Annotated in this window: 51 protein-coding genes and 4 tRNA genes (1 of these 55 running past the window's edge); 24 read left to right on the top strand and 31 right to left on the bottom strand. The window is 41.0% G+C overall.

The features are described from left to right. The first annotated feature begins 233 nt into the window (after positions 1-233). Together ACT3IB_RS07160 and ACT3IB_RS07155 are read left to right on the top strand one after the other, a co-directional pair. A complete protein-coding gene (locus ACT3IB_RS07160; RefSeq protein ID WP_491538318.1) occupies positions 234-371 on the top strand; it encodes a hypothetical protein in 138 nt (45 codons plus the stop codon). A gap of 96 nt (positions 372-467) precedes the next feature. Further along, positions 468-3,689: a CHAT domain-containing protein gene (locus ACT3IB_RS07155; RefSeq protein ID WP_491538317.1), complete on the top strand. Its 3,222-nt coding sequence runs from the start codon at positions 468-470 to the stop codon at positions 3,687-3,689. A 100-nt stretch (positions 3,690-3,789) separates the two neighbouring features. Here the strand turns inward: ACT3IB_RS07155 and ACT3IB_RS07150 are convergent, their stop codons facing one another. Continuing rightward, positions 3,790-4,521: a tetratricopeptide repeat protein gene (locus ACT3IB_RS07150; protein WP_491538316.1), complete on the bottom strand. Its 732-nt coding sequence runs from the start codon at positions 4,519-4,521 to the stop codon at positions 3,790-3,792. A 357-nt stretch (positions 4,522-4,878) separates the two neighbouring features. Between ACT3IB_RS07150 and ACT3IB_RS07145 the strand changes: the two genes are divergently transcribed. Further along, positions 4,879-6,000, top strand: a complete 1,122-nt coding sequence (locus ACT3IB_RS07145) for a glycoside hydrolase family 3 protein (RefSeq protein WP_491538315.1) — start codon at positions 4,879-4,881, stop codon at positions 5,998-6,000. A 2-nt stretch (positions 6,001-6,002) separates the two neighbouring features. Next, positions 6,003-6,581 (top strand): DinB family protein, encoded by a 579-nt coding sequence (locus ACT3IB_RS07140; RefSeq protein WP_491538314.1) that lies wholly within the window; start codon positions 6,003-6,005, stop codon positions 6,579-6,581. A gap of 4 nt (positions 6,582-6,585) precedes the next feature. On the opposite strand, the gene ACT3IB_RS07135 is transcribed toward ACT3IB_RS07140, so the two are convergent. Beyond that, the gene (locus ACT3IB_RS07135; RefSeq protein WP_491538313.1) at positions 6,586-7,032 is read right to left on the bottom strand and encodes a sterol desaturase family protein; all 447 of its coding nucleotides are present in this window, start codon (positions 7,030-7,032) and stop codon (positions 6,586-6,588) included. Positions 7,033-7,192: 160 nt separating this feature from the next. Here ACT3IB_RS07135 and ACT3IB_RS07130 point away from each other — a divergent pair, with 160 nt between their 5' ends. The 3 genes from ACT3IB_RS07130 (at position 7,193) to ACT3IB_RS07120 (ending at position 9,514) form a co-directional block, all read left to right on the top strand. Continuing rightward, positions 7,193-7,381, top strand: a complete 189-nt coding sequence (locus ACT3IB_RS07130; protein WP_491538323.1) for a S24 family peptidase — start codon at positions 7,193-7,195, stop codon at positions 7,379-7,381. A 99-nt stretch (positions 7,382-7,480) separates the two neighbouring features. Then, on the top strand, positions 7,481-8,179 hold the full coding sequence (locus ACT3IB_RS07125; RefSeq protein WP_491538312.1) for a TetR/AcrR family transcriptional regulator: 699 nt from the start codon (positions 7,481-7,483) through the stop codon (positions 8,177-8,179). A 3-nt stretch (positions 8,180-8,182) separates the two neighbouring features. Then, positions 8,183-9,514, top strand: a complete 1,332-nt coding sequence (locus ACT3IB_RS07120; protein ID WP_491538311.1) for an ABC1 kinase family protein — start codon at positions 8,183-8,185, stop codon at positions 9,512-9,514. A 70-nt stretch (positions 9,515-9,584) separates the two neighbouring features. On the opposite strand, the gene hflC is transcribed toward ACT3IB_RS07120, so the two are convergent. The 5 genes from hflC to ACT3IB_RS07095 all read right to left on the bottom strand — a co-directional run bounded on the left by hflC (position 9,585) and on the right by ACT3IB_RS07095 (position 15,602). Further along, positions 9,585-10,532, bottom strand: coding sequence for a protease modulator HflC (hflC, locus tag ACT3IB_RS07115; RefSeq protein ID WP_491538310.1), 948 nt, complete (start codon positions 10,530-10,532; stop codon positions 9,585-9,587). Between the two features lie 2 nt (positions 10,533-10,534). Next, complete coding sequence (gene hflK / locus ACT3IB_RS07110) at positions 10,535-11,554, bottom strand: FtsH protease activity modulator HflK (RefSeq protein WP_491538309.1); 1,020 nt, start codon at positions 11,552-11,554, stop codon at positions 10,535-10,537. Between the two features lie 61 nt (positions 11,555-11,615). Continuing rightward, complete coding sequence (locus tag ACT3IB_RS07105; protein ID WP_491538308.1) at positions 11,616-14,150, bottom strand: PP2C family protein-serine/threonine phosphatase; 2,535 nt, start codon at positions 14,148-14,150, stop codon at positions 11,616-11,618. Between the two features lie 245 nt (positions 14,151-14,395). Continuing rightward, on the bottom strand, positions 14,396-14,854 hold the full coding sequence (locus ACT3IB_RS07100) for a BrxA/BrxB family bacilliredoxin (protein ID WP_491538307.1): 459 nt from the start codon (positions 14,852-14,854) through the stop codon (positions 14,396-14,398). A 139-nt stretch (positions 14,855-14,993) separates the two neighbouring features. Next, complete coding sequence (locus tag ACT3IB_RS07095; RefSeq protein ID WP_491538306.1) at positions 14,994-15,602, bottom strand: superoxide dismutase; 609 nt, start codon at positions 15,600-15,602, stop codon at positions 14,994-14,996. Positions 15,603-15,840: 238 nt separating this feature from the next. On the opposite strand from ACT3IB_RS07095, the gene sthA reads away from it, so the two are divergent. Beyond that, on the top strand, positions 15,841-17,298 hold the full coding sequence (gene sthA / locus ACT3IB_RS07090) for a Si-specific NAD(P)(+) transhydrogenase (RefSeq protein ID WP_491538305.1): 1,458 nt from the start codon (positions 15,841-15,843) through the stop codon (positions 17,296-17,298). A gap of 29 nt (positions 17,299-17,327) precedes the next feature. On the opposite strand, the gene ACT3IB_RS07085 is transcribed toward sthA, so the two are convergent. Next, positions 17,328-18,038: a DUF429 domain-containing protein gene (locus ACT3IB_RS07085; RefSeq protein ID WP_491538304.1), complete on the bottom strand. Its 711-nt coding sequence runs from the start codon at positions 18,036-18,038 to the stop codon at positions 17,328-17,330. Between the two features lie 12 nt (positions 18,039-18,050). Next, on the bottom strand, positions 18,051-19,856 hold the full coding sequence (aspS, locus tag ACT3IB_RS07080; RefSeq protein WP_491538303.1) for an aspartate--tRNA ligase: 1,806 nt from the start codon (positions 19,854-19,856) through the stop codon (positions 18,051-18,053). 199 nt (positions 19,857-20,055) lie between these two features. Between aspS and ACT3IB_RS07075 the strand changes: the two genes are divergently transcribed. Both ACT3IB_RS07075 and ACT3IB_RS07070 read left to right on the top strand, forming a co-directional pair. After that, positions 20,056-20,709 carry a response regulator gene (locus ACT3IB_RS07075; protein WP_491538302.1) on the top strand — a complete coding sequence of 218 codons (654 nt, stop codon included), beginning with the start codon at positions 20,056-20,058 and terminating at the stop codon, positions 20,707-20,709. A 282-nt stretch (positions 20,710-20,991) separates the two neighbouring features. Further along, positions 20,992-21,564 carry a M23 family metallopeptidase gene (locus ACT3IB_RS07070; RefSeq protein ID WP_491538301.1) on the top strand — a complete coding sequence of 191 codons (573 nt, stop codon included), beginning with the start codon at positions 20,992-20,994 and terminating at the stop codon, positions 21,562-21,564. A gap of 140 nt (positions 21,565-21,704) precedes the next feature. Here the strand turns inward: ACT3IB_RS07070 and ACT3IB_RS07065 are convergent. After that, positions 21,705-21,778: transfer RNA gene (locus ACT3IB_RS07065), tRNA-Met, on the bottom strand. A 185-nt stretch (positions 21,779-21,963) separates the two neighbouring features. Between ACT3IB_RS07065 and proS the strand changes: the two genes are divergently transcribed. The 5 genes from proS to ACT3IB_RS07040 all read left to right on the top strand — a co-directional run bounded on the left by proS (position 21,964) and on the right by ACT3IB_RS07040 (position 26,859). Continuing rightward, entirely contained in the window at positions 21,964-23,430 is a 1,467-nt protein-coding gene (proS, locus tag ACT3IB_RS07060) for a proline--tRNA ligase (protein ID WP_491538300.1), read from the top strand. A gap of 9 nt (positions 23,431-23,439) precedes the next feature. Beyond that, a complete protein-coding gene (locus ACT3IB_RS07055; protein ID WP_491538299.1) occupies positions 23,440-24,120 on the top strand; it encodes a hypothetical protein in 681 nt (226 codons plus the stop codon). Beyond that, positions 24,114-25,631: an NAD(P)H-hydrate dehydratase gene (locus ACT3IB_RS07050; RefSeq protein WP_491538298.1), complete on the top strand. Its 1,518-nt coding sequence runs from the start codon at positions 24,114-24,116 to the stop codon at positions 25,629-25,631. Before ACT3IB_RS07055 ends, ACT3IB_RS07050 begins: the two co-directional genes overlap by 7 nt. Further along, entirely contained in the window at positions 25,628-26,032 is a 405-nt protein-coding gene (locus ACT3IB_RS07045; protein WP_491538297.1) for a VanZ family protein, read from the top strand. The genes ACT3IB_RS07050 and ACT3IB_RS07045 overlap by 4 nt, the downstream gene beginning before the upstream one ends. A 173-nt stretch (positions 26,033-26,205) precedes the next feature. Continuing rightward, positions 26,206-26,859: an energy transducer TonB gene (locus ACT3IB_RS07040; RefSeq protein WP_491538296.1), complete on the top strand. Its 654-nt coding sequence runs from the start codon at positions 26,206-26,208 to the stop codon at positions 26,857-26,859. A gap of 94 nt (positions 26,860-26,953) precedes the next feature. On the opposite strand, the gene ACT3IB_RS07035 is transcribed toward ACT3IB_RS07040, so the two are convergent. Then, on the bottom strand, positions 26,954-27,400 hold the full coding sequence (locus ACT3IB_RS07035) for an NUDIX hydrolase (protein ID WP_491538295.1): 447 nt from the start codon (positions 27,398-27,400) through the stop codon (positions 26,954-26,956). Beyond that, a complete protein-coding gene (locus ACT3IB_RS07030) occupies positions 27,400-27,726 on the bottom strand; it encodes a DUF1844 domain-containing protein (protein WP_491538294.1) in 327 nt (108 codons plus the stop codon). Before ACT3IB_RS07030 ends, ACT3IB_RS07035 begins: the two co-directional genes overlap by 1 nt. Positions 27,727-27,893: 167 nt before the next feature. Between ACT3IB_RS07030 and ACT3IB_RS07025 the strand changes: the two genes are divergently transcribed. Together ACT3IB_RS07025 and serC are read left to right on the top strand one after the other, a co-directional pair. After that, positions 27,894-29,102, top strand: a complete 1,209-nt coding sequence (locus ACT3IB_RS07025) for a DUF1015 domain-containing protein (RefSeq protein WP_491538293.1) — start codon at positions 27,894-27,896, stop codon at positions 29,100-29,102. Positions 29,103-29,127: 25 nt separating this feature from the next. After that, positions 29,128-30,207, top strand: coding sequence for a 3-phosphoserine/phosphohydroxythreonine transaminase (gene serC / locus ACT3IB_RS07020; RefSeq protein ID WP_491538292.1), 1,080 nt, complete (start codon positions 29,128-29,130; stop codon positions 30,205-30,207). A gap of 9 nt (positions 30,208-30,216) precedes the next feature. Here serC and ACT3IB_RS07015 read toward each other — a convergent pair whose 3' ends face one another. Next, a complete protein-coding gene (locus ACT3IB_RS07015; RefSeq protein WP_491538291.1) occupies positions 30,217-30,834 on the bottom strand; it encodes a rhomboid family intramembrane serine protease in 618 nt (205 codons plus the stop codon). Positions 30,835-30,947: 113 nt separating this feature from the next. Between ACT3IB_RS07015 and ACT3IB_RS07010 the strand changes: the two genes are divergently transcribed. The 3 genes from ACT3IB_RS07010 (at position 30,948) to ACT3IB_RS07000 (ending at position 33,448) form a co-directional block, all read left to right on the top strand. Beyond that, positions 30,948-31,019, top strand: a tRNA-Thr gene (locus tag ACT3IB_RS07010). Between the two features lie 272 nt (positions 31,020-31,291). Beyond that, positions 31,292-31,885, top strand: coding sequence for a septal ring lytic transglycosylase RlpA family protein (locus tag ACT3IB_RS07005; protein ID WP_491538290.1), 594 nt, complete (start codon positions 31,292-31,294; stop codon positions 31,883-31,885). An 84-nt stretch (positions 31,886-31,969) separates the two neighbouring features. After that, entirely contained in the window at positions 31,970-33,448 is a 1,479-nt protein-coding gene (locus ACT3IB_RS07000; RefSeq protein ID WP_491538289.1) for a phytoene desaturase, read from the top strand. Positions 33,449-33,515: 67 nt separating this feature from the next. Here the strand turns inward: ACT3IB_RS07000 and ACT3IB_RS06995 are convergent, their stop codons facing one another. Beyond that, on the bottom strand, positions 33,516-35,066 hold the full coding sequence (locus ACT3IB_RS06995; protein WP_491538288.1) for an acyl-CoA carboxylase subunit beta: 1,551 nt from the start codon (positions 35,064-35,066) through the stop codon (positions 33,516-33,518). Beyond that, the gene (locus ACT3IB_RS06990; RefSeq protein WP_491538287.1) at positions 35,067-36,653 is read right to left on the bottom strand and encodes a DUF8457 domain-containing protein; all 1,587 of its coding nucleotides are present in this window, start codon (positions 36,651-36,653) and stop codon (positions 35,067-35,069) included. 175 nt (positions 36,654-36,828) lie between these two features. On the opposite strand from ACT3IB_RS06990, the gene ACT3IB_RS06985 reads away from it, so the two are divergent. After that, on the top strand, positions 36,829-37,467 hold the full coding sequence (locus ACT3IB_RS06985; protein WP_491538286.1) for an ABC transporter ATP-binding protein: 639 nt from the start codon (positions 36,829-36,831) through the stop codon (positions 37,465-37,467). Positions 37,468-37,636: 169 nt separating this feature from the next. Here the strand turns inward: ACT3IB_RS06985 and ACT3IB_RS06980 are convergent, their stop codons facing one another. Both ACT3IB_RS06980 and ACT3IB_RS06975 read right to left on the bottom strand, forming a co-directional pair. Continuing rightward, complete coding sequence (locus tag ACT3IB_RS06980) at positions 37,637-38,533, bottom strand: MBL fold metallo-hydrolase (RefSeq protein WP_491538285.1); 897 nt, start codon at positions 38,531-38,533, stop codon at positions 37,637-37,639. A 72-nt stretch (positions 38,534-38,605) separates the two neighbouring features. Continuing rightward, positions 38,606-38,977, bottom strand: coding sequence for a co-chaperone GroES (locus tag ACT3IB_RS06975; RefSeq protein WP_491538284.1), 372 nt, complete (start codon positions 38,975-38,977; stop codon positions 38,606-38,608). A 104-nt stretch (positions 38,978-39,081) separates the two neighbouring features. Here ACT3IB_RS06975 and ACT3IB_RS06970 point away from each other — a divergent pair, with 104 nt between their 5' ends. After that, positions 39,082-39,933 (top strand): SDR family oxidoreductase, encoded by an 852-nt coding sequence (locus tag ACT3IB_RS06970; protein ID WP_491538283.1) that lies wholly within the window; start codon positions 39,082-39,084, stop codon positions 39,931-39,933. Here ACT3IB_RS06970 and ACT3IB_RS06965 read toward each other — a convergent pair. Next, on the bottom strand, positions 39,925-40,431 hold the full coding sequence (locus ACT3IB_RS06965; protein ID WP_491538282.1) for a hypothetical protein: 507 nt from the start codon (positions 40,429-40,431) through the stop codon (positions 39,925-39,927). The genes ACT3IB_RS06970 and ACT3IB_RS06965 overlap by 9 nt on opposite strands. A 214-nt stretch (positions 40,432-40,645) precedes the next feature. Here ACT3IB_RS06965 and ACT3IB_RS06960 point away from each other — a divergent pair, with 214 nt between their 5' ends. After that, positions 40,646-41,473, top strand: a complete 828-nt coding sequence (locus tag ACT3IB_RS06960; RefSeq protein ID WP_491538281.1) for a tetratricopeptide repeat protein — start codon at positions 40,646-40,648, stop codon at positions 41,471-41,473. Here the strand turns inward: ACT3IB_RS06960 and ACT3IB_RS06955 are convergent. Beyond that, a complete protein-coding gene (locus ACT3IB_RS06955) occupies positions 41,470-41,817 on the bottom strand; it encodes a hypothetical protein (protein WP_491538280.1) in 348 nt (115 codons plus the stop codon). The genes ACT3IB_RS06960 and ACT3IB_RS06955 overlap by 4 nt on opposite strands. Before the next feature lie 69 nt (positions 41,818-41,886). On the opposite strand from ACT3IB_RS06955, the gene ACT3IB_RS06950 reads away from it, so the two are divergent. After that, positions 41,887-42,045, top strand: coding sequence for a zinc ribbon domain-containing protein (locus ACT3IB_RS06950; protein WP_491538279.1), 159 nt, complete (start codon positions 41,887-41,889; stop codon positions 42,043-42,045). 14 nt (positions 42,046-42,059) lie between these two features. Here ACT3IB_RS06950 and ACT3IB_RS06945 read toward each other — a convergent pair whose 3' ends face one another. The 12 genes from ACT3IB_RS06945 to secD all read right to left on the bottom strand — a co-directional run. Continuing rightward, a complete protein-coding gene (locus ACT3IB_RS06945; protein ID WP_491538278.1) occupies positions 42,060-43,595 on the bottom strand; it encodes a Kelch repeat-containing protein in 1,536 nt (511 codons plus the stop codon). Positions 43,596-43,933: 338 nt separating this feature from the next. Next, positions 43,934-44,007, bottom strand: a tRNA-Pro gene (locus ACT3IB_RS06940). 47 nt (positions 44,008-44,054) lie between these two features. Next, the gene (gene mce / locus ACT3IB_RS06935; RefSeq protein ID WP_491538277.1) at positions 44,055-44,453 is read right to left on the bottom strand and encodes a methylmalonyl-CoA epimerase; all 399 of its coding nucleotides are present in this window, start codon (positions 44,451-44,453) and stop codon (positions 44,055-44,057) included. 29 nt (positions 44,454-44,482) lie between these two features. Then, on the bottom strand, positions 44,483-46,078 hold the full coding sequence (gene serA, locus ACT3IB_RS06930; RefSeq protein WP_491538276.1) for a phosphoglycerate dehydrogenase: 1,596 nt from the start codon (positions 46,076-46,078) through the stop codon (positions 44,483-44,485). A gap of 22 nt (positions 46,079-46,100) precedes the next feature. Next, entirely contained in the window at positions 46,101-46,691 is a 591-nt protein-coding gene (gene yihA, locus ACT3IB_RS06925; protein WP_491538275.1) for a ribosome biogenesis GTP-binding protein YihA/YsxC, read from the bottom strand. After that, on the bottom strand, positions 46,691-48,193 hold the full coding sequence (gene purF, locus ACT3IB_RS06920) for an amidophosphoribosyltransferase (RefSeq protein WP_491538274.1): 1,503 nt from the start codon (positions 48,191-48,193) through the stop codon (positions 46,691-46,693). Before purF ends, yihA begins: the two co-directional genes overlap by 1 nt. A 79-nt stretch (positions 48,194-48,272) precedes the next feature. Beyond that, positions 48,273-49,151 carry a mechanosensitive ion channel family protein gene (locus tag ACT3IB_RS06915; RefSeq protein WP_491538273.1) on the bottom strand — a complete coding sequence of 293 codons (879 nt, stop codon included), beginning with the start codon at positions 49,149-49,151 and terminating at the stop codon, positions 48,273-48,275. Positions 49,152-49,462: 311 nt separating this feature from the next. Then, a tRNA-Gly gene (locus ACT3IB_RS06910) sits at positions 49,463-49,534 on the bottom strand. Between the two features lie 148 nt (positions 49,535-49,682). Beyond that, positions 49,683-50,957 (bottom strand): adenylosuccinate synthase, encoded by a 1,275-nt coding sequence (locus ACT3IB_RS06905; RefSeq protein WP_491538272.1) that lies wholly within the window; start codon positions 50,955-50,957, stop codon positions 49,683-49,685. A 66-nt stretch (positions 50,958-51,023) separates the two neighbouring features. After that, positions 51,024-51,380: an STAS domain-containing protein gene (locus tag ACT3IB_RS06900; protein WP_491538271.1), complete on the bottom strand. Its 357-nt coding sequence runs from the start codon at positions 51,378-51,380 to the stop codon at positions 51,024-51,026. Between the two features lie 43 nt (positions 51,381-51,423). After that, the gene (gene secF, locus ACT3IB_RS06895; protein WP_491538270.1) at positions 51,424-52,335 is read right to left on the bottom strand and encodes a protein translocase subunit SecF; all 912 of its coding nucleotides are present in this window, start codon (positions 52,333-52,335) and stop codon (positions 51,424-51,426) included. Between the two features lie 40 nt (positions 52,336-52,375). Continuing rightward, on the bottom strand, positions 52,376-53,169 hold the 3' end of the coding sequence (gene secD, locus ACT3IB_RS06890; RefSeq protein ID WP_491538269.1) for a protein translocase subunit SecD. It continues 1,024 nt past the right edge of the window; 794 of the gene's 1,818 nt are visible here — the last part of the coding sequence; its start codon lies beyond the right edge, outside the window; its stop codon occupies positions 52,376-52,378.

Genomic DNA, 53,169 nt, shown 5'->3' with positions numbered 1-53,169 from the left:
TTCACCGGCTGCGCCTCGGTTACCGACCCCGGCCTCGACAACCAAGAACCCGACATCGAGCAACCCACCCACGTGGACACTCCTGACCTCGGTACCGACCAAGACATGAGTCCTATTGTCGATCGCCCCGAATAACTCCTATTTCTCTAAATCATTTTCTCTTTTAATTAAATACTCTCTCTGTTATGAAATCTTTTACCCACAAACTTCTCGCTATCGTCTTCAGCATCGCATTGTTCACCGGCTGCGCCTCGGTTACCGACCCCGGCCTCGACAACCAAGAACCCGACATCGAGCAACCCACCCACGTGGATACTCCTGACCTCGGTACCGACCAAGACATGAGTCCTATTGTCGATCGTCCCGAATAACTTTATTTACTATTTGGAATTTCTTGTGGATTTACGATCAAAATATAATAGCTTCAACTATCCCTAAGTATTTTAGTTTAAGCCAAAATCTGCTACATGTTACTGGCAATATTGATTAGCTTTCTTCAAGCAAGTGTTTTTACTGCTGACAGCGGCTTAGTAAAGCAGTCAAAAATACAGGCAAATAACTACATAAGTAATATTGAAAAAGGCCGGCATGTTAATGAAAATATCTGGGCTTTAGCAAAATTGGCAAATAGTCATTCTGAAGTTCGAGATGCCATAGAGCAAAAGGTTAAAAAAGATAAATACAAGAGTGAACTGTTAACTCCTTTCAAAAATATAGATGATCACTATCCTGACCAACTTGAAAAAATAATATTAAAAACAGGCTCACCTCAGATATTAACAGAACTTTTACTAATATCCGATAAAAATAAAAATGAGCTTTATGAAAAATTTCATTCAAAATTCCACATCAAATCTAATGAAGGCAACATTAACTATGAAGCTCTATTTGAGGCTATCATAAAGAAAGCAACTATTGATAAATCTATTGTTTCAACAGATACATTTAGTCTTACCCACTTCTTATTGCTTTTTCGAGCCCATGACCAACTCAGTAAATCATTTCTAAACTCTCTAGAAAAAAAATGGTCCAAAAAAAATATAAACAATCAAAATCTTTTATCGACACTTTATAATTCTGCTTATCTGAGAGTATTATACTTAAACTATAATTATACCAAAACAGCAGATTTATTCAACAAACTCATAAGTAATCCCTATTTTCCGCATTCAGATTTAAGATTAAAACTCTATAGATACTTAGATTATTCAATGTATCGTTTAGGCTATTACGATCGTAGCCTTCAAATTATTCGCCAACAAGCCTTACCACTATCTTCTTTTCTAAAAAGAAATGAGGAGTATCTAAATATAAAACAGTTACAAGGTGTTTATTTATATAGTATTGGGAAGATCAAAGAAGCAGAAAAGGTATACCAAGGTGTCTTGAGTGAAATAAATAAAAATGATTTAAATATTTCACGGTCCTCTATTTATAACAATCTAGCCTTAACATACCACAAACTTGGGAATTACAACAAATATTTAGACTTGCAATTTCGAGCATTGGATTATGCAAAAGAATCCAATAATTATTCTCATCAACTCGAAATTTTAAACAACCTCTCCATATATCATCGAAAATTTGGTGATTCGGAGAAAGCTTTAGGGTATTTACAAGAGGCTCAGGAAATGACAAAAGAAATAGGGAAGGAAGAAGATTTAATTTCAATTTATACCTCTTTAGGAGCTTTTTATCGCACATTTAAAACTGATTTCTCCAAGGCACACGAATACTTTGAGAAAGCCGAAAAACTCCTTAATAAAGGAACTCATTTAGAATACCATATTCATCTGTTGAATGAAAAAGCTGAGGCATATGAAACACAAAAAAAATATCATAAGGCTATAGAACAGCATGATCGAATAATTAAATTTACTACCCAAGAAAAAGGCCCAAATTATATTGATGCGTTAGTCAACAAAGCACTCATCAAATTAGAAACAAATTCAATCAATGAAGCTGGGAAACTTATAGCAGAATACCGCTCCCATGATCTCAGTCAACTTGACTTTCCACAAATAATTAAAGCAAAAACAGTTGAAGCCGATTATTTGCACCAGACAAAAAAAATCCATGAGGCATTGGATATCCTGCAGCCCACTTTAGACCAAGTCTTGGCTCGAGCCAAAAGCAGTGCCGATCTCAAATCGGGGTTTTGGCATGTCGAGGATGAATACCTCGATGCTTTTGAACTGGCCGCATCAATTTATATAGATACAGGTCAACCCGGCAAGGCTGTCGAAAAGCTTGATCAGCTTAAAACCATTAACGATGCCTCCCTTTATCAAAATCCATTAGTTAAATCGAGCCTGTTAAACGAATCAGAACTAACGGAATACAAGCAGATAACCAATCAGCTTGATGCTGTTCGCAAAAAACTCTTAACAGCACCCGAGGAGAAACAATTTGCAATACGGCAACAGATCAATCAATTAAATACCAAAAAACGAAAATACGATCGCAGGCTCAGTAAAAATATTGACTCGAACCCTACCTCTATTCGCCAAATTCAAAACAAGCTATCGGCCCGGGAGCTCTTGGTGCATATAACAGAACTAAAAGACCAATACTATATCGCCAAAATATCTCGTTCAGATATTGATCTAAAGACGATTGAACTGGATGAAAATGTGAGGAGTCTGTTTAGCACCGCTGTTCAACAAATTGCAACGCACGAGACAAATCTCGACTCTCTTTATAAGATTTCCCAAATCCTGGAGCTGAATGATATTCCCCAATATGTTGATAAAATAACCCTTGTCCCAGACAGTTACTTCTATCAGCTTCCGCTGGATATTCTACCGATGGAAAAACCCTCTAAAAGCTACAGCTACGGTGAAACAACCTATGCAATCGAAAAATTTAAAACGCAATACCTGACTACGCTGGAGGATTTTAAAACCCCAAATGGTTCTTCGTCAGCTTCTAAAGCTCGATTGAACTATGTGGGATATGGGGTATCAAACTTTGATAACTATAATAACCAATCATTGGTACCACTGCCTTACGCCCAGTCCGAGGTTACCCAAATTGCAAAAGGTCTCTCTAATTTATCCCGAGTAGAAACCTTCATCAATGAGCAATCAACCAAATCAACTTTTAAACAAACCGCCCCACACTCTCGAGTCATCCATTTGGCCACTCACAGCGAAGTATCGGAACGCGATCCGATGTTTTCCACTGTTTATTTCAATAAATCTACAGCCGAAAATGACAGTACTTTTGAAGATCGGTTTTTTGCCTATGAGTTATTTGAGCTTGACCTTAGCAATGAAATGGTCATGCTTAATTCATGTGAGTCGGGATCCGGATCATATATACAGGGAACCGGGGTAATGGGCATAAGCAGAGCTCTACGATATGCCGGCGCCAAATCACTGATACTCAATTTATGGTCGGTTAATGATATGCTTGCATCAGAGTTTGCTATACAGTTCTACACTCACTTAAATGAGGGAAGGTCTAAAGCTGAAGCGCTTAGAGCCGCTAAAAAACACTTTTTAAACAATAAAAATGCTGATCCTCATTTCTGGGGTCCCTATATGTTAATAGGAAATACCGATCCTATCGTGGAACCTCAACAGAATAAAAACCTGGCTATGGCCGGAGCATTTATCTTCTACTTCCTGCTTATGGTGGGACTCTCTTATCTTAGCCAACGAAAAATTATCTTTTCAAAACACTGATTTTGCAAAAGGTTTTTACGATAAGTGCTTTTATCTTTTAAACTAATAATGAATTAATTAGCTCTAGTACCCTCGTTATTCTACTGCTAAAAGTATCAGATCATTCAGACAAAGCATTCAGATAACTTTGGGCAACCCGGCGATAAGCTCCGTTTAACTCGTAAGCCTTTTCAATGTTCATCCTTGCATCAACCAACTGATCTAAATGGAAGTGTGCATTTCCGATATACCAATATGCCTTCTCTAACATAAGCACATCTACATTATCTTTATGAGCTACCACCCTTTCGTAATATTCGATGGCTTTATTGTAATTACCATTATTGTAGTGCAAAGAACCTAAGTTGAGACTCAATTCAGCAATCCATCCAGGCTCTGAAGCATTCTCCAGCTCAGATGCTAATAGAGATATGGCCTCATTTTGACGCCCGGTATTGGCAAGCTCTATTGCATTTCGAATTACCTCTTTATCGGACGAAGAAGCAATAGTACCATCACCAGATCGATAATAATCCAGTTCAATGCTCGATACAGGTTTTACCGAGGATTGTTGCTGTGTAGAAATATTCATTACCCCAACAACGGCAATAAGAAGAGCCATGACGGCAGCTGCGGCATAATACCAATATCGCTCTTTGGTTGTACTTTTTTGTTTTTCTCTTTTACGTTCGATTACAGCTTTGAGATTGGCAACGCTTTTGAGATAATCCAAGTGATAACCATCTTGAATTAGCTCGGCCCATAATTCATCAACTTCCTGAGCAGAAAGCTGACCATTTACATAGCAGTCAATCTTTTCTTCCAACTCTTTTTTGTTAAAACTCTCAATCATGATTTTTTTCCTAAAAAATTAACACGCAAATTCAGTTTATCAGCGCGTATATATATGTTTAAGAACCTCATTTCTTTTATTCCTTTTTGTTCATAATACAAGAGTATACTGTTACCTATTTGTTACAAAATTTTTATCCAAATTATCCTAAACAAAGTTACCATTTGCCATATGTAGCTTTAGACTCAATTATAGTAGTTTTACAATTTGAATATTAAAAAATGCTAATGATTCAGATTGCAAAAAACATCCAATATTATATTCCACTTAACTGCATTTTATTTAGCCCAAGAAATAAAGTACTATTAACATACTCTCTTATCCATTTTAAACATTTTTATCAATTATAATTACTGTATGCTTCGTTCATTGCTAATGCTTGCTTTTCTCACTCTTCTAATGACAAACCCTTCCTTCAGTCAACCTTCAATTGCTGAAAAAAGTACATCTCTCGATGAAAAAATCGGGCAGATGCTTTTGGCAGGATTCCGAGGTACTGCACTCGCTGACACAAACCATATAGTCCGTGACATAAAGAAATACCACTTGGGTGGAGTGATCCTATTTGATTACGATGTTCCATCAAAATCTTCGGGGCGGAATATAGAATCCCCTGCACAAGTAAAAACGCTCATCAACGACCTTAAAAAAATATCTGACATTCCTCTTACCATTGCAATTGATCAAGAAGGAGGACAGGTGGCCCGACTAAAGCCATCAATGGGATTTCCCAGAATCAAATCAGCAGAATATCTCGGTGCCTTAAATAACGTAGACAGCACCCGGTTCTATGCAAAAAAAATGGCTCAGACATTAGCTGATTTAGGAATCAATATGAATTTTGCTCCTGTTGTTGATCTTAATACCAATCCTGAAAATCCCATCATTGGCGGATTGGAACGCAGTTATTCCGCAAAGCCCGAAAAAGTTGTAAAACATGCTTCTATTTATATTAAAGCGTTGAATAAATATGGCATTTGGTCGGTACTTAAACATTTTCCCGGACACGGGAGCTCAAAAAAAGATTCTCACCTTGGGGTGGTTGATGTAACCGAAACTTGGGCCAAAAAGGAATTACTCCCATATCGGAAGCTTATCAATAAGAACTTGGCAGATGCCATTATAACTGCCCATATTTTTAACCGTAATATAGATCCCGATTACCCCGCGACCCTTTCCAAACCTACCATTACCGGGTTACTGCGAAACAAGTTAAACTACAACGGTGTGGTCATTTCTGATGATCTTATGATGGGAGCTATACGCAATGAATACGGCCTCAAAACTACAATAACCAAAGCTATAAATGCTGGAATTGATATTTTGGTCTTTGCCAATAACTCCATTTACGACCCTGACATTGTTCCCAAAGCACACAGGATTATCCTTGACCTTATTGATGAAGGCAAAATTACCCGTAAACAGATCGATAGATCTTTTCAACGAATTATGGATTTAAAAAGCGCGAAAAAAAGGTGATCATGATGGAAAAACACACCTATCAGTGGTTCATCAAACAGTTCGAAAATACCAAGAGTACTGCCGAAGAATTTATTTTATCTGTTGATGAAAACCTATTCCTAAAAGCTCCCACAAAAGGCCGGTGGAGCATAGCAGAATGTTATAGTCATCTTATAAACTATGGGGATCTGTATTTCGACAATATAGCATCAGCGATCTCTGAAAATACCGATACGGTTAATACAGTCAACCGATCCTTTCCACCCCGATGGCTTGCCCAAAAAATTATTTCATTTTTTGAACCACCATATAAAATGAAGTTGAAAACTATTAAATCCATGAAGCCTGTCGATACATCCAAATACAACCGTATGGAATTACTTGATGAGTACCTGAATTTACAAAATCGTCTGATTGTACAACTCGAAAATGCTCATCAAAACCATGTTCACCTGGGACGGTCAAAGGTTTCACATCCTATCTTTTCAATAATTAAAATGACGCTTTGTGAATGTTTTCTTTTGCTTGAAGCTCATCAACGTCGACATCAGTGGCAGGCCGAACAAACTTTGCAGGTGCTACAAGATCATACCTTTTGACACGTTACTTTTTGTATCTGTCGTACGGAAATAGAAACAAACCATAAGGCTCCTGCCCTTCTTTTTCTATTGATTGATGGTGCCGCTGATGCGCATATCGAATCAGCCGCATCACCTTGCTGTCACTTTTAAACGGCATAAAGCGCTTGTGAGCGAACAGATCGTGAATTATAAAGTACAGGATTCCATACACAGCTATTCCCGTACCTATTGCAAAGCTCGTTGATTCAATTGGAGCTGCACTTCCACGATACATTAGATAAACCGACAAACCGGCAAAAAACAGCGAAAACAGATCGTTTAGTTCGAATAATCCATGCGTTGGCTCGTGATGCGATCGGTGAACCTCCCATAACAAGCCGTGAAAAATAAACCGATGAACCAAGTAAGAAATAATTTCCATCCCGGCAAAGCCCAACAGCAGCCAACCAATAAATGCTAAAAAATCCATGACAGCAAGTACTCTGTTTTATTTTTGATTTCCGATATAAATATCAAAATCGGGACTTAATCCCAAGCAGCCTTTGTTATTAATTACAGAATATATGTGCAAAAAGGATATGGAATATTTTGAATTACAGATGTTAATTCCGGTAATATTAATCAGGTGACTGAACATAATCCCAATAACTTTCGTAAAGAAAAAGGATGACGGACTTAATAGCATTGGAATTTTTTCGGATGATATTATCGTTATTAACCGGTCAATAATGTCGTCTTCTAATCATCTTATTGTAGTAATACTTGAAGGCGAAATGAGCGTTCGCAAACTGATCAAAGAAAATGGCAGTATTTTTTAACGAATGAAAATTCCCAAACTGAAAAGCAAAAAAATCGAAAGAAACTGATTTTGCAATCTGGGTTGTGGTAACACATACCATTCACAAATATATTTAATTATGAACACGTTTGATCCTGAAACATTTGAGTTGAAATTCGCGATTGCTGATACCGCCACCGACCTGTATGAGAAGGGGGACGGTCAATTCTATATCAAAGATATAGCAAAAGAAGTTGATATTACCCCGGCAGAGGTTTTCAATTATTTTCCCAATAAAAAATCGATTCTCGAATTTTATTACGCCTCTCTGGTCATCCGCTATGAAATGATGGTTAATGAGATCGACAACTTTGAATCGTATACTTTAAGCGAAAAACTCTCGAACTTTGCGTTTACCAATTTTGATATGCTTCAGGAAAAGGAAGCTTTTGTAGAAGCCACCCTCTCAGAATACATTCTCAACAGCTTTTCCAAAACGGATTTTGAAAAAGAATTGGAGCGAATAATTAAGCAATTTCTCCAAAACGATGACCACATCTCGATTGCTTCGACCCTTGTTTTAAATTCCTATTCTTATGCTTTTCTACGCAGGCAATTTCTGGAACTGCTTCGATTCTGGATAAATGACACCAGCAAAGATAAGGAGCTTAGCATGGAGCTTACCGACAAAGCTACCGCTGTTCTAGAAGAACTAATGTATAATCCTGTATTGGACAAAAGCTTTGATCTCGCAAAATTTGTAAGTGCTAACAGAAAAGCTTTTATCAATAATGTTCCCATTGTAAAACAACTCTGTTCTAAAATAGAAATACGATAAGTTATGAGTAATGATTTTCCATCCTCCAAACTTGAGCGCGGTAAAATATTTGCAAAAACCGGACTCAAGGTTGGGACAAACTACGCTAAGCGATACCTCAAAAAGTCAGTCGGGAAAAAGGAATCTAAAAAAGAAGGTAAGCAGTTCCATACCCAGAATGCACGAGAGGTATTTAATGAATTTACGAAACTCCGCGGTACAGCTCTTAAGATCGCTCAATCGCTAAGCATGGACGAAGGGATGCTGCCGGAAGAATTTGCCGAGGTGATGAGCGAATCTCAATATAGCGTGCCCCCCATAAACAAAGCGCTGGCGCGATCGATCATCAAAAAAGAGCTTGGAGATTATCCCGAAAACCTATTTGCCCATTTCGATACCGAAGCTATAGCCGCTGCATCCATTGGGCAGGTACATCAAGCGCGACTGAAAAACGGGCAGAAAGTGGCAGTAAAAATTCAGTATCCCAATGTAAAAAATACCATCCACTCAGATATGTCGATGGCCAAAACTCTAATGAAAAGAATTGTGAGCGGCAGTGGTAACTTCGATGAATATTTTGAAGAAATTGAACAAACGCTGATGGAAGAGACCGATTACCATCAGGAGGCAGAATATCTTAAGTATTTTAACAAACGCTTTTCTGAGGGTGATATTATCACACCTGAATATGTAGAAGAACTATCTACCGGCAAGGTTCTAACGATGACATTTATTGAGGGACAACATCTTAAAGAGTTTTTGGCTACGAACCCAAGCCAGGAAAAGCGCAATCATTTTGGACAATTGCTGTGGGATTTCTTTCATGACCAAGTTGAACAGCGGAATTTTATCCATGCTGATACCCATCCGGGTAACTTCTTTTTTCGGAATGATGCAAAGCTTGGGGTAATTGATTTTGGTTGTGTCAAAAAGTTTTCTGAGGAATTTACCCATAATTATATGCAGCTGTTACCCAAACATCTAAGGCAAAACGAAAAAGACATCCGGGACCTTTATTTAAAACTGGATATCATTAAAGAAAATCCTAAAAATCCGGAGGCTGAAGAAGAATTTTTCCAGTTTTGTAAATCGTACGGCGATACTTTTGCCAAGCCCTACATGGGTGACCAGTTCGATTTTGGTGATCCCGAATTTAAACAAAAAATAACTCGTTTCTCTCGGGAATTACCCATCCAGAATGAGCCCCGCGGCGATAAAAACTTCATCTACAGTACGAAAGTCCACATGGGGCTATACAGTATCTTGATGAAGTTACAAGCCCAGATTGACACCGAGCGAAGCAAAAGACTTACCCATAACATGGTTGATACAATGAGCCGGGAAAAACAGAATTAGATTTTTTAGGTCTCAAAAAAATAGCCTGAGGGAAAACCTCAGGCTAAAAAAGTCTGATTCAAGTAAATTGCTATTCCTGAATGTCATTCAGGAATTTGAAGAAATCGCTGTTTGTTGAAAGAATAAGCGACGTTTGCTCATCAAGAGACTTGCTGTATGACTCCATCGTACGAGTAAAGTTATAGAGCTCACGAGCCGCATTCGTTTGGTTATAAGCTTCTGCATAAATAGCCGTTGCGCGAGCATCAGCCTCTCCGCGGATTTCTTCTGCTTTGCGAAATGCCTCTGATTCTATGGTCTGTAATTCGCGCTCTTTTTCACCGTTGATTCGAGCAGCTTCTCCTTCACCTTCTGACCGAAACTTATCGGCAATACGATTACGTTCACTGATCATACGATCGTAAACCGTCTGTCGCACATCCTCAACATAGTTGATTCGTTTAAAACGAAAGTCGAGTACCTTGAGCCCCAGGTCGGCTGCGCGTTCGTTAGCCAGCTGCTGAATCATGGTTTGGATAGAATCACGACCGACTGAAATAGAAGCCAAGGTATCTTCTACAATTTCTGTAATTGTAGCATCTGACTTTGGATCACGATTAGAGGTTCGCACTACTTCGACGAGATCATGAGAAGCTACCGCATTTCGGGTTTCTCCATCTAAAATATCATCAAGCCGAGATTGTGCTCCCCGCTCATCACGTAATCGCTTAAAAAACTGAAGGGGATCGGTAATTTGCCAACGGGCGTAAGTATCCACAAAAATGAACTTCTTATCCTTTGTGGGAACCTGATTTCGGTCGCCATCCCATTCCAGATATCGCTCATCAAAGTAGTGAGCTCGCTGAATAAAGGGGATTTTAAATTTCATCCCGGGTTCAGTAACGGTATCACCTACAGGATCACCAAACTGTGTAACGACTACCTGCTCAGTTTCATCCACAATATAAAAGCCATCAAATGCTATAAGAAATAATACTCCTAAAACAACAAGTAGCGAAATGCTTTTCCAATTCTTCATATCTAATTCCCCTGATTTTTTGAGTTAGCATTTGACTTGTTCACGTTTACGCCATCCATCTGCATCTGCAGTAACGGCAAAACGCTATTCCCGTTTTGATCGGTTACTATCTTGTTACCCAATTTGGGAAGAATATCCTCCAGCGTTTCAAGATATAAACGCCGCTTCGTAACCTCGGGGGCTTTCATATATTCTTGATAAAGCTGATTGAAACGGGAGGCTTCCCCTTGAGCGCGATTTACGCGATTAACCGCATATCCCTCCGCTCGCTGGATTGTTTCCTGAGCACGCCCCTTTGCACGGGGAATAACTTTGTTGTACTCAGATTTCGCTTGATTAATAAGTGTCTCCTTCTGCTGTTGGGCTTCATTAACAGCATTAAAAGATGGTTTTACCGGGTCGGGCGGATTGATATCTTGTAGCACTATTTGTTCAATCCGAATCCCTGATTCATATTCGTTACAGATTTTCTGGATCAAATCCTGTGCTTTCATAGCAACCTCAGCGCGACCAACAGTGAGCACCTCGTTTACTGTGCGGTCTCCTACAATTTGGCGCATTGCAGATTCAGAAATATCGCGCAGTGTTTGTTCAGGATTTCGAATTTTAAACAGAAAGTCATAGGGATCGTCCACCCTGTACTGCACAACCCACTCCACATCAGCCAGGTTTAAATCACCGGTTAGCATCAACGATTCATCGGAATAGCCTTGCTTTTGATAGGTTGAACGTACTCCTGAACTTGTTGTACGATAACCGAACTCGTGTTTTAGCTGCCGTTCGACTGGCACATATTGTACTTCCTCAACAAAAGGGGCTTTAAAATTTAGTCCGGGATAAGCTGTTCGAGTAAACTCACCGAATCGCGTGACAACCCCCACCTCTTCGGGATTCACTGTAAAAAAGGAGGAAAAAGCTATCACCACAATAAATGCACCTAATATTATATATTGGATGTTACTGCCCACCTTCTTGAGCTGTGGGGGCATATCCATGCCAGAAAAATTATTGTCTTGTGCCATATAAGATTGATTTTCTTATTATAGTTATTATAGAATGATCAAATCGTTGATTTATACCTCGCTATATCTTGAGGCATATGATAGTGGTATCATCAGCCAATTGATAGTCACTGAATTTCTGAACTTTTCGTTTAATATTCATCGAAACCTCGTTGCTGGGAAGGTTGTCTGTATCCAATGATTCTACCAATGATATCAAACTATCAAAGCCGAACCGTTCGCCCTGGGGATTTACGGCCTCCGGCAACCCATCAGAATAAAGTAAGAGAAAATCCCCCTTCTGCAGCTGTATCTCGTACGCCTGATAATCTACGGCTGCCTGTAATCCCAAGGGATATTTGGGGGCCGGGGTATTGATAAATTCTGCAGTTCCATCACGCTTCAGAATAGGTAAACAATGCCCTGCATTAGCTAATTTCAGCATTCTGCTTTCAAGATGATATTGTGCAATTATACACGTAATAAATGTCTGCCGATCAGTGCGGGTATGAAGGGTTGGAGCAATTTCTCGCAAGATGGAATCCGGAGCATCTTTGTGTAGACGTGAAAGCAACAATCCACTGGTAAAAACCGCATGCATCGCCGCCTTCATTGCTTTGCCGGAAACATCAGCAATAGTCATATTTAACACCTGGCTGTCTGCCGTACCATTACTTCCTACGATATAGTCGAAGTAATCTCCACCCACTTCGAATGAAGGCATAAAAAATCCGTACACATCAATTCCTTCTGCAGATGGCGGACGAAGAGGCATTAATTTAAACTGACTTTCGCGAGCAATCTCAATCTCTTTTTCTACCCGCAAATGATTCGCCATCCGCTCTTGGTACTCGGGAATATATCCCCCCATTTCAGAAATGGAGTTTCCATATTTATAAGCGATTAATCCATAAATCAGGGGCAATCCCAGAATAAAGAATTGCGTCCACGCGATATAGGCAACATTCATACTTGGTGATCCCCAATACGGCATCACCAGTAACACCGACATAAAGATCCACCATCCAGTTGCAAATGATAACAATCCGGATCCTTGCATCGCAAAGAGCGTAACGGCCCCTATCACTGAGAAAACTATAATGTCGTACCATTCTGTACCTATGATCTCAAATAGAATGCCTGATCCTGAAAAAAGGATCCCCAGTAACAGCATTCCGGCTCCATAAAACAACCAACGATTATTTATTTTGGACTGCAGAAATCCAGATGTTACCCCCACATGCCCAAGCGAAACCAACCATACATTGATCCAGATTGCCATGTTTATGGTCAACAGTTTGGGCTGCATAATTGCTTCAGTAAAGCTATTCTGGCTATCAGCTTGATAATATTGAGTCCCAAGTAGGAACAGGCTGATACTAAGTATCCCCAACAGTCCACCTCCTAAAGCATATCCACGCAGGAGTCCTTCGCCCGTTTCTCGAAAGAAAAATCGCTTTCGCCAAAATGCATCTATCAAATGCAGCTGTTCCTCATCTTGTGATCGCGCCATAGCTTCCCATCCGATGTAAGCTAAAGCTGCATATAAACCTAATATTGCTGCAACGATGAGGTTATTTAGTATGAAGAGGGCTTCGCTGGTTTGATTCCAAAAATCGTTCATGGAATTTATAAGATAAAATACCCGCCATCCCAATACCCCCAGCAGAACACTAATTAACATAAAGATTGCCCGTCTCCACTCTACCTGTCCCTTATTTATGTACTTTATACCTAAGAAAACGATAAGAATGGCCAGAATTGCCAGTGAGCCAAATGTTGTTGCCAAATCTACATAGCTGATACTTCGCACCGGATCAATCTGTTCGGGCTCAAGTTTATCCAACGCCTTAAAGCTTTCAATGGAAACCCCATACTGAATGCTTGCCATATTGGGCGTATTATTTTCCCGAATAATTGGCTTGACTTCGAGAGACAACTCTTGGGGACCCGAAGTACCAACCCCCTTCTTATTCCATTGAAAAACCATATTGTTGCCAACACGGGAATCAGACAACTCCATGGAATGCTGGCCAAATCCGGGTTCTGTTGTTAACAGCGTATCCCTGATATCCACATAATCAAGCTGGTAATGCTCAAGATTGTATCCGAAAATATCCTGTACAACCCGATTGGCAATTGAAAATAGAGAGTCGCCCGGAACAAATGTAGGATTGGGATTATCAGCATATTTTGAGATGCGACGCACCTTACCCTTATGATCGTAACGGATACTAAGACGTCCCAACTCACTCATAAAGTCACTGGCTTCGTGAGAATACCCATCATCTTCGTCCTGAGCAGTTCCGATACTCACTTTCCAGCCGGTAAGATGTACGCCATTTTTGTTGAGTTCTGCCGGTGGCGGGAGATCTTCCTGAGCCGAGTCCTGCAGTGTCTTATAATAATTCAAATGCTGGGTTCGCTCAGTCATAACTTGCAGACTGTCTGTTGAAAAGCCAAGGCGCTGAGAAAGTTCAGCAGTTTTATTCTCAATAGTAGACCTGCTCTGTTCTATAGGCGCACCCGCGTTAAAAGATACAAACGAGTGCAGTACAAAGAATACTGCAAATCCGATAACACCCAAGAATATCCAATATGTTAACCGTTGCCCCATATATAAGTGACTTTCGTTTCTTACAATCCCCCTTTTATTGCTATTGCAATATTTATAAACATAAAAAATGAAGTAGAATTCAATATACAACCATCAACGAAAATACCCTACGGAATTCCGACGCTATTGTTTCCCAATTTTTTCTTGCCCCCTGATAGAAATTCAACATCGGCTTTTCTAGAATACAAAAGGCCGATGGGAACAACCCATCGGCCTTTAAAAAACTGTAAGATAAGTGTTTATACTTAGCCTTCTGCTTCTTCTGTTTCTTCACCGTCAAAAGCTTTGAACACCATTTTCAAGTCATCAGCAATTTCTACTTTAGTTCGTCCTTCGATGCGATGACGCGGAATCATTGCCTTAATTTCACCATTCTTAAAATAAGCAAAAGCGGGCGAAGAGGGTGGATATTCACTAAAGTACTCACGAGCCCGTTCTGTGGCTTCTTTATCCTGTCCGGCAAAAACCGTCACTTTGTGATCAGGTTCAATCTCCGATTCCTCAAGTGCGATCTTTACTCCCGGACGCGCATTACCTGCAGCGCATCCACAAACAGAATTTATTACCATCAGCATCGTGCCATCATCATATTCATCCATTGCACGGTCTACATCTTCGACAGTCTTCAACTCCTCAATACCCAGATCGGTTAATTCTTCTCGCATCCAAGAAACGTCGGGGCCTGCTCCAAGTCCAAATTGCATAACTAAATGTATTTATTTCGGCTTTACATTAAACATCAAATATAAGGCTCATTTATGAAGTATGTAAGAAGAAAAGCACCCCGCCTTCTGACGGAGTGCTTTCAAATTGCCTTTGTAACTTCAACGTGTTGTGAAGTTCTTATCGAGCGTCGTTATAGTACTCATTCACTTGATCCCAGTTGACCAAGTTCCAGAAATTATTGACATATTTGCCGCGCTCGTTCTGATAGTGCAGATAGTATGCGTGTTCCCAAACGTCTACACCCAATATTGGTGTCAATCCATTCATATACGGGCTGTTTTGATTGGCCGTTGACAGTACTTCGAGACTGCCATCCTTATTCACACACAACCAGCCCCATCCGGAACCAAATTGACCGGTTGCGGCATTGTTAAACTCTTCTTTGAAATCTTCGAAACTGTCAAATTCTTCATTTATAGCAGAAGCGATATCACCGGTAGGTTCTCCGCCGCCATTGGGAGAAAGAATAGTCCAGAACAGTTTGTGGTTTGCATATCCACCGCCATTATTGATCACAGATTGTCGAATATCTTCAGGTACTTCTGTAATACGCTGTAGAACTTCCTCAATCGGCAAATTTGCAAATTCAGAACCTTTTAAAGCAGCGTTTACTTTATTGGTGTATCCCTGATGGTGTTTTCCATGATGAATTCTCATCGTCCGCTCATCAATATGTGGTTCCAGAGCATCGTAATCATACGGTAGATCAGGTAGTTCGTAAGCCATAATAATATGTTTTTGATTCTAAATAGTAGTTAATAAAATAAATTGTAAATAATGTTATCTCGTCTCGGTGCAATACCTTAAATTTAGCACCTTTATTGCATAGTACCAATCAAAAATAGATTGTAAATCGTTCCATTTTATGTTGCTTGCTTGAATTTAATAAATGGAGATTTGCTCGTCATTTTATTCTATTTTTAAGATATAATTCAATTTCACTTTTTAGTTTACAGATTCCATTATGAGTCGAGATTACGATATCATTATTATCGGAACGGGACCTGCCGGGTTTTCCTGCGCCATGCAAAGTTCTAAATTTGATAAGGACGTTTTAGTTGTTGAATCCCATAAAAAATACTTGGGAGGAACATGGATCAACACCGGAACAGTACCCAGTAAGGCGCTCCGCGAGGCTGCAAAAAATATCCTCGATTTTAATGAACAGTTTGGTGACCACGAACATAAAAAGCCCTATGAACGATTTAAGATGGGTGACCTGCTGCAATACAAGCAGGAAATTCTGGAAAAGGAAAACCAAAAAGTTAAAAATGACCTGATCAAAAATAAGGTGGATGTTGCCCGAGGTTTTGGGCGCCTAAAAGACAAACATACGGTGGAGGTAGAAACGCACATTGGATCTACCGAAACTTATACGGCCGATTATGTACTGATTAGTACAGGAAGCAGCCCCACTCAACCTCAGAATTTTGAGGTAGATCATGACAAAGTACTTGACTATAAATCTATTCTGGATATCACGCACATCCCCCGCCGTCTGGTAGTTATTGGATCCGGAGTTAACGCCATCGAATACGCCACCATTTTTGCAGCGCTTGGTACTCGTGTTACGCTGTTAAGTGGCAAAAAAGACTACCTCACGTTCTTGGACTATGAAATTAAAGAGCATCTGCAAGATTCTCTGCGAAAAAAAGGAGTTACAATTAAAAAGAACGTAAGTGTTAAAGATGTATCCTTTAGCGCATTGCGAAATTTTACTGAGGTAAAATTCAGATCCAAATCAGATGATAAGCGCCTGCAAGTTATTGAAACAGAACACGTACTCTTTTTGGGAGGGCGAAAACCAAATATCGACGGCCTTAACTTGGATAGCGAGGGCGTTGAAACCGATGACAGCAATTTCGTAATCACCGATGACTCCTATAAAACAAATGTTGATAATATTTATGCCGCTGGTGATGTAATCGGATTCCCGCGTCTGGCTTCTGCATCCTTTTCTCAAGGCCGGTTAGCAGCCTGTAACATGTTTGGCATCCCAACTCTGGATGTACCAGACCAGATTCCGTACGGTATTTATGGAATACCGGAAATTTCAAATATCGGTATCACGGAACAGGATGCTGAAGAAATGGGCTTAGATATCAGTGTTGGTCGGGCATACTTTAAAAATATTGCCAAGGGAAATATGAGCAATAATTCTGAAGGTATGCTTAAACTGGTCTTTAGTACGAAATCCCTAAAACTGTTGGGCGTACACATCTTAGGGGCAGATGCTGCTAATCTCATTCACCTGGGACAATCGGTTATGTCCTATGACGGGGACATCCGATATTTCATTAATCACGTAATGAATTATCCTACCCTAAGTGAAGCCTATCGTATTGCTGCTTTTAACGGTGTAAATCGCGTGTATAAAGCAGGCGTCAAATACAAGAACATTCTTGAGGATAATAATGAATAATTCTTATTCTCTTCGTGATCCAACAAATTCTATACATAGTGAATGGCCATAGGTAATCCGACTGAATCGGTAGGAGGATCTTCAGGCAACGTCTTCATTTCTTTCTCAGTTGATTGAAGTGCAAACCAACCCAAAACCATCGCATCCACGATATCATCTTCATCAACCTGATTACGCCGATATTCCTCTTTGATGTCACGGAAAAAATCATCGGCATATTCGCTTCTATCTTTCAGCAATTTTAAGCGATGGCGCAATCCCTTTTTGGTCGCCTTCTTTTGAAGGATGGAGTTGTTGCCGTTCAAAATACGAAACAGAAGCTCAGGGTGGCTTTCAAAAACCTTATCCTTTAGTTCTTCATCACTCTGTAAAAACTGATCGACCGTTTTGATATTCGGAGTAATATTCCAAGCCTGAGTAGAAATCTTTTTACCCGTAATTTCGTAGCTGGTCATCGATGCTTCGGCATAGGTCGGAGAATACAAAGCCGGGCGTATGGGCGGATTAAATACACTGGCTTGGTAATCGGGCCCCAAGATGTTGCGAAGCTCATCATCGCACTCTCGCACATATTCCTCTTCCTCCAAACCAATGGGCACATCTATAAAAATGCGATCAAATTCCTCTAAATATTCTTTCAACTGCTTATCAGATTCCAGCAGCCAATACCCGGCGCCTTCATCATCTAAGCTAATAGCAATCCAACCCGATCTGCAACCGTCAATTCCTAATGTTTTCAAATCAACTTAAATTTAATTTCCTGATTCCTGTTCTTGTGCCGCTTCCTTAGCGTATTTTTTCAGCTCAATATGGAGATCATCCAACTGCTCTTTGTCCACAAAGTCGGGACTGTTATCCATCAGGCTCTGCGCTTTCTGATTTTTAGGAAAAGCAATCACGTCACGAAGGCTGGTTCCACCGGAAAGGATCATCACAATACGATCTACACCAAGTGCAATACCTCCATGAGGCGGTACCCCATATTTAAAGGCATCCAGCAAGAAGCCAAAACGCTTTTGCGCTTCTTCTTTATCAATACCTAATAACTCAAACATGCGGGTCTGCAGTCCCCGATCGTGAATACGAATAGAACCACCTCCAATCTCATATCCATTGAGCACTAAGTCATACGCCCGTGATCGAACTTTTTCGGGATCATCATCAAGCTTATCCAGATCCTCTGGCTTTGGTGCTGTAAAGGGATGGTGCAAAGCATGATACCGGTGATCATCTTTACTGTACTCTACCAGCGGAAAATCAGTTACCCATAAGAAATTATATTCATCTTCATCAATCAGGTTGTGTTCTTTACCCATCATCAGACGGAACTGGCCCATCTGTTTGTGCACTTCAGGGGTAGGACCTGCAAGAATGAGTACCAAATCTCCCATATCAGCATCAGCTCTGTCTACCATCGACTCAACGGTTTCGTCCTTCAAAAACTTGCCCACGCTGCATTTTACACCGTCCTCTTCATTGAGTTTGATATAGATAAGTCCTGCAGCACCGGTTTCTTGTTTTACACGCTCGGTTAAGCGGTCAATAGCTCCACGTCCCATATCACCCTGTTCAGGAACAGTAATACCCAGTACCGCTCCGCCTTTATCAACCGTATTGGAAAATATTTTAAATTCAGAATTGGCAACAAGATCAGAAAAATCTGCAAACTCAAGGCCAAAACGAGTGTCCGGCTTATCCGTACCGTACATTTTTATGGCCTGGTCGTAAGTCATTCTATCGAACGACGTCTCGATCTCCTCCCCAACCGTTTCATTCATAATTTTTTCCATAAGTCCTTCTGTGGTTTCCATCACGTCTTCTTCATTCACAAAAGACATCTCAACATCAATCTGAGTAAACTCCGGCTGACGATCGGCACGGAGATCTTCATCTCTAAAACATTTTACAATCTGAAAATAGCGGTCAAAGCCGGAAACCATTAACAACTGCTTGTAGGTTTGCGGACTTTGCGGAAGGGCAAAAAATCGACCAGGATTAACCCGACTAGGTACCAGATAGTCACGGGCGCCTTCGGGCGTGCTTTTCATCAGTACAGGTGTTTCGATTTCTAAAAAATCATTGTCATAGAAAAACGAACGCGTTGACTGGTAGAAATCAGAACGCATAATCATGTTTTCCTGAATCTCGGGACGCCGAAGATCTAAGTAACGGTGCTTAAGACGGAGTTCTTCACTTGTATTTATTCCGTCTTTAATTTCGAAGGGCGTTGTTTCAGCTTCAGAATAAATCTCAAGGTCAGTAACACGAATTTCAATACTGCCGGTAGTCAATTCCGGATTAATATTTTCTTCGCCACGCTTTTCGACTACTCCTTTAATACCAATTACATACTCCGTTCGCAGCTCTTCAGCTTTTTCATGCAGCTGCTCATCCGTTTCATAAAAAACAATTTGTGTGATACCGTGGCGGTCGCGCAGATCAATGAATATTACACCGCCTAAATCTCGTCGCGTTGCCACCCACCCATTGAGTACAACTTCTTCGCCGGTATTTTCTAATGTTAACTCAGAACAGTGATGCGTTCGTTTCCAGGTCATATGTGTTACTACTTTCTAATAATTTCAAATCATTTTTGAGAAGCTTTGAAAATAAGTAATATGACGACCAATCGCTTATTGTTATTTCTATTTCAGCAGACGTTTCTGAATTTCAAATGCTTTGATTACTTTATATTTATAAATAAGTCCACCAAGCAAAGAATATCATTGGCTGAGATGGTATAACAAAGGCTAACCCATGACTAAAACCTCTGTTCTCATAGCAGATGATCACGAGATCATACGATTCGGTATCAGTACGTACTTGTCCTCATCCAAGGATATCGAAATTGTAGGCGAAGCTTCAACGGGAGAAGAATGCATTAAATTATTCCGGGAAACCCATCCCGATATCTGCATTCTTGACATTGACATGCCGGATAAAAGTGGGATTGAAACAGCAAAAGAGATTCGGGAATTAGAGCAAGAAACGAAAATTCTTATCCTTTCCATGCACATTAATAAAGATATGTTACTTGATGCCCTTGAAGCTAATGTGAATGGATATCTTTTGAAAAATACCGAAAAGTCCGATTTACTACATGGCATCAGGGCTATCGCTAAAGGGCAACAAGTATTTAGCGATCCAATTTCTGATTTAATGAAAGAGTCTTTCTTACATAGGAGTAATCGATCCGGAAGCTATGATCATCAGCATATCACGGATCGGGAACAAGAAATTCTACAGCTTATTGTTGATGGGCTGACCAGCAAACAGATAGCCGAAAAACTGTACATCAGCCCCCGGACTGTCGATACCCACCGGGCCAACCTGATGGAAAAATTGGAGCTCAACAATATTGCAGAACTAGTACGATATGCCATCCAATCTAATTTGGTTTCAGTTGATTAATTTCCATGTACGTATTTTTACGTAGATAAAATACCAACTTATAGCTATTGATGCTGGCCGCTGTGTAAAGTAACTTATAATTGCAAATGGGGTAATAGCCGTCTGTAGATGATATTTAGCAGTTATCTGTGACAGGATAACTGCTAATTTTTTTTATCCATTCCTTCCCTTCCTCATTGATTCCCTAATCCGTGATCTAATTTTCTTCGATCACACTCATCGTAACACCAAAAGGAGGTATTCGTAACAGTTTTTTTCACATATCATATATAAAACTCTATTATGATGTCCCACAAAAACTATCGAACGATACATTTTTTAATCGGTACACTTTTACTATTTCTCCTGACCGGTATTTCCAATCAAGCTAACGCACAATATGGATTGGGGGATACCCCAAATGACACCCTTTCTAAATCCGTATTTATCCACCCAGTCATCAAAGGTGAAATGGTAAGCTCAGAACATGAGTATAAACTAAATCTCGGACTCGGAGACCAGTTGGGACGAGATTTTACTATTGGAAAAATTACGGACGAAGGAATTGTACGTCGTTTTAAAACTGATGGTTTAACCAATGAGGATTGGTACAGTTGGCGTAAGGATGTAATGGCTCCCTTTGATGGTACCATTAAGAAAGTAAATCACCCTACATCGTCTAATAAACCGGGCGTTATGGACCGGGAAGCACCCACCGGTTATATTCTTTTTGAGCACGACAATGGCACAACAATCGTCTATGCACATGTTAGAGAGATTGAAGTACAGAAAGGAGATAAGGTAAACGCCGGTGATGTCGTTGCGAAAGTCGGAAATAATGCCACCTCATGTACACGTTGGCGCCTGGAAAGGTGAAACGCCAATGCAGGTTCAAATCGATTTATACGCTGATAAACGTAATAAATGAGAGAAAAGGCAGGATCCTGAATAACTTTACTATCCCATCAAAATAACAAAACCCGAAGTCTTCAAAACTTCGGGTTTTATAGTAACTGTACCGTGGGGCGGATTCGAACCGCCGACCTCCGGGTTATGAATCCGACGCTCTCACCAACTGAGCTACCACGGTATGCTGATCAAAACAAGAGTTGCCAAATATAAAGCAATTCTGATTAAATATTAAGTCTTGCCTATAACTTTTTTCAATCCATGTAATGGAAAACCAACATCTTTTTTTGAGGCTCATCGAAATCGCCTTATTTTCCAGCTTACAAATTCAAAATACATTCTAAGCACTGAATTCCGTTATTTCTCATGGCAAAGAAAATTACCGAAAGAACCGAAGATTTTTCACAATGGTATCAAGATGTAATTCGTGAAGGCAAGCTGGCTGATCATTCTCCTGTGCGTGGATGCATGGTCATTCGTCCCAATGGCTACGCCCTTTGGGAAAACATGCAGGATTCGCTGGATCAGATGTTCAAAGATACCGGCCATGAGAATGCATACTTCCCGCTATTTATCCCAAAATCATTCTTGTCAAAAGAAGCCCAGCATGTTGAAGGCTTTGCTAAAGAATGTGCGGTCGTCACTCACAGCCGTCTGCAGAGTTCCGAAGATGGTGTAGAGGTTGATCCTGAATCAAAGCTGGAAGAAGAACTCATCGTTCGTCCAACTTCTGAAACTATCATCTGGGATTCGTACCGCAACTGGATTCAGTCGTATCGGGATCTTCCTATTTTGATTAACCAATGGGCTAATGTTGTTCGCTGGGAGATGCGTACCCGCCTGTTCTTACGCACCATGGAATTTCTGTGGCAAGAAGGTCATACTGCACATGCCACTAAAGAAGAAGCCGTCGAAGAAACACGGCAAATGTTGGAGGTCTATCGCACTTTTGCCGAGGAATATATGGCCATGCCGGTAAAAACAGGTGTCAAAACAGAATCTGAACGATTTGCGGGAGCGGTGGATACCTATTGTATTGAAACGCTGTTGCAGGATAACAAAGCCCTGCAAGCAGGTACTTCTCACTTCCTAGGACAAAATTTTGCCAAAGCGTTTGACGTGAAATTCCAGAGTTCGGAAGGAGAACACGAATACGTATGGGCCACCAGCTGGGGCGTTTCTACCAGACTTATTGGCGGATTAATTATGACCCACTCCGATGACCAGGGACTGGTACTGCCTCCAAAACTGGCACCAAATCAAGTGGTTATTGTGCCTATCTGGAAAAGTGATGAACAAAAAGAACAAGTGCTCGATTATTGTCAGGAAATCATTGATGAGCTTAACGCCCTGAACATCCGCATAAAGCTGGATGACCGCGAAAATATGAGTCCGGGCTGGAAATTTAACGAGCACGAAGCAGCCGGCATCCCCTTGCGTTTGACCATCGGTCCCCGCGATCTTGAAAATAATAATGTGGAATTAGCCCGACGCGATACGTTAGACAAGAATATCGTCAGTCGCGACGGTATTGCTCAAAAAGTTGATGAACTGCTGGATACCATTCAGGATGATCTTTACGAATCTGCTCAAAAACGCATCCAGGAAAATACACATAGCGTTGATTCTTATGATGAGTTCAAAGAAGTGATCGAAAATGAAGGCGGATTTGTATATGCTCACTGGGACGGTACCGCTGAAACTGAAGAAAAAATCAAGGATGAAACAAAGGCAACCATCCGCTGTATCCCGCTCGAAGATGGCGAAGAGGGAGAATGCATCGTAACGGGAGAACCTTCGAATCAGAAAGTTTTATTTGCGCGTGCCTACTAAATAATGCCTATGGAGCAATCGCCCGTAGACAATACACTCAATATTGTTGATCGACTTGCTGAGGAAGGATCGGCACGTCTGATTTCTGACCTCGGCAATCCTTTATTAATGCCACCCGCGGTATTTCTGGGTACCTGTCTTCTTTTAGGCCAATCGCTGTTTACAACATTACAAGTTACCGGTATCGCTGTGATTTGCTACAGCGTATTACCATTCCTGCTTACAATTTCTATGTTTCGGCGTGGAGTCATCCATTCCTTGGATTTACCACTACGAAAAACGCGCACCTTATTATATGCCTTTTCGATTGTCAGTGCAGCCATTGCTTCCCTTATTATTTACCAACTCACCTCGACGCTCCACATATTTATTTTCGTGCTTTCGCTGGTAGTATTGGCCAATCTGACAATTTCTTTTCTCCTAAACCTCCGATGGAAAGTAAGTGTCCATTCCGCATCAGTTTCAGTGGCAGGTACTGTTTACTACCTCATCTTTCTTTGGGGGATTACAGAATATGAAACCATCACATTAATTTTATCCTTAATCCACCTTTTACTACTTTTACCTGTAATGATGTGGGCACGGTATCATCTCAGTGTCCACTCATTAACAGAATTATTGGGTGGAGCTGCTGCCGGAATTCTACTTACAATCATTGAGTTAATCATATTTACAAATATTACATGGTAAAGGAGACTCTTGACGCGCCTTATTCTCATTATTTGTTTGATTCCGGTCTGAGCCAAAAAATGGACCGGCGTACCATCGAAGAAATGAAGATCGACGGTTTTACGCTGATGGAAATAGCCGGCTCATCGGCTGCAAAAATATTACTTCAGCAAAAAGAATTAACGCACGGCATTTATCTCTGTGGAAAAGGAAATAATGCCGGAGATGCGCTCGTGGTAGCACGATACCTTATTCAGAACAATATCAGTTCTTCCATTGTATTTTTAAGCGGATCGGATGACCTTTCTCCCGATACCCAAAAAAATTTAGAACTTCTCAGAAAATTCAATTCGAACAATAAGCTGACGATTTGGGAGGGATGGGAACAATTCAGTCCCCCAGAAGAATTTGACTTCATTATTGATGGTATGCTCGGCACCGGATTAAGCAGCGATGTACGGGGCGATTATATCAAGGCGGCAGAATGGGCAAATAAACAATCACAGCCCGTTTTTGCTATGGATATCCCTACCGGTTTGCATGCTGATTCCGGTAAAATAATGGGAACTGCTATTAAAGCACATACTACATTTACCTTTGGCGGACGAAAATTAGGACTCTACCTCGGCAGTGGTCCAGAAAAAGCCGGCTCTATTCATTACTGTGAACTTCCTTTCCCAAATCAGTATAAAGAAGATTGTCATAACTACCTTCTTGATGAAAGCTGGATTCAAGTAGAACCTCCAACTCCCGGCCAGCATAAATATAATTCCGGAGTACTATATATAATAGCCGGGTCAGAAGGATTAACGGGAGCCGCAATTATGGCTGCTCAAAGTGCTTGGGCTGAAGGGTTGGGAGCTGTAATTCTTATTTGTCCTAAAGGAATTCTTCCTACTTATGAACAAGCGTTGCCATCCATCATAAAAAAACCAGTGGGAAGTCGAAACGACTTCTTTTTCAAAAAGGGGCATTCAAACCAGGTTGTAAAAATTTTATCTCAAAAAGAGGGAGCCCTGCTAATTGGTCCGGGATTAGGACGCCAACAATCTACTGTGAATTTTGTACAAGAGGTGCTATCCCAAAGCACAAGTCCCACCGTTATTGATGCTGACGGACTATGGTGTTTAGCTCAACTAAAAAAACTTCCCAAACATGAACAGTCAGAGTGGATTTTAACCCCACACCCGGGTGAGTTAAATCGTTTAACACAAAATACTGAGTTGCAAAAAGAGTCCCGCTTAAATACTATCAGAAAATATGCACAAGCTTCCGGTGTTACATTACTTGCTAAAGGTATGCCAGCAATAGTTGGAACACCAACAGGTAAATGCTATCTAACAAACTATGATACCAAATATTTTTCCCGAGCTGGAAGCGGCGATGTGTTAGCCGGCAAAGTGAGTGCTCGTTTGGCCCTGGGCTATTCCCCTGACATAAGCTGTGCGCACGGTTTATTAAAAGGTAAACAGAAACTTGAAAATTATTTAAAGCGTTTTCAGGATTTACCTGAACCAAAAGATTTTATATGAATATATCATCTTCCATTTATTCTTTTTTTTCGGACCACAGTTATTTGCTCCCCATTGGCGTTATTACTCTGACTCTCGGAATGTTGCTACTAACATTACTGCCAGCCAATGTCATGGGCCAAAATAAACTTTGGAGCTATGACAAATTAGGTCATGCCGTACTTTTTGGTAGCTGGACTTTATCTGTAGGATTGTACTACGCTATACATAAATCAAAAACTATAAAACTCTGGATTATATTTGCCAGCGGAACTATTTTTGGGATACTAATTGAGGTTATGCAATACACACTTCCTGTAAATCGAGAAGGAGATCCCATTGATGTTTTGTTTGATCTTTTAGGATGCCTATTAGCTGTTGGCATTTTAAAAACAATACTACCCGAAGAAAACAAATCATAATCCCTCCTATAAATCATTTTAAAGGCATTTTTTGTGACATTTTACGATTTGCGAAAAATAATGGAATAATTTACCCTCTTTTACTGTTATTTAAGTGGAGATTAAGTAGAATAATTTGTTTACTTACAATTCCTAATAAGTTTATTTCAATTTAACGCGGAGATTAAAGCATTATGGGTTCTGAAAGAAAAAAACCACAAGCTGATCTTAGAAATTACTACACTATCTTTTTGCAGCTGGGTATGGTTGTCGTCCTATTAATTTTCATTACCGCAATGAAAGTTCAGTTCGTAGCGGAAAAACAGGATGTTGATCTTACCCAAGAGCAGGAAGTCGTAGAAATGGAGGAAGTAACACAGACGAAGCAAGAAGAAAAACCACCACCCCCTCCACGTCCACAAGTACCTGTTGAAGTGCCAAATGATGAAATTATTGAGGACCAAGACATTAATATTGATGCCGACATCAATATGGATGAACCGCTTCCCGAACCGGAAGAACCTCAGGGAGAAGAAGATGAAGAAGATTTCTTTGTTGCTGTAGAAAACATGCCAGAATTGAAAGGCGGCTTAGGCGAACTTCAAAAACAAATCAATTATCCGGATATGGCCCGAAAAGCGGGTATTGAGGGTCGAGTTATTATCCAGTTTATCGTGAATGAACAGGGAGAAGTTGAAAACCCCAGAGTAATTCGAGGAATTGGCGGTGGTTGTGATAAAGAAGCATTGCGAGTGGTAAAGCAAGCTAAATTTGAGCCTGGACGTCAGCGTGGAAAGCCCGTTCGAGTACAGTATAGCTTGCCCATTACCTTTAAGCTGCAAAATTAACTTTTGTGCTTAGTTAATGAATTTAAAAGGCCTGCTTTTAGCAGGCCTTTTTTTATTGAGTAGCTAATTTTAATAACCGCGATTAATTTATCACTTATAGAATATATTGCTGATATTTTTGTTTAAACGCTTTTAATACATCCGACAAGTTTTCATAACCAACCAGCTTTTGAGCTTTTCCAAGAGAGAACCAACCCACCTTCTCTATATCCTCTTCAGCTTGTGGAGTAAAATCAGGCTTTGCATCATCAGGAAATCGCATCCCGAACCAATGCGTTGTTTTACCGTAATCTATTCCGTCCTGCTCATATTCGTGATAGGTTTCCGGGAGCTGAAAAACGATTTCAGGTAAAACCGATACTCCAACTTCTTCAGAAACTTCACGAACCGAGCATTCTTTGACGGTTTCTCCTTCTTCTATCTTCCCTTTGGGAAGATCCCATACCCCGCGGCGGAATATTAATAGTATAGTTGGATCAGCGTTTTCTCTACGTTTAAAAACCACACCTCCTGCAGCTGTAACAGGCTCAACAATATTCATTATTCTGCTTCTTGGTCTCCTGATTCTTCATCTTCTTTTTCTTTCTCATCAGCATAATTCACACGCAGATTATTCAGGGTCTCCGTTAAATAACTTTTTAGCTGATCAGGAAGATTACCCTCTGTAAATTCTTCAAGCATCAGCAGGGTATCGATTGCAAACTTTGCTGATTTCAGATCTCTCTCCGTACTTCCGGTTTGAGGATTTTCTAATTTGCCCATTCCCATCATGGCAATCTGTTGATGTTGTTGCACCAACATCATAAAGAGCAATTGCTGCTGTTCGTCTTCTGATAAATTATCTCCGTTGTAATTAGTCTTGTCCATACCTCAAAATTTTGATTCAAAATTGACCTTAAAATAAGCTCTTTATCGTAAAGAATTAATTTTTACGTACAATCCATTTTATTAGAAATAACTCTTTAAATATTGTCAACAACCAAGTACTTTAGAGGGCTCCAATCTAAAATATTTAATGAATAAAGATCCATTTCATGGCTGTTCTGAAACCATTCAAAGCTTGGCATCCTGTCCCCGAAAACGTGGAACAAATAGCTTGTGTTCCCTACGATGTTGTAAGCATCAAGGAAGCGCGATCTCTTTCTAAAGGTAATCCCAAAAGTTTCCTTCATGTCGTTCGCCCGGAAATTGATTTACCGGAGGGAACAGATCCTCACGACGATGAAGTATATGACAAAGGAGCCGAAAACTTGAGCGAATTTCTGAAAAATGGTACGCTCCAACAAGAAAATGAGTCGCAAATCTATGTATATCAATTGATACGTAACGGACGACCTCAAACCGGCATTTTTGCATGCGTTTCGGTAGAAGACTATGATAATGAAGTGATACTTAAGCACGAACTAACGCGACCCGCCAAAGAGGACGATCGTACGCGACACATCCTAACGCAACAGGCTCATGCCGAACCGGTAATGCTGACGTATAAGGATGATCAAAAAATTGAAGAGCTTCTTGAAGCAACTATAGACGAAAACCCTCTTTTTGAATTCAAAGCTTCTGATGGAGTTATTCATAAATTGTGGAGAGCAGATAAAACCGAAGCATTTGTTAAAGCATTCAAATCGATCTCTCACCTCTATATCGCTGACGGACATCACCGGTGCAAAAGTGCCTCCCGGGCAGCGGAACAGAAGCGACAGAACAATCCGGATCATACAGGTAATGAAGAATATAATTTCTTCCCGGCGGTTATTTTTCCCATGTCAAACATGAATATTCTACCCTATAATCGGGTTGTTTATGCTATCCCTGATAATTTTTTAAGCACATTGGAAGATAAATTTAGCCTAACCACAGGTGCTGATCCCAAACCATCCGAAAAAGGAACCATTAGTATTTATATTGATGGAAACTGGTACGGAATGAAACTTCCGCTGGATAACAATCCCAACAGTGTTCAAAAACTTGATGTACATCGACTCCAAGAGTTTGTACTTTCTCCTTTATTAGATATCGATGATCCTCGTCGTAACAAAAACATTTCATTTGTTGGAGGAATACGAGGTACTGAAGAATTAGAAAATCTAGTTGATAATGGAACAGCCGATCTGGCCATCAGCATGTATGCTACAAGTATCGAAGAACTGGTAAAAGTATCTGATGAAGGGCGGCTGATGCCTCCAAAGTCAACTTGGTTTGAACCAAAACTGCGATCGGGACTACTCGTTCACACTTTTTAATTGCAACATTCTATCTTATAAACCTATGAAACGCGTACATAACTTTAGTGCAGGTCCAGCTACACTTCCCCTCGAAGTATTAGAAAAAGCTCAGCAAGAACTTACTGACTTTCAGAATATGGGCCGATCAGTGATGGAAATCAGCCACCGAAGCACCCAATACACCGAGATTGACCGACAGGCAAAAGCACGTATCCGAGACCTGCTACATCTTGGAGATGACTTTGAAATCATGTTCCTGCAGGGCGGTGCCAGTTCACAGTTTATGATGGTTCCGTTTAACTTTCTGGATGAGAATCAAACAGCCGATTACATTGATACGGGACGCTGGTCAAACAAGGCTATCAAAGAGGCCAAAGTCTTTGGAAATGTTCATCGTCCTTACAGCAGTAGTGAAACCGGATATGATCGGGTTCCAGCCAACAATGAACTGAATTTTAGTGATAATCCTGTGTATGTTCATTTTACTTCGAATAATACTGTAGCAGGAACCCAATTCCCCAAAGAACCCGAAACCAATGGAATCCCCTTGGTTTGTGACGCCTCTTCAGACTTTCTTTCAAAACCTATAGATGTATCCAAGTATGGAATCATATATGCCGGCGCTCAGAAAAATATTGGTCCCGCCGGTGTAACAGTTGTTATCATCCGAAAAGATTTCTTGCAGAAAGCAAAAACCAAAAACGTACCAACTATTCTGCAATATCAAACGCACGCAGAAAAAATATTCAACACTCCACCTGTTTTTAACGTATATATGGTGAATCTCGTGTTGGAATGGATTCAAGATAAAGGCGGCCTGAAACACTTCAAATCATTCAATGAAAAGAAAGCCGGGCTGCTTTACGATGAAATCGATCGGGATGATTTTTACCGCGGTGCCGTTAGAAAAGATTCGCGCTCACTGATGAACGCCACCTTTCGACTTCCATCGGAAGAACTTGAAGCCAAGTTTTTATCAGAAGCCGAAGAGCAAGACCTGTATACGCTAAAAGGACACCGCAGTGTGGGTGGTATCCGGGCTAGCATGTACAATGCATGTCCGATGGAAAGCGTAGAAGCATTGGTCAACTTCATGAAAGCATTTAGAAAAGAGAACAGTTAACCAACTAAATCACATCAGTCCAAATACGGTTAGAAAATGATCGATCGTATTTGGTACGAAAATCAACAAATATAAAATACCCCAGAGAGCACCAGCAAGGTGGGCTTCGTGATTAATCTTTCCTCGCTCCTGTTTGCTGGCGTACATGCTGTAGATTAAATAGAAGATTGCAAACACAAATGCCGGAATAGGAATGGGTATCAACATCAGGTAAATTTTTTCCATTGGAAATAGAAAAATAAATGCAAAAAGAACGGACCCCACCGCTCCCGATGCTCCCAGGGTAGCATAGTTAGGATTATCCTTAAATTTTATGACTGAGGGAATTCCAGCCACAATAAGTCCCGTTAAATACAATCCTAAGAAGGAGCCGCCACCCAATATTCGTTCCATTATGGGTCCAAAAAAATACAGGGTGAACATGTTTACAAAAAGGTGCCCCAAATTGGCATGTAAAAATCCTGATGTGAGCAACTCATACCAGCTGTTTTCCCTGACAGTCCGATAGGGTTTTAAATATCCCATCTCAATAAATTTAGGATATAGATACAGCGCAGCCAGCGATATAATCACATTGGCAACAACTAAATAAAATGTAACGGGATAGCTTGCTATATAATCTTCCATATACTCTTATTTATGATCATCGAAGATAGACAAGAGCCTGTTCGATCTCCAATTTAATTTTGCTCATGGTTGCCATCAAAGCTGCAGAGTACTTATATTTGATCATCTTTAAAGCCGATGTAGCTCAGGGGTAGAGCGATTCTCTCGTAAAGAATAGGTCGCTGGTTCGAATCCAGTCATCGGCTCTTTTTAATCAGGTTAAGAAATAGGTCGTTTCAAAAGATCGGGAACGTCATCTCAAAATATTCCCTCCTTTTATCATTTTACGAAACAAAATACATCGCATTTAGTTGCTAAAACATAGCTGAGTTTTACGATTAAGTACTATGGATTTTTATATCCTGTAAAAATATATTATTGCATACTTTAAACATCAGGCATAATCATTTTGCGATATCTTCCACTATTTATATTAGTCATCAGTTTATTTATCAGTTCTTGTGGTACGAGCTCTCGGTTGGGGGAAACTAGTAACAACTCTGACTCCCGCGGGGGCGGCGAAAAAGTTGAGGAAGGAATGGCAAGCTGGTATGGACCTAATTTTGATGGCAAACTAACAGCCAACGGTGAAACTTATGATATGTATGATCTTACGGCTGCTCACCGGACCCTCCCCTTTAATACAATTGTCAAAGTTACAAACCTGAATAATGGTAAGTCTGTGGCAGTTCGCATCAATGATCGTGGCCCCTACGCGAAAGATCGTATTATCGACCTATCTAAAAAAGCTGCTGATAAAATCGATATGTTGGGACCGGGTACTGCCCCTGTAGAATTGATTCTGTTGGAGGGCGATCTCAAAAACTCAAGAGTGACTAATCTTAAAGTACCTACCTACACTGTGCAGCTCGCCTCATTCAACCATGAACATCAAGCCCGATCTCACGCTAAAAAAATTCAAGGTGCACGAGTCGAAAAAATTAATATGGCCAGCAAAACCGTATACCGCGTGTATCACGGTATTTATACTGATAAAAATAATGCCCGTTCAAAACAGCGCCAGCTCAAAAGACGGGGCTTCAATGGCTACGTAAAACAGATAGAAAATTAATTTAAAAATATTCCTTTCTGTTGGAATGTATTGATTACATTTTTTGGTTGTAGCATCAGCTATAATCCCATACAACACATACAGATGAAGAAAAAAATAATTGTCATTGGCAGCGGCTTTGGCGGACTCGCTACAGCATCTCGACTATTATCACAAGGACATGAAGTTGAAGTGTTTGAAAAAAGAGATAAACCCGGCGGACGCGCGTATGTTTATGAAATGGACGGCTTTAAGTTTGACGGCGGCCCCACCGTTATAACAGCTCCATTCTTATTTGATGAAATTTTTGAGGCAGCCGGAAAAAATCGAGAAGATTATTTTGAGTTGGTCCCTTGTGATCCCTTTTACAGGATATTTAATGCTGAAGGTGAAAAGTTTGACTATAACGGCGACCACGATTTTGTTTTAAACGAAATCGAGCAATGGAATCCTGCAGATAAGGAAGGCTACACCAAGTTCCTCAAGACCACCAAAGCTATTTTCAATAAAGGATTTGTAGAACTGGCCGATCAACCATTTTTAAATCTGTGGGATATGATTAAAGTAGTGCCCGATCTCATCCGGCTTCAATCCCACAAAACAGTTTACAAATATATTGCACAATTCATTAAAAATGATTTCCTGCGCAAGGTGTTCTCTTTTCATCCCCTGCTAGTAGGTGGAAACCCTTTTGATACCACCTCCATCTATGCAATGATCCATTACCTGGAACGCGAGTGGGGGGTGCATTACGCTATGGGGGGGACCGGTTCAATCGTAAATGCTTTGGCTCGACTGATTGAGGAGCAAGGCGGCAAAATCCATTACAATGCAGAGGTCGATGAAATCACAATAAGCAACGGCAAAGCGAATGGTATTCGACTTATAGACGGCAGTGAATATTCGGCAGATCAAGTAGTATCTAATGCTGATGTGGCCTTCACTTATCGCAATATGATCCCAGAAAGCAAACGCACCACGTGGACCAATCGTAAAATTGAGCGGACGAAGTACAGCATGTCGCTCTTTGTGATCTACTTTGGAACAAAAAAGCGATACCTGGATTCTGAACTCGAGCATCACAATATTATTTTGGGTGAGCGATACGAGGAGCTGCTCTCCGACATCTTTCATGATAAGAAGCTGGCTGAGGATTTTTCTCTATACCTTCATATGCCCACAAAGACCGATCCTTCTCTTGCTCCCGAAGGCTGCGAAGGGTTTTACGTTCTCTCTCCGGTGCCCCATTTAGACAGTGACACCGACTGGAATGAAAAAGCCAAACCATATCGCGATGCCATCATTTCATTTCTGGAGGAAAACTACCTTCCCAACCTCGAAGAAAATATTGTGGTCGAACACCACATTGATCCCCTGCATTTTCAAAATACGCTCAACAGTTATAAAGGATCGGCCTTTTCGGTAGAGCCTATTCTTACCCAGTCGGCCTGGTTTCGACCGCATAACAAATCTGAAGACGTAGATGACCTGTTTTTTGTAGGAGCGGGTACCCATCCCGGAGCAGGGCTGCCGGGCGTACTTTCGTCTGCAAAAATAGCTGAAGATTTGATTTGTAAATCTTAAAATAAAATACCCGACACATCTATATGTGCCGGGTATATATTTTTGATTCCAATAAACTTTCAAACCTCTACAGAGGCAGATTATCGTGCTTCTTCTGAGGTACGTGATCTACCTTGTTTTCAGAAACCTCCAGAGCACGAATTAACTTTTCGCGCGTTTCGCTGGGCAGGATTACGTTATCAATAAATCCGCGTTCCGCAGCTTTATACGGATGCGCAAACTCTTCCTTATAGTAGTCGATCAGTTCCTGCTCTTTAGCTTCAGGATCGTCGGCAGCGGCAATCTCTTTTCGGAAAATAATTTCAACTGCTCCCTTTGGTCCCATAACTGCAATTTCTGCTGTAGGCCAAGCAACGTTATAATCTGCACGGATATGCTTCGAATTCATTACGTCATACGCACCACCGTATGCCTTCCGGGTAATTACGGTCATCTTTGGTACGGTAGCCTCACAAAAAGCATACAACAGCTTAGCACCGTGCTTAATGATACCTCCCCACTCCTGATCGGTACCGGGTAGAAATCCGGGGACATCTTCAAAGGTTACCAATGGAATATTGAAAGCATCACAAAAACGCACAAATCGAGCACCTTTGAGCGATGCATCAATATCGAGCACTCCGGCCAGTGACAGTGGTTGATTGGCAACAATGCCTACACTGCGTCCGTCGATTCTGGCAAAACCTACCACAATATTAGTGGCATAATGCTCGTGGACTTCCATAAACGAGTTCTTGTCTACAATACCCTCAATTACTTCCTTTATATCATAAGGCTTATTGGGATTATCGGGCACAATATCATCAAGCTTTTTGGCTTTTGCCGAATCGGAATCTTTGGATTCTTCTCGGGGAGGTTTCTCTTCACAATTCTGTGGCACATAGGTTAAGAGCTTGCGAAGTTGTTGCAGGCAAATAGCATCATTTTCTTCTGTGAAATGAGCTACGCCTGACTTCGATCCATGGGCACTGGCGCCGCCCAGCTCTTCGGAGGTTACCTCTTCATGGGTTACAGTTTTAACAACATTCGGACCGGTAACAAACATATAGCTGGTATTTTTGACCATAAATACAAAATCAGTCAAGGCTGGACTGTAGACCGCACCGCCGGCGCAAGGGCCCATTACCGCCGAAAACTGCGGCACTACACCTGATGCCATACTGTTGCGCCAGAAGACTTCGGCATAACCGCCCAATGAGGATACGCCTTCCTGAATCCGAGCGCCACCCGAGTCATTAAGACCAATGATAGGCACGCCATTTTTCATCGCCATATCCATCACCTTACAAATTTTTTCGGCATGGGTCTCCGACAGTGATCCTCCAAAGACGGTAAAATCCTGACTGAATACGTAGATTGGGCGGCCGTGGACTTTTCCAAATCCGGTAACCACTCCATCACCATCTATTCTTTTATCTTCGAGACCAAATTTGTGACTTCGATGTTTTACATATGGGTCAATCTCTTCAAAAGATCCCTTATCCAGTAAAATGTCAATGCGTTCGCGCGCCGTCAGCTTCCCCTTATCATGTTGTTTTTGTATTCGTTCTTCGCCTCCGCCTTTTTGCGCGTCTTTACGTTTTTGTTTAAGTCGCTCTACCTTTTTATCCGAAGCCATCTAATTTTCTTGTTTATTGCGATTTTGTTTCTCCAAAAAATAACTCTGTAGCCGATCAGTAAAATCCACCGCCGCCTCAGAATACATATCAACTAAATTACGTTTAAAGATATCCTTCTCAATATATTTACTCACATCGCGCCAACTGTCGTAAGCAGCAATATCCTCAATCGCCTGATCAAAAGCACGATCAGAGCCCCGAAAAATCTCTTCTACAAACAGTTTCTCGTCATCCGCTAGCATATCGCGGAGATTCTTTATCTCCTCATCAGAAGCATCTTCCTTAGTCAGGTCAATAATAGGTTCATCAATAAATCCATCCTCATCAACCTTTTCATCTTCTTCGGCACCGTACTCTTTTTTATACTCTTCGATCTCTTCATCACTCATGTAGCGCATCCACATAGGCGTACCTTCTTCAGAATCGGATGTATCCTCTGTGTCTGCTTCCGATTCTTCTTTGCCCTCGGTGTTGATAGATGAAATGCTGTTATCTGACGGAGAGTTTTCTTGTTGCTCTTCTTCTATTTCTTCGGAATTTTCTTCTTTCTCGGCTTCCTGCCCTTTTACTTTTTCCCTTTCCTCACTTTCGGATATTATTTCCTTATCCTCTTCTTCCTCAGTCTCATCCTCGAAAACAGTATTTAACGAATCATCCTCTTTATCTTCACTCTCATCAATTTCATCAGAATTTTCAAGTTGATCTCCGGATTCCAATTCCTGTAGTTCATTTTCTTGAGTTTGCTGAACCGACTCGTCCTTCTCCTCATCTAAAACAGGTTGAGAGACAACATCACTGGTATCATTTTTTGCGGGCGGTTGGTCTTCAAAAAGTGAAGATTGATCATCTTCATATCCATCAAAGTCCAGCAATTCGGGTGACGAAAGCACTTCGATAAATTCAGCTCGACTTAGAACTGTGTTCATCAGGTCAAACTTCCGCGCAATCCGTGGCATCTTTTTATCTTCAAAAAATAGTCGCAATAAATTAGTGTCGATACCATCTTCCTGCAGCTGAAAAAGGGGTTCCAGCATCTGAGCCCAGTTTAACGGAGAATATTTGGAAGTTAGTTTCTCATCAGCCTGAGCAATAATAGTTGAACAGCGCTCTTTACTAAGTGTTTCCAATTCCTTCTTCCGCATATATCGAGATAGGACAACAGCAAAGTGCCGATAAACGACAACAGCTTTTAACCGCTGGTGCAACTGTTCTTCCGAAAGCTCATCTTTGGCTCCAAAAATGACGTCCGGCACATTTTTTCGCGGCTGAACCATCATTTCTATAACATCCGAAACTGCCGTTTCAATAACGGCCTGTGCATAACTGGCCGGCAGACGAGCTTCATCTTGAATAGCATCAATAAATTTTTGCCAGGCATCAAGTACGGCATCAGCACTGGTATTGGCCCAGTCTGTTTTAGGGATGTTCATCGAATCAGAAAGGTTACGCTTTAATTCCACACTGATCCGCCGAACAATAAAAGATGGGAACTCCCAGGAGCGAAGTTCTTCAATCCGATAATATTGATCGTTTTCGGGCAAACGATCGATTAGTCTTTCTGTTATTTGCTGTATTATTTGTTTCATAATTTTGGGAAATATATCGTCTAACGAAAGGCAATACAACCTAAGAACGGCTCAATATGTTAAATCCTGAGAATCTTTTGAAATTTCCTTTCCATTAATTGGGTAACATATTTAAAAACGTGGATCTGCCAAAGTTTCCATTTAGGATTTGATGATCCCTTATTACCTTTGGCCTATGATTACATTATCTGTTGAACAGCTAAAAAAGTCCTTTGGTCCGAATATTATTTTTTCGGATATCTCCTTCGATCACCAGTCAACTGCCTTGGGCATTGCGGGATCTAACGGCTCAGGAAAGTCTACATTTTTGAAATGTCTCGGTAGACTTTTGCCCCCGAGTTCCGGAAACATCGCATGGAAAGATAATGGAACTGTACTCAATAAAACAGATCTTAAAAACAAGTTGGGATATGCGGCTCCATACATCAATCTTTATAATGAGCTGAGTTGCCGCGAAAACCTCGAATTCATTTCAAAAATGCGGCACCAAACTAATTCTGTTAAAACGATTGGTTTATGGATCTCCAAGGTCGGACTTCAACATGCTATTGATCAACCATTTGGAAAGCTTTCAACAGGACAGCAGCAACGGCTGCGCCTGGCCTCGGCCTTGTTTTATGATCCTGATATTTTGCTATTAGATGAACCGGGATCCAACCTGGATGAGGAGGGACGAGACCTTGTAAACGAAATTGTTACAGCATTTGATGAGCCTGAAAAGCTGATCATCATTGCTTCAAATAATCCCGATGAACTGAATCTCTGCGAACGGACCTTTTCTATTGAAAAAGAGACGTTTGTCGAACAGGATTAATCAATCTGACAAGTTTCACCCTGGCAACACTCCCGAACATTAATACCACAATTAGCACACTGCCCGTGTCCGTGCACCCAAACCAGTGGAGCCTTTGCACCACAATAGGTGCACTGTCGGGATTCTTCTGATCTATTTTCTTGCGTTGATCTACTCAGCTCAGCCATATTTATGATTGTGTTAACTCTTCATATGCTACTCCAAGATTATCAGAAAGAGTCCAAAAATCAGCATATAGAAAATGACCGAAATTCTCCAGCAATTTCTTATTGGTAATCTCATCTTTGCTCAACCCTTGGTCAATCCCTTGCTGAGCATAATCTAATACAGCAGAAAGATAATTCTTCATTACATCGAGATCCTCTTTTTCTCCGGTGACTCCATATTCAGGGTTGGCATGCCCAAAAATATAAATAGCATCAGAAGGATACTCATCCGCAACAGTTGATAAAATGTTCGTCCAATTCTGCATGGAAGCTCCTGATGGTCGATCGGTATAGGGATTCATCCGGTTGAACACCAAATCTCCCATGTGCACAACATTGGCTTTTTCAAAATAGACCACAGAATCACCACCCGTGTGACCGGGACCAAAGTATTTCGTATGGATGGTTTCATCTCCCAAGTCCATTTCCCAACTCTCGGAATAAGTCGTATCGGGGTATGCTGTATTTCCTTCCCCCTCACTTTCTTCATTCGCTTTTTCCATTAATTTAGGCACATTTTCATGTGCTGCCATCTTTTCAGCTACTCCCTTAAAGACCGGGTTGCCGCCGGTATGATCACCGTGGTGATGAGTGTTTATGAGTAGGTTTAAAGGCTGATCCGTTTTATCCTGTAATCCGTTTAGGCAATTTTTAGCTGTCGCGGGATATTGGGAGTCAATAACAGCCATTGCATCCGGCGATGCCAACCAACCGATCGTGCCGCCACGCTCTGTAAAATAGCCCACATTGCGCCGAAGCGTAGTAAAACTACCTTGGTGATTAGCAAATAAAGATTTAAACGGAAAAGCAGCCCCGGCTGCCAATAATGAAGAACGGAATATAAATTGACGGCGATCCATATTTAAGGCAATTTCGTTAAGGTTTAGTAAGATATTACGCCTACAATAAACCCAATAAACAAAAAATCATTCCTAAAGTGCCATATCATCCCTGATCAATAATAAGATAGCAGCATGGGGACAGATTAAATACTTTTCGTTTTCAAACTCAATTTCGTGGGTCTGATCCTTAATAAATATTGCTAAATCACCCTCCTCAGCCTGCATTCCTATATATTTCGTTTCGCTGGTTTCTTTCCAGGCTTCATCCACTTCGTTGGATGGAATGGGATAACCGGGCCCTGTTTTTACCACATATCCGCTGTGAATATCTTCCTTTTCTTTCACAGTAGCAGGCAATACCAATCCACTCTTGGTTCTAGTTTCCATATCACGAGGTTTAATCAGCACCCGATCACCTACAACTATAAATTTATCGACTGAATTAAGGTATTCTTGAATCATCTCAGAAATTTAATTTGCAAAGCTATTGTTGAATAAACGTTTAAAGGTAACGTCTTTGTATAACAATCTGAATTAAAGATTTACTCCCTTAACCCGTAAAAATTATGGACTTATCGAACAAGTTATGTATTGTAACGGGTGCCAATTCAGGTATTGGCAAAGAAACAGCACGCAGCTTTGCCGCCGATGGCGCTTATGTAATTATGGTCTGTCGGAATGAGCAACGCGCTAAAACTGCTCGACAAGACATTATAAAAGATACCGGTAATACGGGTGTCGAAGTTATAATCGCTGACCTGGCTGTACAATATGATGTGCGATCTGCAGCTGACCAGATTAACCAGGAATTTGATCAAATTGATGTCCTCGTTAATAATGCCGGACTCATTGTCAATGAACGCAAAGAAACCATTGACGGTATCGAAAAAACACTTGCCGTGAATCACCTTGCCCCTTTTCTACTGACCAATTTACTTTGGGATGGACTTTACCAATCAGAGGACGGTCGAATCATTAATGTATCATCAGAAGTTCACAAGATGGTTGCTAACGTCTTTGACCTGGACAACCTACAGCTTACTGAAAACTATTCTGCTATGAATGCTTATGGTATTTCCAAGCTCTGCAATATCATGTTTACCCACGAGCTGGCTAAACGGACAGCTGATAGTGCTATAACAGCGTACAGCCTACATCCCGGTGTAGTAAGAACCCAATTAGCAGAAGAAGCAGGTTGGGCAATGAAACTATTTTATTGGATGGGCAAACCTTTTATGCGATCGCCAAAGTCGGGAGCGGCAACAACCATTTACCTTGCTAAATCCGATGAAGTGACATCCATGAATGGGCGATATTTTAAGGATGAAAAATTAGCTGAACCTTCTCCCATTGCCTACAATGATGATATTACTTCCCAACTGTGGAAAAGAAGTGAAGAACTAACGGAATTATCCTAATATAAAAAATCTCTTCACTCGTATTTTTCGGGTTCTCCAGATTAAATTACCAACTTTATCTTCAGTAATTTCATTTTCCTTTCCATCTTTTTCAGAAGTCTCAGCTGGCATCTTTTCTTTGGCCTCATCCAGATGAAGGTTGTCTAAAAAAAGTTTCAGCTGGTTGCGATCGAAATGCGAATAGCGATTTTCTAAGGCTTGAACAACATCCGGCCAGATTTCCGGCCGAGCCGACCATTCAATACCTAAACCTATAGCATTTTCAGGAGCGTCCTCCCCCAAGCAAATGTTCAATCTTTCATCTATGTCGGAAGGTACGGGTTCGTGGCGCAATAACTTGGGACCCAACTCATCTCCATTTGCGCGCGGAAAAAAACTTTTCCACATCTGGTTTGTATAGGGATGGTGGTAATAAACCTCATATTTCTTGCTGTCCTTACGCAATTGTTTCATCTCATTTATGAGGTCAACTTGCTTGTCATGGTCGATAATATACATGGGGATCAATTCTTTTAGTTCAGGATTTTACTCCCGAGCCAACATCAATATAGATTCTATAACAACTCCATCTATATGTACAAGAAATCCTGTAATTTGTTCCGGTGATGAATTTTCTTCTTTAATACAATGATTGCATTCGGTCTAAGAATATCTCATACTTCTTTTACCAACTATAACAAGCGCAAACTTCATCAATTAATTACATCCATTCATGGCTACCAGGTTCTACCAAAAACCTTACTTTCAAAGTCGACAAATCTCCATTGCTACAATTATTTCATGCGGATTATTTTTAACAATCCCTTTCGCTGATGCAATAGGCCAATCCACATTTGAACGTGGGGAACGATTCTACCTTCAGCGAGATGCCAATGCCGATTCTTTCAAAGCGAATCCTACCAATATCAATCGGGCTATTGATCTATTTGAATCTGCATTAGATCAGAATATCAAACCTGAGGAATCAGCTGCATATCTCTTACGGTCTTACTATTTCAAAGGGATGTTTACCGGGCTTAGCAAAGATCAGCAAAAAGATGTATATGAAAAGGGACGAAATTTGGGAGAGAAGATGATTGCCCGTTATCCCGATTCAGTACCCATTAAGTTCTGGTATGCTGCCAATATCGGCCGCTGGGCAGACGTTCATAGCTTTGCACGGGCAGCTACAAGCGGCATTTCAAAAAAGTTACGGGGAATATGCAAAGATATCATTGATGCAAATCCCAAATACCAAGATGGAGGCGGATATCGCATTTTAGCCCAAGTGCATTTTTATTCTCCCAATATTCCCATCGTAATGAGTTGGCCGTCAAAAGATAAGGCGTTGGAACTTGTTGAAAAGGCAGTGGAAATTGCCCCCGAAAATCCTACAAATAAGATGCTGTATGCAAATATTCTACTGGAGTTTGACCGAAAGGAGGAAGCAAAAGAACTTCTATATGAAATTATGCGTATGACACCTCGGGACTCCCACAAAGTTGAAGACCACTATGTTCAATACCGCAGCCAAAAACTACTCGAGGAGCACTTTAATTAGCGCAATAAGTTTAAGACAAATCCAATCACTTCTCTGTTCAGCTGATCGTCCTTGATCCGACCATTAATCTGCTGTTGAGAAACGGTTACTTTTCCACTGAATGAGAAAGAGACTTTTTTATCTTCATTAGCAGGATCAGCCAATGTTAGACTGATTGCAGGCTGCCCATTACTCCATTCAATTGATTTCTTTAACGGAATCGAAAAATCAAGCATAGGATCTTTAAATCCGCCACCGGTATCGATCGCCGAAAACTCCAGGTCAATGGTATGGTGCTGATTGAGATCAATCACTTGCCCATCTCTTTTTAATGATACTATTTCAGCTGTTGTCTGAATTTTCATTTGGGTACTGTCTTGTATTCCTTAATTTCAGCTTAATTATAGGCAAGCTGATGATCATTTAGAAATGCTATGGATAAAAAAGAGTGCCCCGGTTGTGCTATGGAAGTGGATACCGATGCAGAGGTATGTCCTATTTGCGGATATGAATTTCCGAGCCAACCGCTACATTATCAAATCGCAGCGTGGATTATGATAATTCTACTGCTGTTATACTGGATAGTATTTTAGAATTTATTGACGGGTTAGGAATCCACGACATCTTCATTTAATCCATATAAATATCTTCGTTGGTCATCCGGATCTTTAATCCTTTCAATAATATCGACATTTTTAGATAAGCGTTTCCTGAATTTTTTGTTGATAGAATTGATGGTATCATTTCTCAATTTCCGCCGATAATCATAGTTATCAATATCAGGCCAAAGCGCCTCATCTATTATCATTGACTCAAGATATCCCTGATTACCGAACAAGTACTTTAACAACCGTTTTTCGTCCGAATTCAACCACTGCACTTGCTGTATCTGCCGATGTGTAAACGATTTTTTCCCTTTTGAGCGATCCTTTTTGGGGTTAAAGCGATTCTTCAAATAAAAACCACCGGAAAGCCCGGCAAGTAAAAGTAATATCAAAACATATATCCAGTACCCATTTTCATTAGATTCAGCAAACTGTATTTCAGATAAAACAGAGTCTTCGCTTACCCTGATAACTTCGACCGGATACTGATCAGCATCCGTAATTTTCTTTATTCCTACAATGATCAGATTCCCCGAACGGGGATTAAATAGAAAATTAATCGGTACTATTTGGTTTGATTTAATAGAAGGTAATAATATTGCCTCACCTACTTGCCCCGATGCTGCATTGACCATTTTTAAAAACATCAAATCATCAGAAGTATCTTCAGTAACTGTTGGAATATACCAGACGTCACTTTCATTACTGTAGGCTGAGCCACTTATCCCATTTGTCCTGCTAATTCGTATAAAAGATTCGGGGTTATAGAATCGGTATCTCTGATCCATAGTTGTAACTTTATTCCAGCTATTGTCAGCAAAAGAGAAGCGCCATATGTCGTTAACATGATGGCGGGCAGTATATTGATCATCAGCTCTTTGCTTTTCAACAGGAATACGTCCCCCATAAATAAGAAATTCATCTAAGGATGAAGAATAAATTCCTGTATGGGGAACCCTTGCACTTGGAACTTGAGAAACAGGATCAACATTCTGTACACTCCATTCCTGCAATTCCCTGTCGTAATGCGTGATATAATTCTTCCAAATCCAGTAACCATATCCCCCGAAAGCATAAATATCACCTGCTCTAATAAAAGGTTGATGTTTAAACTGATTTCTATGGGAATGAGATTTATCAATTCTTGTTGTCTGATATGTTTGCGGGTCAACCTCAAAAACGCGTCCCACCCCTCGATCCCAAAAACTCATCACCCCCTTTTTATCATTGTAGGCAAACTCGAACTCAGAAAAATCATCAGGCAAGGATTCCAATTCTGATAAGAACAACCATTGGTTAGAATCTAACTTGTATTGCCAAAGACCGTCACTCAGAACAACCAATAATCTACTATTAGCAGTATCAACATCAGCATAAATGATTTCGCCATGAATAAATCGGGGTTCTTTATTAGGTTTGGTGGTCGGATTATTCGTGGATTGAGCTGAAGAATTATAAACTCCCAGGAATAGTATCGGCACAACCAATAAGCAGGCTGACACAATGCTTTTTCCGAATTTTTTTATGAACCAGTTCATAAAATGCTTCGATAAAATCATCTTTTTATCCTATTGTAGAAACGATTCATCAAGAGAGAGGCTATTTGCGCCATCAAAATATATCATCTGCTAATCATAGCTTTGTTTTTTGTCCCATGCAAATGACCTTTCTTTACAAAATAGTATAATAGACTATTAACAAGAAGGGGCAATTTTTGGGGTGGCAAGTCTAAGCCCTGTCAGAGATCTATATCTGGCAGGGCTTTTTTATAACAATGCGATAACAAATACTGATGCAACAGGGGTAACAATGAAAATTTCCAAAATAAAAAAAAGGCTCCAGATCTGCTTTTTAAACATTCTGAAGCCTTTTAAAGTCGGGACGACTGGATTTGAACCAGCGACCCCTCGACCCCCAGTCGAGTGCTCTACCTGGCTGAGCCACGTCCCGAATTAGAGTTGCTAAAGATATGGCTGTCGGTGGCAAAACTCAACCTATTATTCGATACTTTGGCATAGTTCTACCAACACGCCATGATTGTCTTTGGGATGCACAAAAGCCACCAATTTGTTATCGGCTCCGCGGCTGGGTTTATCACTCAACACGGTAAAGCCCTCTTTTTGTAGCCGTTCCAGCTCAGCATGGATATCATCCACCTCGAATGCCACATGATGCATACCTTCGCCCTTTTTTGCCACATATTTGGCAATCACTGAGTCCGAACTTGTAGCCCCTAACAACTCAACTTTGGATTGACCTGTTTTAAAAAATGCCGTTTCTACTTTTTGATCTTCTACCACTTCGCGCTTATAACACTCTCCGTCCAGAAGCTTTTCGTAGGTTTCTACCGCTTCCTCCAAATTATCAACCGCAATGCCAATATGATCAATATGCATGATTTATATTCTATTTACAGTTACCGGAGTTAGTTCGCAGACAAACTAATATATTGTAATGCTCGAATACCTTCGAGCCCAAGTATTGGCTGCAGCTCCTCATCCGACATATTTTTATCCACAGATACGGCTGTAATAGCATTCTCGCCTTTCTTTGTACGTCCCAAACTCAAGTTGGCAATATTGATATCTTGATTTGCCAACGCGCTACTGACCGATGCCAGCATCCCGGGTTTATCTACATTTTGATACATAATGATATCCCCTTCAAGGCGCAGTTCAATACCAAATCCGTCAATTTCTACAATGCGATAATCATTTTCACCGAAAACGGTGGCAGAAATTCTTTTATAATCAGCTCCTTCATCAAGCTTAATAGTTATCAAGTCGTTAAATGTTTTTGTCTGACTGGCAGTAGTTTCACGAATATTCAGTCCACGCTCTTCAGCATAATAACGGGCATTAATCAGATTTACCGACTCACTTACATGATGCGAAAGAATTCCTTTTAGGATGGAATCAGTTAAAACATCCGCAAATTTGGTGCAGGTACCGCTATATTCAAATGAAAACTCGTTGGCATGCTCTGAAGCCAATTGAATAGCCACGCTTCCCAGCTTTTCAGCGAGTTTCAAATACGGCTGCACCTCTTTATTGGTGATCAACGAAATCGATTTTCCGTTCAAGCTTCCCTTAAAACTTTTCTGCTCCAGGGCATCGGCCATCTGATGAGCAATCTGTTCGGCCACTTTTTCCTGCGCTTCCTCAGTAGAAGCACCAAGATGCGGTGTTGTTATTATCTGAGGGTGCTTCAGTAACTCATACAGTTCTTCGGTAGGAGGCTCGCTGGAATAGACATCCAGTGCTATACCTTCTACGTATCCCTCCTCTATAAGCGTAATCAAATCCTCTTCTTTATATATTCCACCCCGGGCACAATTCACCAGGTACATTCCCTTTTTGAGCTGATCTGCATTTTCCATCGAAACCAAGTTCTTCGTCTTCTCAGTCAACGGAGTATGAACCGTTAGAAAATCAGCCTCACCAAGCAACTCATCCAATTCGAGCAATTCTACGCCCAGACTTTCAGCCTTTTCTACTGATGCAAAGGGATCATAAGCCTTAATGGTCATTCCAAACTTCTGCATACGCTCGGCTACTTCACCGCCTATTTTACCAAGTCCCACAATACCAAGTATTTTGTTATGGACTTCTGTACCCATGTATTTTTTTCGATCCCATCCACCACTTTTAACTTTATTAACTGACTGAGGGATATTTCGCGCCAATGCTAAAATCATTCCGCAAGTATGTTCTGCAGTAGAAATCGTATTGCCATCGGGCGTATTCATCACCAATACCCCTCGTTCCGTTGCAGCGTCAATATCAATATTATCAACGCCCACTCCGGCACGACCTACAACCTTTAATTTTTCTGCAGCCTTTAGCACTTCCGGTGTTACATCTGTTGAACTCCGCACCACGATACCGTCATACGATTTTATCTCATCAAGCAGTTCCTGCCCGCTTAAATTATGATTGCGTACAACTTCAATTCCGCGTTCTTCAAAAACTTTCTCGCAGAGTTCATCAACATTATCTAACAGTAAAACTTTAAATGACATCGGTATGTGTTAATTTGATTGTTTAAAATTCAGCAAATTCGGTTATCAATTGTTTTACTTCCCCAATTCCCTTTTTGTCTTTTGTAGAACTGACAATTATAGGCACCTCAATATTCATTTCATCCAAAATCCGCTGTAACCGAAACTTGGATTGCTGCTGTTTATTGTAGGAAAGTTTGTCGGCCTTCGATAGCACCACAGCAAACGGCAGTCGATTCGTTCCCAGCCAATAGAAAAATTCTTCATCTAGATCGCTGGGCTCATGGCGAATATCCACCAAATGAAGAACCAAGCGGAGTGTCGATCTTTCTAACAGGTAATCGCGAATATCACGTCCCCAGCGCTCCCGTTCCTCTTTGGAAACCTGGGCATACCCAAATCCGGGCAGGTCAACTAAGAACAGCTTGTCATCCACCTGGTAATAATTCATCTGCTGTGTTTTTCCCGGCACATTACTGGTGCGAGCCAATCCCTTGTGATCAACTAAAGCATTAATCAACGATGATTTGCCTACATTAGAACGACCTGCAAAACAGATCTCGGGAAAATAGGGATCAGGACAAACATCCAGCGAAGGAGCACTCGTGACGAAGTCAGCTTTTTTGAAAGGCATTATATGATTTCGTTTTCCTCTTTTTCGATGCCAAAGTTAACCGGTACGGGGTACTCTTCGGTAAAACAGGCGGTACAGTATCCTTTGGGAGATACATTGGCCTCTTTTACAGCGTTTACCAGCCCATCAGGCGATAAATAACGGAGGCTATCTACCCCAATTTCTTCGGCCATTGCCTCAATATCTTGGTCAAACCGATTGGCCATTAATTCCTCAGGGGTCGGAAAGTCCATCCCATAATAACAAGGACTGATGATCGGTGGTGAACTCACCAAAAAGTGTACTTCTGCAGGATTATCCTGCCTGATCATGTTAACTAAATAGCGCGATGTCGTTCCACGCACAATCGAATCATCCACAATAATAACCGAACGGCCTTCGATCACGCCCTGCACTGTATTAAACTTTGTTCGCACTTTTTGGTTGCGGGATTCCTGTCCCGGTGATATAAAGGTACGCCCCACATAGTGATTGCGAATCAGCCCGATTTCAAACTTGCACTTGTGTCCTAATTTTTGATTTTCATGTACGTATCCCAATGCAGCGGTATTGCTGGAGTCGGGCACTGAAATCACAATAGGTTTTTTATCACCGGGAGCATTCCTTATCACTTCATCAAGCGGGTGCTCTTTGGCCAGATACTTACCCAAATTACGACGGACTTTATCAACATTTTCGCCAAAAATTTTACTGTCTGGGCGTGAGAAATAGACATACTCAAAAATACACTGGCTGGTATCGGTACCATATTCGGCATCCAGATGATAAGATTCCGGTTCAGAATCAGCTGTAGCATCCTGATCCATTACCAGCACTTCTCCGGGCTCGATATCACGGATAAATTCGGCGTCAATGATATCGAACGCACAGGTTTCACTCGCTACACAATACGATCCGTCCACTTTCCCCAACGCCAACGGACGAAACCCATTAGGATCACGAACTGCGATCAATTTGTCGTCGGTCAGCATCACCAAACTGTATGCACCCTCAACCTGCTCAAGTGCATCTAAAACCTGTTCTAGCTGTGTTTCTTTTTTGCTGTGTGATATCAGATGCAGAATAAGCTCGGTGTCTGAGGTACTTTGGAAAAGCACGCCCTCTTCCCTGAAGCGCTCACGCAATTGCTTGGCATTTGCCAAATTTCCATTGTGCCCTATTGCAATATTACCGCTGCGATAAAGAACACGAAACGGCTGAATATTTGCAGGGTTTTTAGAGGCACCTGTGGTAGAATACCGATTATGCCCAATAGCGGCTGTTCCTTTAAGTTCTTCTTCAAATATCTTCTGATTATCAAATACATTAAGCACGAGACCAAAATCACGGTGCGCAGGCATTACCCACCGATTTTGCTCTTCATCAAAATAAGAAGTTACAATTCCCGCTGATTCTTGTCCCCGGTGTTGCAGTGCGTGCAGTCCGTAATAGGTGAGAAGGGCTGCGTCGGGATGGTTTTGCATCCCAAAAATGCCGCAATAATCGCGTGGCTTGTCGATCATTAAGCTAATTGATAAGAATTGGTTTCCAGTGACTGGAAGTTAATAAAAATAGTGCAGTATGTGGAAACAAATGATTATTTTATTTTGGTCGTTTAGAAGTATCGTCGAGTCTGACATTAACGTCGCTCATTTCTACACCAGTCGTAACTTCGGAGCTGAATGTGAAATCATGTTGGACTAATGCCGACCGAACCTGATCCATGAGCTCCGATGTTATATTCGCCAAAAATACTTCCTGCTTGGAAACATCTACTTTGATCCAAAAATAACCGGTTAGTTCCACAAAGTTGGGCATAAAACCGGTTGTTTGTACCATGGGTTCCGGGTTCTCGAGAACGTTTTCGTTTTCCCTAACAACATCTAATAAAATACGACATGCCTTTTCGGCATCATCACGGTAATCAACCCCAACTGTAAATTTGCCGCGGCGTAATCCATCTCGCGTATAATTATACAGCGGCTTGGAAAGCAACTGAGAACTCGGCACAAACACATCACACCCATTAGCCATACGAATATGGGTATGACGTAATTCGATATTTTGCACGCGGCCCATAACCCCTTCGGTCTCTATAAGATCACCATTGGTAAATGGGCGACTAAAGGCCATGAAAAATCCCGCCAGAAAATTTTCGCCAATGTCTTTAAAGGCAAAGCCCAAGATAACAGCGGTAATACCACCACTGGCTAAAATACTGGTTGCAATACCGGATAATCCCAAAATATTGAGTGCTATCAGAATGCCAATAACAAAGATGAATGCATATATTAATTTCCCGAAGAAATTTATATTCGACGATGTTAAAGGCGTTTTATCCAATACATTTTTATAAATTTTTCGACCGCCTCTTGCCAAGAAGTGAAATAGGACAAGAATTATTAAAGCGATAAGGAGTTCGGGGAGCTTTTCCAGAAATTGTTCAAAAAGCTCTTCAAACCGGCTGTATAAAATTTCCATAATCTTTTACTATTTCTTGAATGGCATTAAATTCAAAGAAGCCTTTCTACATTTCTAACCGTCATCTCGACCATCAGAGAAATTTTTGAGTATCTAAATGGTCAAATATTAAAAAAAGAATTCTCATCCCGTTAAATCGAGATTCGAGATGATATTCGGTTTTGCATGACCTCTTCTAAGAAAGAGAAAAGTTTTAAGTATGGAAACTAATTTTTTTGATAGAAACCGAAGGAAGCAAACATCGGTTGACGAAAATCTGTTTAAAAATAAAAAAGCTCCTGCAGTAACCTGCAAGAGCTTTTTGTCAGGAGAGCGGGAGACCGGAGTCGAACCGGCGACCTTCTCGTTGGCAACGAGATGCTCTACCGCTGAGCTACTCCCGCTAGTATGTCAACTCTTTAAAAATGTATTTTCAGTCGCTTTAGTGACGAGAATATTTCCGCTTTTCAAAGAGTCCCAAATATAAGGTATTCACCCTATATATATCAAGAACAATTAGTCATTTTCTGCAAAACTTTTTGCCTGAAATAGTTAAAGAACAATCGTCTCTGATCGCTTGGGACCTTTGGATAAAATCGTCAGCTCTATCCCTAAATAATCTTCTATAAATTGAAAGTAGTCTTTTGCTGCTTTCGGAAATTCTTCAACCGTATTGCAGTTCTCCAAGGATTCATTCCAGCCGGGCATAGTCTTAAAAACCGGCTCAATATTCTCAATGTCAGGAAGATCCAAAGGAAAGACATTTGTTTCTTCACCATCAATGCGATAAGCAGTACACAACTTGATTTCTTTAAAGTCATCCAGGATATCAAGCTTGGTAAGGGTCATCTCGTTCATTCCATTTAACCGCACCGCATATTTAAGAGCAACCAGGTCAATCCAGCCACAGCGGCGGGGACGCCCGGTAGTAGCTCCAAATTCCTGACCCGCTTCACGCAGTTTTTCGCCAGCGTCATTTGTCAACTCAGTTGGAAATGGTCCGTTACCAACGCGGGTACAATAGGCCTTGGAGATCCCCATCACTTTATTGATAGCCGTGGGCGGAATAGCTGAACCGGTACATGCCCCGCCTGATGTAGGGCAGGATGAAGTCACAAAAGGATAAGTACCATGATCGACATCCAGCAGACTGCCTTGAGCCCCCTCCAATAAAATTTCATCGCCCTTTTCTATCGCATCATGCAGCAAGGCGGAGGTGTTTGTAATATAAGGACATAATGTATCAGCGACTTCCAACAAGTCCTCAATAATTGGCTCGGCCTCAATAGGATCGTGTTTATATACGTGCTGTAAAGCCTCATTAATATCCGCAATATTATCCTGTACCTTTTTGCGCAGTGCCTTTGGATGAAAAAGATCCGACATGCGAATACCCACGCGTGAAACCTTGCTCACATAGGCCGGACCAATACCTCGTCCGGTGGTACCAATAGCATCATCTCCACGGTGTTCTTCTTTAACCTGATCTAGCAGCTGGTGATACGGAAGTATTACATGAGCGGAACTGCTGATCTTTAGCCGATTTTTAATATCGCCCCCAATCGCTTCCACCTCTTTGATCTCCTCGAGCAGTGCAAACGGGTCTATTACGACTCCATTACCAATAATGCAGGTTGCATCACCATTAAAAATGCCTGATGGAATGAGATGCAGCACAATTTTTTTGTCATCAAATTCGAGAGTATGCCCGGCATTCGCACCACCCTGATACCGAACAACGTAATCCGCATTCTTACTAAGCAGATCTACTATTTTTCCTTTCCCCTCATCACCCCACTGGGCTCCTACAACAACACGAATGGCCATAATATCAATGTGACATAAAAAAAGGGGTGAATAGTCACCCCTTTCCTAAATTAAATTTAAACTATATTACTCTTCCTCTTTGGTATTACCATATGATTTAACCGCTTCTTCAAGCGACTTAAAATGGTTGAAAACGGTAATCAACTTGGTAACAACCAGCAGGCTTTCGATTTTATCGGTTGCATTTGCAATGCGTAAATCTCCGCCTGCTTTACGCATCGTTGTGAGACCCCCAATTAACATTCCCAAGCCCGAAGAGTTCATAAACTTAACTTTGCCAAGATCGGCAACAACGTTTGTTCTATCCTCTTCGATAAGCTCGTGAAGCTTTTCGTTGAGTTTGACGGCATCAGGGCCACCCATCACATTGCCCTTGAATTCAATTACAACACAATTATATCGTTCTGATATATTAAAGTTCATTTGATTGCTCCCCGCTTGTTAATATTAGGAGTTAATATAATAATTAAGCTTTTTCTTGGTAGCGTTGAATTTCAACAACTGCTGAACTTGCTACGAACAACGAGCTGTAGGTACCAATGATGACACCAAGCATCAATGCAAAGGAAAAGCCTTTAAGCACTTCACCGCCAAATATAAATAGAATGGTTACCACAAAAAAGGTCGTCACCGAGGTAATTACAGTACGGCTTAATGTATCGTTTAAACTCCTGTTGACCATCTGATCGTGATCCATGGTTTTATACAGTAGGCTGTTCTCCCGAATACGGTCGAATACCACCACTGTATCATTAAGAGAGTAACCTACAATCGTTAAAAAGGCAGCAATAATCGACTGATCCATTTGCAAACTAAACGGCACAATATCCGAAAGGAAAGTAAATACACCAACTACGATTAAGACATCGTGAAATAATGCCGCTACCGCACCCGCCGAATACGTCCAGTCTTTAAACCGGATGAGGATATAAATAAAGATCACAATCAAGGCAAAAATAATAGCATTTAACGCCCCCCGCTTAAGATCTTCTGCAAAACGCGCTCCGACAATATCGGTCTTAATAACGGTAGCCGGATTATCCGGATAGACCTCCGACATCGTATTAGTAATGAGCGTTTGTACCTCAGAAATACTCTTAGGGTTATCTGTACGGATCAAGACTTCTTCCGGTGATCCAAAAAGTTTGACAACCGGCGTACCATCCAACGGCTCCGATAGTTCGGAGCGAATATCAATGACATCGACAGGCTGCTCAAATTCAAGGACAAACTCTTTACCGCCCTTAAAGTCAATGCCGTACTGCAATCCTTTTGTCAGAATTCCAAAGATAGAAGCCACAAGCAGAATACCGGAAACGTAATAGGCAATCTTGTGACCTTTTAGAAAGTTAAAATCAGGATTCTCAAACCATCTCATAATTTATGTCCCTTATTATAAATGTTAAATTTCTTTGTTATTAACCGAAGCTGATCTCGGCAGATTTGTCGCGTGTCAGGTAATCCACAATTACGCGAGTAATCACAATGGCGCTAAACAATGAGGCTACAATACCGGCCATCAACGTTACGGCAAATCCTTTAATGGGCCCTACACCAAAACTGTAAAGAATGATACCAACAAAGAATGTTGTAATATTGGCATCCATAATCGCACTCATAGCGTTGGAGTAACCACCCTCAATGGCAGCACGAATCGTTTTACCGGCTCGCTGCTCCTCCCTAATCCTATCAAATATCAGCACGTTAGCATCCACGGCCATACCAATGGTAAGTACAATACCCGCAATACCGGGTAAGGTGAGCGTTGCCTTAAAGGCCGCTAAAATACCCAGTATAAAGATGATATTGAGCATAAGCGCGAGGTCGGCGATTGCCCCACCGGCTCGGTAATAGACGATCATAAAAATGGCAACAATGATAAGCCCGATAATGGTCGAATAAAATCCGGCCTGAATTGACTCTTCACCAAGGGTAGCGCCAACCGTGCGTTCTTCGACAATATCAAGCGGAGCAGGAAGAGCACCCGAAAGTAATATATTCACAAGGTCTTCGGCTTCGGTAACGCTTTCTAATCCGGAAATCGAAGAACGTCCGTTAGAAATTTTTGTCTCTACATTGGGATAGGAATAAACATACCCATCAAGAACAATAGCAATGGGCTTACCGATATTTGCCCCGGTAATTCGTGCCCAGCGTCGAGCGCCTTCGGCGTTCATGTTCATTGACACCCGGGGCTGATTGGTAGCCTGAT

Source organism: Fodinibius sp. GM21 (genome assembly GCF_058386955.1).
This window is presented reverse-complemented; position numbering and strand designations above follow the sequence as displayed.

What these genes read in the sequence shown, in the direction of transcription:
- proS (WP_491538300.1), top strand. Translation starts at nt 21,964, where the DNA reads ATGGCAAAGAAAATTACCGAAAGAACCGAAGATTTTTCACAATGGTAT.
- ACT3IB_RS06975 (WP_491538284.1), bottom strand. Translation starts at nt 38,977, where the DNA reads ATGATTCAAGAATACCTTAATTCAGTCGATAAATTTATAGTTGTAGGT.
- ACT3IB_RS07155 (WP_491538317.1), top strand. Translation starts at nt 468, where the DNA reads ATGTTACTGGCAATATTGATTAGCTTTCTTCAAGCAAGTGTTTTTACT.
- ACT3IB_RS07045 (WP_491538297.1), top strand. Translation starts at nt 25,628, where the DNA reads ATGAATATATCATCTTCCATTTATTCTTTTTTTTCGGACCACAGTTAT.
- ACT3IB_RS07040 (WP_491538296.1), top strand. Translation starts at nt 26,206, where the DNA reads ATGGGTTCTGAAAGAAAAAAACCACAAGCTGATCTTAGAAATTACTAC.
- ACT3IB_RS06990 (WP_491538287.1), bottom strand. Translation starts at nt 36,653, where the DNA reads ATGAAACAAATAATACAGCAAATAACAGAAAGACTAATCGATCGTTTG.
- serC (WP_491538292.1), top strand. Translation starts at nt 29,128, where the DNA reads ATGAAACGCGTACATAACTTTAGTGCAGGTCCAGCTACACTTCCCCTC.
- ACT3IB_RS07145 (WP_491538315.1), top strand. Translation starts at nt 4,879, where the DNA reads ATGCTTCGTTCATTGCTAATGCTTGCTTTTCTCACTCTTCTAATGACA.
- ACT3IB_RS07125 (WP_491538312.1), top strand. Translation starts at nt 7,481, where the DNA reads ATGAACACGTTTGATCCTGAAACATTTGAGTTGAAATTCGCGATTGCT.
- ACT3IB_RS07015 (WP_491538291.1), bottom strand. Translation starts at nt 30,834, where the DNA reads ATGGAAGATTATATAGCAAGCTATCCCGTTACATTTTATTTAGTTGTT.
- secF (WP_491538270.1), bottom strand. Translation starts at nt 52,335, where the DNA reads ATGAGATGGTTTGAGAATCCTGATTTTAACTTTCTAAAAGGTCACAAG.
- ACT3IB_RS07070 (WP_491538301.1), top strand. Translation starts at nt 20,992, where the DNA reads ATGATGTCCCACAAAAACTATCGAACGATACATTTTTTAATCGGTACA.
- ACT3IB_RS07135 (WP_491538313.1), bottom strand. Translation starts at nt 7,032, where the DNA reads ATGGATTTTTTAGCATTTATTGGTTGGCTGCTGTTGGGCTTTGCCGGG.
- ACT3IB_RS06915 (WP_491538273.1), bottom strand. Translation starts at nt 49,151, where the DNA reads ATGGAAATTTTATACAGCCGGTTTGAAGAGCTTTTTGAACAATTTCTG.
- hflK (WP_491538309.1), bottom strand. Translation starts at nt 11,554, where the DNA reads ATGGCACAAGACAATAATTTTTCTGGCATGGATATGCCCCCACAGCTC.
- yihA (WP_491538275.1), bottom strand. Translation starts at nt 46,691, where the DNA reads ATGCCTTTCAAAAAAGCTGACTTCGTCACGAGTGCTCCTTCGCTGGAT.
- ACT3IB_RS06970 (WP_491538283.1), top strand. Translation starts at nt 39,082, where the DNA reads ATGGACTTATCGAACAAGTTATGTATTGTAACGGGTGCCAATTCAGGT.
- ACT3IB_RS06905 (WP_491538272.1), bottom strand. Translation starts at nt 50,957, where the DNA reads ATGGCCATTCGTGTTGTTGTAGGAGCCCAGTGGGGTGATGAGGGGAAA.
- purF (WP_491538274.1), bottom strand. Translation starts at nt 48,193, where the DNA reads ATGATCGACAAGCCACGCGATTATTGCGGCATTTTTGGGATGCAAAAC.
- ACT3IB_RS07100 (WP_491538307.1), bottom strand. Translation starts at nt 14,854, where the DNA reads ATGCAATTTGGACTTGGAGCAGGCCCCGACGTTTCTTGGATGCGAGAA.
- serA (WP_491538276.1), bottom strand. Translation starts at nt 46,078, where the DNA reads ATGTCATTTAAAGTTTTACTGTTAGATAATGTTGATGAACTCTGCGAG.
- ACT3IB_RS07095 (WP_491538306.1), bottom strand. Translation starts at nt 15,602, where the DNA reads ATGGCTTACGAACTACCTGATCTACCGTATGATTACGATGCTCTGGAA.
- ACT3IB_RS07055 (WP_491538299.1), top strand. Translation starts at nt 23,440, where the DNA reads ATGGAGCAATCGCCCGTAGACAATACACTCAATATTGTTGATCGACTT.
- ACT3IB_RS06900 (WP_491538271.1), bottom strand. Translation starts at nt 51,380, where the DNA reads ATGAACTTTAATATATCAGAACGATATAATTGTGTTGTAATTGAATTC.
- ACT3IB_RS07120 (WP_491538311.1), top strand. Translation starts at nt 8,183, where the DNA reads ATGAGTAATGATTTTCCATCCTCCAAACTTGAGCGCGGTAAAATATTT.
- ACT3IB_RS07025 (WP_491538293.1), top strand. Translation starts at nt 27,894, where the DNA reads ATGGCTGTTCTGAAACCATTCAAAGCTTGGCATCCTGTCCCCGAAAAC.
- ACT3IB_RS07105 (WP_491538308.1), bottom strand. Translation starts at nt 14,150, where the DNA reads ATGGGGCAACGGTTAACATATTGGATATTCTTGGGTGTTATCGGATTT.
- ACT3IB_RS06945 (WP_491538278.1), bottom strand. Translation starts at nt 43,595, where the DNA reads ATGAACTGGTTCATAAAAAAATTCGGAAAAAGCATTGTGTCAGCCTGC.
- ACT3IB_RS07140 (WP_491538314.1), top strand. Translation starts at nt 6,003, where the DNA reads ATGATGGAAAAACACACCTATCAGTGGTTCATCAAACAGTTCGAAAAT.
- ACT3IB_RS06955 (WP_491538280.1), bottom strand. Translation starts at nt 41,817, where the DNA reads ATGAAAATTCAGACAACAGCTGAAATAGTATCATTAAAAAGAGATGGG.
- ACT3IB_RS06985 (WP_491538286.1), top strand. Translation starts at nt 36,829, where the DNA reads ATGATTACATTATCTGTTGAACAGCTAAAAAAGTCCTTTGGTCCGAAT.
- ACT3IB_RS07075 (WP_491538302.1), top strand. Translation starts at nt 20,056, where the DNA reads ATGACTAAAACCTCTGTTCTCATAGCAGATGATCACGAGATCATACGA.
- ACT3IB_RS06950 (WP_491538279.1), top strand. Translation starts at nt 41,887, where the DNA reads ATGGATAAAAAAGAGTGCCCCGGTTGTGCTATGGAAGTGGATACCGAT.
- ACT3IB_RS06980 (WP_491538285.1), bottom strand. Translation starts at nt 38,533, where the DNA reads ATGGATCGCCGTCAATTTATATTCCGTTCTTCATTATTGGCAGCCGGG.
- ACT3IB_RS07150 (WP_491538316.1), bottom strand. Translation starts at nt 4,521, where the DNA reads ATGATTGAGAGTTTTAACAAAAAAGAGTTGGAAGAAAAGATTGACTGC.
- sthA (WP_491538305.1), top strand. Translation starts at nt 15,841, where the DNA reads ATGAGTCGAGATTACGATATCATTATTATCGGAACGGGACCTGCCGGG.
- ACT3IB_RS06995 (WP_491538288.1), bottom strand. Translation starts at nt 35,066, where the DNA reads ATGGCTTCGGATAAAAAGGTAGAGCGACTTAAACAAAAACGTAAAGAC.
- ACT3IB_RS07035 (WP_491538295.1), bottom strand. Translation starts at nt 27,400, where the DNA reads ATGAATATTGTTGAGCCTGTTACAGCTGCAGGAGGTGTGGTTTTTAAA.
- ACT3IB_RS07000 (WP_491538289.1), top strand. Translation starts at nt 31,970, where the DNA reads ATGAAGAAAAAAATAATTGTCATTGGCAGCGGCTTTGGCGGACTCGCT.
- ACT3IB_RS06960 (WP_491538281.1), top strand. Translation starts at nt 40,646, where the DNA reads ATGGCTACCAGGTTCTACCAAAAACCTTACTTTCAAAGTCGACAAATC.
- ACT3IB_RS06965 (WP_491538282.1), bottom strand. Translation starts at nt 40,431, where the DNA reads ATGTATATTATCGACCATGACAAGCAAGTTGACCTCATAAATGAGATG.
- ACT3IB_RS07050 (WP_491538298.1), top strand. Translation starts at nt 24,114, where the DNA reads ATGGTAAAGGAGACTCTTGACGCGCCTTATTCTCATTATTTGTTTGAT.
- ACT3IB_RS07030 (WP_491538294.1), bottom strand. Translation starts at nt 27,726, where the DNA reads ATGGACAAGACTAATTACAACGGAGATAATTTATCAGAAGACGAACAG.
- aspS (WP_491538303.1), bottom strand. Translation starts at nt 19,856, where the DNA reads ATGACCTGGAAACGAACGCATCACTGTTCTGAGTTAACATTAGAAAAT.
- hflC (WP_491538310.1), bottom strand. Translation starts at nt 10,532, where the DNA reads ATGAAGAATTGGAAAAGCATTTCGCTACTTGTTGTTTTAGGAGTATTA.
- mce (WP_491538277.1), bottom strand. Translation starts at nt 44,453, where the DNA reads ATGCATATTGATCATATTGGCATTGCGGTTGATAATTTGGAGGAAGCG.